The sequence below is a fragment of the Caballeronia glathei genome, from assembly GCF_000698595.1.
In the GTDB taxonomy this organism is placed as follows: Bacteria; Pseudomonadota; Gammaproteobacteria; order Burkholderiales; family Burkholderiaceae; genus Caballeronia; species Caballeronia glathei.
On sequence record NZ_JFHC01000047.1, the window covers coordinates 1 to 57,671 of the forward strand.

General features: G+C 64.0%; 47 protein-coding genes, 1 tRNA gene and 2 riboswitches. Of the genes, 38 read left to right on the forward strand and 10 right to left on the reverse strand.

What is annotated here, in order from left to right; all coding sequences use genetic code 11:
- Nucleotides 1–142 precede the first annotated feature (142 nt).
- From BG61_RS25290 to BG61_RS25420, 28 genes are all read left to right on the forward strand, one after another.
- Nucleotides 143–1,819 carry a GMC family oxidoreductase gene (locus BG61_RS25290; protein WP_035937287.1) on the forward strand — a complete coding sequence of 559 codons (1,677 nt, stop codon included), beginning with the start codon at nt 143–145 and terminating at the stop codon, nt 1,817–1,819.
- 414 nt (nt 1,820–2,233) lie between these two features.
- The gene (locus tag BG61_RS25295; protein ID WP_035937298.1) at nt 2,234–3,013 is read left to right on the forward strand and encodes an ABC transporter ATP-binding protein; all 780 of its coding nucleotides are present in this window, start codon (nt 2,234–2,236) and stop codon (nt 3,011–3,013) included.
- The gene (locus BG61_RS25300; protein ID WP_035937284.1) at nt 3,010–3,771 is read left to right on the forward strand and encodes an ABC transporter ATP-binding protein; all 762 of its coding nucleotides are present in this window, start codon (nt 3,010–3,012) and stop codon (nt 3,769–3,771) included. The genes BG61_RS25295 and BG61_RS25300 overlap by 4 nt, the downstream gene beginning before the upstream one ends.
- Nucleotides 3,772–3,859: 88 nt before the next feature.
- The gene (locus BG61_RS25305; RefSeq protein ID WP_035937281.1) at nt 3,860–5,077 is read left to right on the forward strand and encodes an ABC transporter substrate-binding protein; all 1,218 of its coding nucleotides are present in this window, start codon (nt 3,860–3,862) and stop codon (nt 5,075–5,077) included.
- A 96-nt stretch (nt 5,078–5,173) separates the two neighbouring features.
- Nucleotides 5,174–6,058, forward strand: coding sequence for a branched-chain amino acid ABC transporter permease (locus BG61_RS25310; protein WP_035937278.1), 885 nt, complete (start codon nt 5,174–5,176; stop codon nt 6,056–6,058).
- Complete coding sequence (locus BG61_RS25315) at nt 6,058–7,029, forward strand: branched-chain amino acid ABC transporter permease (protein ID WP_035937296.1); 972 nt, start codon at nt 6,058–6,060, stop codon at nt 7,027–7,029. The genes BG61_RS25310 and BG61_RS25315 overlap by 1 nt, the downstream gene beginning before the upstream one ends.
- 210 nt (nt 7,030–7,239) lie before the next feature.
- Nucleotides 7,240–7,437: a hypothetical protein gene (locus tag BG61_RS42140; protein WP_129572253.1), complete on the forward strand. Its 198-nt coding sequence runs from the start codon at nt 7,240–7,242 to the stop codon at nt 7,435–7,437.
- 100 nt (nt 7,438–7,537) lie between these two features.
- Nucleotides 7,538–8,704, forward strand: a complete 1,167-nt coding sequence (locus BG61_RS25320; protein WP_035937276.1) for an ABC transporter substrate-binding protein — start codon at nt 7,538–7,540, stop codon at nt 8,702–8,704.
- A gap of 276 nt (nt 8,705–8,980) precedes the next feature.
- Nucleotides 8,981–10,153, forward strand: a complete 1,173-nt coding sequence (locus tag BG61_RS25325) for an ABC transporter substrate-binding protein (RefSeq protein WP_035937273.1) — start codon at nt 8,981–8,983, stop codon at nt 10,151–10,153.
- Between the two features lie 160 nt (nt 10,154–10,313).
- Nucleotides 10,314–11,369, forward strand: a complete 1,056-nt coding sequence (locus BG61_RS25330; protein WP_035937271.1) for a branched-chain amino acid ABC transporter permease — start codon at nt 10,314–10,316, stop codon at nt 11,367–11,369.
- A 4-nt stretch (nt 11,370–11,373) separates the two neighbouring features.
- A complete protein-coding gene (locus BG61_RS25335) occupies nt 11,374–13,158 on the forward strand; it encodes a branched-chain amino acid ABC transporter ATP-binding protein/permease (RefSeq protein ID WP_051672782.1) in 1,785 nt (594 codons plus the stop codon).
- Nucleotide 13,159: 1 nt separating this feature from the next.
- Entirely contained in the window at nt 13,160–13,924 is a 765-nt protein-coding gene (locus BG61_RS25340) for an ABC transporter ATP-binding protein (protein WP_035937266.1), read from the forward strand.
- Between the two features lie 157 nt (nt 13,925–14,081).
- Nucleotides 14,082–16,055 (forward strand): tRNA uridine-5-carboxymethylaminomethyl(34) synthesis enzyme MnmG, encoded by a 1,974-nt coding sequence (gene mnmG / locus BG61_RS25345; RefSeq protein ID WP_035937264.1) that lies wholly within the window; start codon nt 14,082–14,084, stop codon nt 16,053–16,055.
- Nucleotides 16,056–16,072: 17 nt separating this feature from the next.
- Nucleotides 16,073–16,744 (forward strand): 16S rRNA (guanine(527)-N(7))-methyltransferase RsmG, encoded by a 672-nt coding sequence (rsmG, locus tag BG61_RS25350; RefSeq protein WP_035937293.1) that lies wholly within the window; start codon nt 16,073–16,075, stop codon nt 16,742–16,744.
- Between the two features lie 84 nt (nt 16,745–16,828).
- Nucleotides 16,829–17,599, forward strand: a complete 771-nt coding sequence (locus BG61_RS25355) for a ParA family protein (protein WP_035937260.1) — start codon at nt 16,829–16,831, stop codon at nt 17,597–17,599.
- Between the two features lie 46 nt (nt 17,600–17,645).
- Nucleotides 17,646–18,542 (forward strand): ParB/RepB/Spo0J family partition protein, encoded by an 897-nt coding sequence (locus tag BG61_RS25360; protein ID WP_035937259.1) that lies wholly within the window; start codon nt 17,646–17,648, stop codon nt 18,540–18,542.
- 6 nt (nt 18,543–18,548) lie between these two features.
- Complete coding sequence (locus tag BG61_RS25365; protein ID WP_035937257.1) at nt 18,549–19,685, forward strand: SLC13 family permease; 1,137 nt, start codon at nt 18,549–18,551, stop codon at nt 19,683–19,685.
- A gap of 239 nt (nt 19,686–19,924) precedes the next feature.
- On the forward strand, nt 19,925–20,479 hold the full coding sequence (locus BG61_RS25370) for an ATP synthase subunit I (RefSeq protein ID WP_035937254.1): 555 nt from the start codon (nt 19,925–19,927) through the stop codon (nt 20,477–20,479).
- Between the two features lie 195 nt (nt 20,480–20,674).
- Nucleotides 20,675–21,526 carry a F0F1 ATP synthase subunit A gene (gene atpB / locus BG61_RS25375; protein ID WP_035937251.1) on the forward strand — a complete coding sequence of 284 codons (852 nt, stop codon included), beginning with the start codon at nt 20,675–20,677 and terminating at the stop codon, nt 21,524–21,526.
- A gap of 90 nt (nt 21,527–21,616) precedes the next feature.
- Nucleotides 21,617–21,886, forward strand: a complete 270-nt coding sequence (gene atpE / locus BG61_RS25380) for a F0F1 ATP synthase subunit C (RefSeq protein WP_006050844.1) — start codon at nt 21,617–21,619, stop codon at nt 21,884–21,886.
- A gap of 136 nt (nt 21,887–22,022) precedes the next feature.
- A complete protein-coding gene (locus tag BG61_RS25385; RefSeq protein ID WP_035937245.1) occupies nt 22,023–22,493 on the forward strand; it encodes a F0F1 ATP synthase subunit B in 471 nt (156 codons plus the stop codon).
- 2 nt (nt 22,494–22,495) lie between these two features.
- Nucleotides 22,496–23,038, forward strand: coding sequence for a F0F1 ATP synthase subunit delta (locus BG61_RS25390; RefSeq protein ID WP_035937243.1), 543 nt, complete (start codon nt 22,496–22,498; stop codon nt 23,036–23,038).
- 46 nt (nt 23,039–23,084) lie between these two features.
- Nucleotides 23,085–24,626: a F0F1 ATP synthase subunit alpha gene (gene atpA / locus BG61_RS25395; protein WP_035937240.1), complete on the forward strand. Its 1,542-nt coding sequence runs from the start codon at nt 23,085–23,087 to the stop codon at nt 24,624–24,626.
- A 150-nt stretch (nt 24,627–24,776) separates the two neighbouring features.
- Nucleotides 24,777–25,670 carry a F0F1 ATP synthase subunit gamma gene (gene atpG / locus BG61_RS25400; RefSeq protein ID WP_035937237.1) on the forward strand — a complete coding sequence of 298 codons (894 nt, stop codon included), beginning with the start codon at nt 24,777–24,779 and terminating at the stop codon, nt 25,668–25,670.
- Nucleotides 25,671–25,712: 42 nt separating this feature from the next.
- Entirely contained in the window at nt 25,713–27,107 is a 1,395-nt protein-coding gene (gene atpD, locus BG61_RS25405; RefSeq protein ID WP_035937234.1) for a F0F1 ATP synthase subunit beta, read from the forward strand.
- Nucleotides 27,108–27,208: 101 nt separating this feature from the next.
- Nucleotides 27,209–27,634: a F0F1 ATP synthase subunit epsilon gene (locus tag BG61_RS25410; RefSeq protein ID WP_035937233.1), complete on the forward strand. Its 426-nt coding sequence runs from the start codon at nt 27,209–27,211 to the stop codon at nt 27,632–27,634.
- Nucleotides 27,635–27,909: 275 nt separating this feature from the next.
- The gene (locus BG61_RS25415; protein ID WP_035937231.1) at nt 27,910–29,640 is read left to right on the forward strand and encodes an AMP-binding protein; all 1,731 of its coding nucleotides are present in this window, start codon (nt 27,910–27,912) and stop codon (nt 29,638–29,640) included.
- Between the two features lie 606 nt (nt 29,641–30,246).
- Complete coding sequence (locus tag BG61_RS25420; RefSeq protein WP_035937229.1) at nt 30,247–31,194, forward strand: alpha/beta hydrolase; 948 nt, start codon at nt 30,247–30,249, stop codon at nt 31,192–31,194.
- 30 nt (nt 31,195–31,224) lie between these two features.
- Here BG61_RS25420 and BG61_RS25425 read toward each other — a convergent pair whose 3' ends face one another.
- Entirely contained in the window at nt 31,225–32,052 is an 828-nt protein-coding gene (locus tag BG61_RS25425) for a transporter substrate-binding domain-containing protein (RefSeq protein ID WP_035937227.1), read from the reverse strand.
- Between the two features lie 189 nt (nt 32,053–32,241).
- Between BG61_RS25425 and hemE the strand changes: the two genes are divergently transcribed.
- Together hemE and BG61_RS25435 are read left to right on the forward strand one after the other, a co-directional pair.
- Nucleotides 32,242–33,345: a uroporphyrinogen decarboxylase gene (gene hemE, locus BG61_RS25430; RefSeq protein ID WP_035937226.1), complete on the forward strand. Its 1,104-nt coding sequence runs from the start codon at nt 32,242–32,244 to the stop codon at nt 33,343–33,345.
- 445 nt (nt 33,346–33,790) lie between these two features.
- The gene (locus BG61_RS25435; RefSeq protein ID WP_035937290.1) at nt 33,791–36,034 is read left to right on the forward strand and encodes a primosomal protein N'; all 2,244 of its coding nucleotides are present in this window, start codon (nt 33,791–33,793) and stop codon (nt 36,032–36,034) included.
- Nucleotides 36,035–36,085: 51 nt separating this feature from the next.
- Here the strand turns inward: BG61_RS25435 and BG61_RS43350 are convergent, their stop codons facing one another.
- Nucleotides 36,086–36,277: a hypothetical protein gene (locus BG61_RS43350; protein ID WP_129572252.1), complete on the reverse strand. Its 192-nt coding sequence runs from the start codon at nt 36,275–36,277 to the stop codon at nt 36,086–36,088.
- A gap of 313 nt (nt 36,278–36,590) precedes the next feature.
- On the opposite strand from BG61_RS43350, the gene putA reads away from it, so the two are divergent.
- Together putA and BG61_RS25450 are read left to right on the forward strand one after the other, a co-directional pair.
- Entirely contained in the window at nt 36,591–40,529 is a 3,939-nt protein-coding gene (gene putA / locus BG61_RS25445) for a trifunctional transcriptional regulator/proline dehydrogenase/L-glutamate gamma-semialdehyde dehydrogenase (protein WP_035937221.1), read from the forward strand.
- Nucleotides 40,530–40,618: 89 nt separating this feature from the next.
- Nucleotides 40,619–41,767 (forward strand): branched-chain amino acid ABC transporter substrate-binding protein, encoded by a 1,149-nt coding sequence (locus BG61_RS25450; RefSeq protein WP_035937220.1) that lies wholly within the window; start codon nt 40,619–40,621, stop codon nt 41,765–41,767.
- Between the two features lie 82 nt (nt 41,768–41,849).
- Here BG61_RS25450 and BG61_RS25455 read toward each other — a convergent pair whose 3' ends face one another.
- The 4 genes from BG61_RS25455 to BG61_RS25470 all read right to left on the reverse strand — a co-directional run bounded on the left by BG61_RS25455 (nt 41,850) and on the right by BG61_RS25470 (nt 45,395).
- Nucleotides 41,850–42,641, reverse strand: coding sequence for a MipA/OmpV family protein (locus BG61_RS25455; protein WP_035937218.1), 792 nt, complete (start codon nt 42,639–42,641; stop codon nt 41,850–41,852).
- Nucleotides 42,642–42,757: 116 nt separating this feature from the next.
- Nucleotides 42,758–43,306 carry a cytochrome b/b6 domain-containing protein gene (locus BG61_RS25460; RefSeq protein ID WP_035937215.1) on the reverse strand — a complete coding sequence of 183 codons (549 nt, stop codon included), beginning with the start codon at nt 43,304–43,306 and terminating at the stop codon, nt 42,758–42,760.
- Nucleotides 43,307–43,325: 19 nt separating this feature from the next.
- On the reverse strand, nt 43,326–43,589 hold the full coding sequence (locus BG61_RS25465; protein ID WP_035937212.1) for a PepSY domain-containing protein: 264 nt from the start codon (nt 43,587–43,589) through the stop codon (nt 43,326–43,328).
- A gap of 102 nt (nt 43,590–43,691) precedes the next feature.
- A complete protein-coding gene (locus BG61_RS25470) occupies nt 43,692–45,395 on the reverse strand; it encodes a thiamine pyrophosphate-binding protein (protein WP_035937209.1) in 1,704 nt (567 codons plus the stop codon).
- 323 nt (nt 45,396–45,718) lie between these two features.
- On the opposite strand from BG61_RS25470, the gene flhF reads away from it, so the two are divergent.
- Genes flhF through BG61_RS25485 form a run of 3 tightly spaced genes read left to right on the forward strand, consistent with a single transcriptional unit; the run spans nt 45,719 to nt 49,155 of the window.
- A complete protein-coding gene (gene flhF, locus BG61_RS25475) occupies nt 45,719–47,500 on the forward strand; it encodes a flagellar biosynthesis GTPase FlhF (RefSeq protein WP_035937207.1) in 1,782 nt (593 codons plus the stop codon).
- Nucleotides 47,493–48,404, forward strand: a complete 912-nt coding sequence (locus BG61_RS25480; RefSeq protein ID WP_035937204.1) for a MinD/ParA family ATP-binding protein — start codon at nt 47,493–47,495, stop codon at nt 48,402–48,404. Before flhF ends, BG61_RS25480 begins: the two co-directional genes overlap by 8 nt.
- Before the next feature lie 16 nt (nt 48,405–48,420).
- Nucleotides 48,421–49,155: an RNA polymerase sigma factor FliA gene (locus BG61_RS25485; RefSeq protein WP_129572251.1), complete on the forward strand. Its 735-nt coding sequence runs from the start codon at nt 48,421–48,423 to the stop codon at nt 49,153–49,155.
- 7 nt (nt 49,156–49,162) lie between these two features.
- Here the strand turns inward: BG61_RS25485 and BG61_RS25490 are convergent, their stop codons facing one another.
- The gene (locus BG61_RS25490) at nt 49,163–50,257 is read right to left on the reverse strand and encodes a GGDEF domain-containing protein (RefSeq protein ID WP_035937202.1); all 1,095 of its coding nucleotides are present in this window, start codon (nt 50,255–50,257) and stop codon (nt 49,163–49,165) included.
- Nucleotides 50,258–50,529: 272 nt separating this feature from the next.
- On the opposite strand from BG61_RS25490, the gene BG61_RS25495 reads away from it, so the two are divergent.
- Complete coding sequence (locus tag BG61_RS25495; RefSeq protein WP_035937199.1) at nt 50,530–51,516, forward strand: aromatic ring-hydroxylating dioxygenase subunit alpha; 987 nt, start codon at nt 50,530–50,532, stop codon at nt 51,514–51,516.
- 70 nt (nt 51,517–51,586) lie between these two features.
- On the opposite strand, the gene BG61_RS42145 is transcribed toward BG61_RS25495, so the two are convergent.
- Nucleotides 51,587–52,225, reverse strand: coding sequence for a hypothetical protein (locus tag BG61_RS42145; RefSeq protein WP_129572250.1), 639 nt, complete (start codon nt 52,223–52,225; stop codon nt 51,587–51,589).
- A gap of 141 nt (nt 52,226–52,366) precedes the next feature.
- Nucleotides 52,367–52,442 (reverse strand) — tRNA-Arg (locus BG61_RS25500).
- 421 nt (nt 52,443–52,863) lie between these two features.
- Here BG61_RS25500 and BG61_RS25505 point away from each other — a divergent pair.
- Nucleotides 52,864–53,751 (forward strand): c-type cytochrome, encoded by an 888-nt coding sequence (locus BG61_RS25505; protein WP_035937197.1) that lies wholly within the window; start codon nt 52,864–52,866, stop codon nt 53,749–53,751.
- Nucleotides 53,752–53,828: 77 nt separating this feature from the next.
- On the opposite strand, the gene BG61_RS25510 is transcribed toward BG61_RS25505, so the two are convergent.
- Complete coding sequence (locus BG61_RS25510) at nt 53,829–55,913, reverse strand: UvrD-helicase domain-containing protein (protein ID WP_035937195.1); 2,085 nt, start codon at nt 55,911–55,913, stop codon at nt 53,829–53,831.
- A 233-nt stretch (nt 55,914–56,146) separates the two neighbouring features.
- Here BG61_RS25510 and BG61_RS25515 point away from each other — a divergent pair, with 233 nt between their 5' ends.
- Nucleotides 56,147–57,193: an oxidoreductase gene (locus BG61_RS25515; RefSeq protein ID WP_035937192.1), complete on the forward strand. Its 1,047-nt coding sequence runs from the start codon at nt 56,147–56,149 to the stop codon at nt 57,191–57,193.
- 200 nt (nt 57,194–57,393) lie between these two features.
- Nucleotides 57,394–57,495, forward strand: a riboswitch (glycine riboswitch).
- Nucleotides 57,496–57,519: 24 nt separating this feature from the next.
- Nucleotides 57,520–57,645: riboswitch (glycine riboswitch) on the forward strand.
- Nucleotides 57,646–57,671 lie beyond the last annotated feature (26 nt).

Below are 57,671 nucleotides of genomic sequence, written 5' to 3' on the forward strand. Positions count from 1 at the left end.
GAGTTCACGATGCCGGTGGCGAAGTAACAAGCCGGGGAAGTCAGCGCTGGCGAAGTAAAGGAACGAGCCCTTCGCTTGCGTAGCGGCGGAGGGCACAACCCTGAACGCATGCCGTGCATGGCGGCTCGTCAAGGAGACAAGGGTGAAACAGAACGCGCGCAGGCTCGAGGGCGAGTTCGACTACATCATCGTCGGCGCCGGCACGGCGGGTTGCGTGCTCGCGAATCGCCTGACCGAGGACCCGGACGTCACCGTCCTGCTGCTGGAAGCGGGCGGCAAGGACGACTATCACTGGATTCACGTGCCGGTCGGATATCTCTACTGCATCGGCAATCCACGCACCGACTGGCTCTACAAGACGCAGGCCGAGCCCGGCCTGAACGGGCGCGCGCTGTCGTATCCGCGCGGCCGTGTGCTGGGCGGCTGCTCGTCGATCAACGGCATGATCTACATGCGCGGCCAGCGTGAGGACTACGACGACTGGGCGCATGTCACCGGCGATCCGAACTGGTCGTGGGACTCGGTGCTGCCGGTGTTCCGGCGCAGCGAGGACTACCACGGCGGCTCGAATACATGGCATGGCGCGGGCGGCGAATGGCGTGTCGAGAAGCAGCGTCTGAAGTGGAAGATTCTCGAAACCTTCTCGCAAGCCGCACAGCAAACCGGCATCCCCGCAACCGACGATTTCAATCGCGGCGACAACACCGGCGTAGGCTATTTCGACGTCAACCAGAAGAGCGGCATCCGCTGGAACGCGTCGAAGGCTTTTCTTCGCGCGGCGATGAAGCGCCCCAATCTCACGACGATTACCGGCGCGCACACGCAGCGCCTCGTGTTCGAAGGCAAGCGCTGCGTGGGTGTCGAGTATCGCGGCGCGGAAGTCGACTACGTCGCGAAGGCGCGCTGCGAAGTCATTCTCAGCGCGGGTGCGGTCAATTCGCCGCAACTGCTCGAACTCTCCGGGGTCGGCAACGGCGCGCGCCTGCAAAGGCTCGGCATCGACGTGGTGCGGGACTTGCGCGGCGTCGGCGAAAACCTGCAGGACCATCTGCAATTGCGCATGGCCTACAAGGTCAATGGCGTTCGCACGCTCAACACGCTGTCCGCGCACTGGTGGGGCAAGCTTTTCATCGGGCTGCAGTACGCGCTGATGCGAAGTGGTCCGATGTCGATGGCGCCGTCTCAGCTGGGCGCGTTCGCGAAGTCGAATCCGCACGACAAGTCGATTACGCGGCCGGATGTCGAGTATCACGTGCAGCCGCTTTCTCTCGATCGCTTCGGCGAGCCGCTGCATACGTTCAATGCGTTCACTGCGTCGGTATGCAACCTGCGGCCGAGTTCGCGCGGCAGCGTGCATATTGCGTCGCCCGATGCGCACGCGGCGCCGCTCATCGCACCGAACTATCTTTCCGCGGACCGGGACCGCGAAGTCGCCGCGAACGCGCTGCGGCTGACGCGGCGGATCGTCGCGGCCCCCGCGCTCGCACGATATGCACCGGAAGAGATTCTGCCGGGCATCGCATTCCAGACCGACGAGCAGCTTGCCGAGGCCGCGGGCAACATCGGCACGACCATTTTCCATCCGGTCGGAACATGCCGCATGGGCACGGATAACGATCCGGCCGCGGTCGTGGACAGCCGCCTGCGCGTGATCGGCCTGCGCGGGCTGCGCGTGGTCGATGCTTCGGTCATGCCGCTCATTACGTCGGGCAACACCAATTCGCCGACGCTGATGATTGCGGAACGTGCGAGCGACATGATTCGCGAGGACCGGCGCAGCGTGGAAACACAGGAAGTGATCGCTACCGCGCTCGCATGACGTCCTGATGACCGATGCGGTGGGCCCTGCTGGCCAGGCGGCGCTTATGCGCCTCGCCCGGCTTTTGCATGGGCGTGCACGTGTGTCGCTGTGTGCTGCGATGGGATTGAGGCAGCAACCTTCATGCCCTGAACGCGTGCATCGCAGAAGGATTGACCGGCGCCGCCCCCGCTCGTGCTCACTAAGTGCAAATCCCGATGATTGCGCTGCATCATTGGCGCGACAATGGCGTCGGGTCGAGTGATGCTCGGATTATCACGCGTACGGTTTAGTGCAGCGCGCAAGAGCGTCGCGAATGACGGAAGAACAGACCAGCAAGTCCGGATATGACGCATGTTCGGGCACGCGCGAACAAATGAAAACAACGCGCGGGCGAGCATATTGCTTAGCGCCTCACTTCGCATGGAAGGGGACATGATTCTCGGCGACACGATTCTGGAAACGCGCGGCCTCACGAAGGAATTCAAGGGCTTCACTGCCGTGAACGGCGTGAACCTGCGCGTTCGCCGCGGCGCCATTCACGCACTGATCGGGCCGAACGGCGCGGGCAAGACCACGTGCTTCAACCTGCTTACCAAATTTCTCGAACCCACGGCGGGACAGATCGTCTTCAACGGCACCGACATCACGCGCGAACGTCCCGCGCACATCGCACGGCGCGGCGTGATCCGCTCGTTTCAGATTTCCGCTGTCTTTCCGCATCTGACGGTGTTGCAGAACGTGCGTATCGGCTTACAGCGCCAGCTCGGCACGTCGTTTCATTTCTGGCGCAGCGAACGTTCGCTCGACGCGCTCAACGACCGCGCGATGGACCTGCTGACGCAAGTGGGCCTCACCGATTTCGCCGATACGAAGACGGTCGAGTTGTCATACGGACGCAAGCGCGCGCTCGAAATCGCCACGACGCTTTCGATGGAACCCGAGCTCATGCTGCTCGACGAACCGACCCAGGGCATGGGCCACGAGGACGTGGACCGCGTGACCGCGCTGATCAAGAAAGTGTCGGCGGGACGCACGATCCTGATGGTCGAACACAACATGAACGTGATCGCGGGCATCTCCGACACCATCACCGTGCTTCAGCGCGGCGAGGTGCTGGCCGAAGGCAGCTATGCGGAAGTCTCGAAGAATCCGCTCGTGATGGAAGCCTACATGGGCAGCGCCGACGCGGCGCTCACCGGAGCGCACGCATGAGCACGATCGTCGAGGAACGCCGCCCGCTCGACGCGCGCGGCGCATCGAGCAACGAGCCCGCGCTCGAAATCAGCGGGCTGCAGGCATGGTACGGGGAATCGCACATCCTGCATGGCGTCGATCTCAAGGTGAACCGCGGCGAAGTCGTTACGCTGCTCGGACGCAACGGCGCGGGCCGCACGACCACGCTGCGCGCGATCATGGGGCTGACGGGGCGCCGCACCGGTTCGATCCGCGTGGGCGGGCGCGAGACCGTCGGCATGGCGACGCACAAGATCGCGCATTGCGGCATCGGTTACTGCCCGGAAGAGCGAGGCATCTTTTCGAGCCTCTCCTGCGAGGAGAACCTCATGCTGCCGCCGCTCGTCGGCAGCGCGAAGGACGGAATGTCGATCGACGAGATCTATTCGATGTTCCCGAACCTCGCGGAACGCCGCAACAGCCAGGGCACGCGGCTTTCGGGCGGCGAACAGCAGATGCTCGCGGTCGCGCGCATCCTGCGCACCGGCGCGAACCTGCTGCTGCTCGACGAGATTTCCGAAGGGCTTGCGCCGGTGATCGTCCAGACGCTCGCGCGCATGATCCTGATGCTGAAGTCACGCGGTTACACGATCGTCATGGTCGAACAGAATTTTCGCTTCGCGGCGCCGCTCGCCGATCGCTTCTATGTGATGGAGCACGGGATGATCGTCGAGCATTTCAACGCAGGGGAACTCGAAGCGAAAATGCCGGTGCTGCACGAACTGCTCGGGGTGTGATCTTTCAAGGTTCGTCGCGGCGCGGCATGCGCCAGGGACATGCACGCACAGTGCGCACAAGCAACAACCATAACCCATGGAGACTGGAATGAAGAAGAAGACTCTCGCGCGCCTTTCTTACCTTTGCTTTGCGGCTGCGGCGGCGAGCGTTGGTCTCACCTCCGGAAGCGCAAGCGCTGCCGAGAATGCGGTGAAGATCGGTTTCGTCACCGACCTGTCGGGTCTCTACGCCGACATCGACGGCCCCGGCGGCCTCGAAGCGATCCGCATGGCGATCGCGGACTTCGGCGGCAAGGTCAACGGCAAGCCAATCGAACTCGTCTACGCGGATCACCAGAACAAGGCGGACATCGCCGCGTCGCGTGCGCGTGAATGGATCGACCGTGACGGCGTGGACATGATCGTCGGCGGCACGAACTCGGCAACGGCGCTGTCCACCGCGCAGGTCGCGGCGGAGAAGAAGAAGGTCTACATCAACATCGGCGCGGGCGCGGACAACCTGACGAACGAGCAGTGCACGCCGTACACCGTCCACTACGCCTACGACACGATGGCGCTCGCGAAGGGCACGGGTTCCGCCGTGACGAAGCAGGGCGGCAAGACCTGGTACTTCCTCACCGCCGACTACGCGTTCGGCAAGGCGCTGGAAAAGAATACGGCAGACGTGGTGAAGGCGAACGGCGGCCAGGTGCTCGGCCAGGTACGGCATCCGCTCTCGGCGTCGGACTTCTCGTCGTTCCTCTTGCAGGCGCAGGGCTCGAAGGCGCAGGTGCTCGGTCTTGCCAACGCGGGCGGCGACACGATCAACTCGATCAAGGCGGCGAAGGAGTTCGGCGTCACGAAGTCGATGAAGATCGCGGCGCTCCTCATCTTCATCAACGACATCCACAGCCTGGGTCTGGAAACGACTCAGGGGCTCGTCGCCACCGACAGCTGGTACTGGAACAAGGACGACGCCACGCGCAAGTGGGCGCAGCGCTACTTCGGCAAGATGAAGAAGATGCCGTCGAGCCTGCAGGCCGCCGACTACTCGGCTGTCACGACGTACCTGAAGGCGGTGCAGGCCGTCGGCTCGACGGACACCGACAAGGTGATGGCGCAGCTGCGCAAGATGAAGATCGACGACTTCTATGCGAAGGGCTACATCCGTCAGGATGGCAGCATGATTCACGACATGTACCTGATGGAAGTGAAGAAGCCGTCCGAGTCGAAGGAGCCGTGGGACTACTACAAGATCGTCGCGACGATTCCGGGCGATCAGGCGTTCGGCACGAAGGCCGAGTCGCGCTGCGCGCTGTGGAAGTAAGCGTTAGGTAGTGCAAGAGCACGTGGGGGCGGCACGCGGCTGGCGACAGCGGCTTGCCGCCGTCGCTGCGCCAAAACCACACTGACGGCAGATTCAATGGAAATTTTCGGCATTCCGCTCGCCGCGATGATGAGCCAGTTGCTGCTCGGACTGGTCAACGGCTCGTTCTACGCGATCCTGAGCCTTGGGCTCGCGGTGATCTTCGGCTTGCTCAACGTGATCAACTTCGCGCACGGCGCGTTGTTCATGCTGGGCGCGATGCTCGCATGGATGGGCTTTTCGTATTTCAACGTACCGTACTGGGCGATGCTCGTGCTCGCGCCGCTGATCGTGGGCGTGTTCGGCGTCGTGATCGAACGCTCGATGCTGCGCTGGCTCTACAAGCTCGATCACCTCTACGGGCTGCTGCTCACGTTCGGCCTCACGCTCGTGATCGAGGGCGTGTTCCGCTCGGTCTACGGTTCTTCCGGCCAGCCCTACGACGTACCCGCGATGCTTTCCGGCGCGACCGATCTCGGCTTCATGTTCCTGCCGAACTATCGCGCGTGGGTGGTGGTGGCATCGCTCATCGTCTGCTTCGTGACGTGGTTCGTGATCGAGAAGACGCGGCTCGGTGCTTACCTGCGCGCGGGCACGGAGAACCCGAAGCTCGTCGAGGCGTTCGGCATCAACGTGCCGCTGATGGTCACGCTCACTTACGGCTTCGGCGTCGCGCTCGCGGCGTTCGCCGGCGTGCTGGCCGCGCCTGTGATCCAGGTGTCGCCGCTGATGGGACAGTCGATGATCATCACCGTGTTCGCGGTCGTCGTGATCGGCGGCATGGGTTCGATCATGGGCTCGATCCTCACCGGCCTGATGCTCGGGGTGATCGAAGGCCTGACCCGCGTGTTCTATCCGGAAGCCTCCGCGACGGTTGTCTTCGTCATCATGGCGCTCGTCTTGCTGGTGCGCCCGGCAGGACTCTTCGGCAAGGAAAAATGATGCAGAGAAAAGCGCTTTATGCGTTGTTGCTGATCGGCCTGATTCTGGCGCCGTTCGCGGGCGTGTATCCGGTGTTCATGATGAAGGTGCTGTGCTTCGCGCTCTTCGCGGCGGCGTTCAACCTGCTGATCGGATATACGGGCCTGCTCTCCTTCGGTCACGCGATGTTTCTTGCGAGCGCGGGCTACACGACGGGCTACGTGATCCAGACGCTCGGCTTCACGCCGGAAGTCGGCGTGCTGGCGGGCACGGCGGCGGCGACGGTGCTGGGCCTGGTCGTCGGGCTGTTCGCGATCCGGCGCCAGGGCATCTACTTCGCGATGATCACGCTCGCGCTCGCGCAGATGGTCTACTTCGTGTTCCTCCAGGCGCCCTTCACGCACGGCGAGGACGGCCTGCAAGGCGTGCCGCGCGGCAAGCTTTTCGGCCTGATCGACCTGGGGCCGGACCTCACGCTGTATTACGTCGTGCTCGTCGTGATGCTGCTCGCGTTCGCGTTGATCGTGCGGATCGTGCACTCGCCGTTCGGGCAGGTGCTGATCGCGATCAAGGAGAACGAACCGCGCGCGATCTCGCTCGGATACGATACGGCGCGCTTCAAGCTGCTCGCGTTCATTTTGTCGGCGGGGCTGGCGGGGCTGGCGGGATCGATGAAGGTGGTCGTGCTCGGTTTCGAGACGCTCGGCGACGCCTACTGGACCATGTCGGGCCTCGTCGTGCTGATGACGCTCGTCGGCGGCATGAGCACGATGTTCGGGCCGCTCCTCGGTGCCGCGATCATCATCGCGCTCGAGAACCGGCTCGGCGATATCGGTACCGCAATCGCGTCGATCACGGGCGTCGACTGGTTCAATTCGCTCGGCGAATCAGTGACGATCGTGACCGGCGTGATCTTCATTGCGTGCGTGCTCGCGTTCCGCCGCGGCATTGTGGGTGAGATCATCGCGCGGGTGCGCCCGTTGCAGGGATGAGTCGATTTGTTTGGCGATCCGAATGAACGGCATTGAACGGCGGGCGTTTTATTTAGTATCGCGCCGATAAAATCCCGCCCCTTTAAGGTGCTTTCATGCACCACTAGGGTAAATGCTAGGTTGTCGTGATGCGCTGCGCAATTTAAGATCCGTCCTAGTTCTGCTGCACCGAATTTTGAGGTGGAGAACGAGGAGACAACGAGGCACAAAGTGCCCGACCGAAAAGCGCTGTTGGATGATTCCAACAGCGCTTTTTTTATTTGCCCATCAGCTTTTGCCATTCAATACGTCGACGAATTTTCATGTCGATTCATTCGTGTTTTCCCTTATTATTTCCACGCGATTTTAGCGGTCATTCAGGCCCTTCATTTTCACGGCTGCAAACCCTTCAAAATGCTTGCTCCGTGAGGCTCACGCCGCTACACTCGCCATTCACCGACCGGTTGGTCGGTGATTAAAATCCCGAATCCCTTCAGTAATCAGACGAATAATCACGGGGCAAAAACGAATGAAGTTGGCATTGCGCTGGATCGCGGCGGCTCTCGTCGCTATGGGCACGTCGGCATGGTTTAGTACGCAGGCTTTGGCGGATGTGAAAGTGGGAGTGACTGTTTCGGCGACCGGTCCCGCCGCGTCGCTCGGCATTCCGGAGAAGAACACCATTGCGTTGTTGCCCAAGGAAATCGCGGGCCAGAAAGTGCAGTACATCGTGCTCGACGACGCGACCGATTCCACGCAGGCCGTGAAGAACACGCGCAAGCTCACGAGCGAGGATCACGTCGATGCGCTGATCGGTTCGACCGTCGTGCCGAATTCGCTGGCAATGATCGACATTGCGGCCGAGACGTCCACGCCGATGATCTCGATGGCCGCCGCGGCCTCGATCGTCGAACCGATGGATGCGAAGCGCGCGTGGGTGTTCAAGACGCCGCAGAACGACATCCTGATGGCGACCGCGATCGCGCAGCACATGTCGAACCACGGCGTGAAGTCGGTGGCGTTCATCGGCTTCAGCGATGCGTACGGCGAGAGCTGGTTCAAGGAATTCAGCAAGGCCGCCGATATCGCGAAGATCAAGATCGTGGCGAACGAGCGCTTCGCGCGCAACGACGCTTCGGTGACGGGCCAGGTGCTCAAGATGATGTCGCAGAACGCCGACGCGGTGTTGATCGCGGGCGCGGGCACACCTGCCGCGCTGCCGCAGAAGACACTGAAGGAGCGGGGCTACAAGGGCAAGATCTATCAGACGCACGGTGTCGCGAACAACGACTTCCTGCGCGTGTGCGGCAAGGATTGCGAAGGCACGTTCCTGCCGGCGGGGCCGCTCCTGGTCGCGGACCAGCTGCCGGACTCGAATCCGGTCAAGAAGGCCGCGCTCACGTACAAGAAGGCGTATGAAGGCACGTACGGCGCGGGTTCGGTGTCGACGTTCGGCGGCCATGCCTGGGACGCGGGCCTCATCCTGCAGCGCGCGATTCCGGTCGCGCTCAAGAAGGGCGAGCCCGGCACGCCGGCGTTTCGCGAGGCGCTGCGCGCGGCGATCGAAAGCACGAAGGATCTTCCCGCGTCGCACGGCATCTTCAACATGAGCGTGAACGATCACTCCGGTCTCGACCAGCGCGCCCGTGTGATGGTCGAGATTGTCGGGGGCAAGTGGAAGCTCGTCAGCAACTGAAGCCGGGAAGCATATGAACTGATTCCGGGAAAAGGCGCGTTGCTTCAGACGCGCTTTTTTTTGCGTGAAGAGCTCGCACGAAGCCGTTACGAGATGCGGGCAGCAGGTGAGGGAAGAGGCCGCCGGCCGGCGCGCGCCGGTCAGGGAAAACGAGGCTAGGCACGTGTTGGCGCGCTACATAGATTGTGGCGGCAGTAAGGGCAGGACACATCGATAACTACTCGCAGCAGCGCACCGTCGGGGTGCGCGATAGCAAGTCGCGTTTGGAGACAGTCAATGAAAAACACAAAGCAATGGATCAAAGCCGGCGTCGCGCTGGCCTTCGCGGGTACCGCGATGTGCGGCGCGGCCACCGCGTTCGCGCAGGTGAAGATCGGCGTCACGCTGTCGGCGACCGGGCCGGCCGCATCGCTTGGCATTCCCGAGAAAAACACGATCGCGCTGCTGCCGAAGGAAATCGGCGGAAAGTCGGTCGAGTACATCGTGCTCGACGACGGCTCCGATACGAGCCGTGCCGTGCAGAACACGCGCAAGCTGATCGACGAGGATCACGTCGACGCGATCATCGGCTCGACGGTCACGCCGAACTCGCTCGCGATGATCGACGCCGCGTCGTCGGGCAAGACGCCGATGATCTCGATGGCGGCATCGGCGGCGATCATCTCGCCGATGGACGCCAAGAAGGCGTGGGTTTTCAAGACGCCGCAGAACGACGCGCTGATGGCCGATGCGATCGCGAGCTACATGGAAAAGCATGGCGTGAAGACGGTCGGCTTCATCGGCTTCGCGGATGCCTACGGCGATGGCTGGTACAACGTGTTCAGCGCGGCCGCGGCTGCGCACAAGCTGAAGATCGTCACGAACGAACGCTATAACCGCACCGACACCTCGGTGACCGGCCAGGTGCTGAAGACGATGGGCGCAAACCCGGATGCCGTGCTGATCGCGGGCGCGGGCACGCCGTCGGCGCTGCCGGCGAAGGTGCTGAAGGAGCGCGGATACAAGGGCAAGGTCTATCAGACGCACGGCGTCGCGAATAACGACTTCCTGCGCGTGTGCGGCAAGGACTGCGAAGGCGAACTGCTGCCCGCGGGCCCCGTGCTCGTGACGGATCAGCTGCCGGACGGCAATCCGGTGAAGAAGTCGTCGGCGGCGTACAAGAACGCCTATGAGAAGGCGTACGGCGCAGGCTCGCTCTCGACGTTCGGCGGCCACGCCTGGGATGCCGGCCAGATGCTCCAGCGCGCGATTCCCGAGGCGCTCAAGAAGGGGCAGCCGGGTACGGAAGCATTCCGCGAGGCGCTGCGCTCCGCGCTGGAAAACCTGAAGGATCTGCCGGTCTCGCACGGCATCATGAACACCACGCCGGCGGATCACAATGGTTTCGACCAGCGCGCGCGCGTGATGGTGCAGATCGTCGATGGCAAGTGGAAGCTGTTGAACGACTAAGTCGTTTTTTCGCGCGCTGTTCATCTGGCGCGTCGGCGATTTCTGTTTTTCCGGGTTTTGAAGGGTAGGGCGGTGCGTCGGGGGATCGGCGCGCCGCTTTCACCATGTTCGCGGGCTGACCCGGCGGCCCTCCTGAATCAAGAAGCCCTAAAGAGGAAGTATGGACCTATCGATTGCGGCGATTCTCGCGCAGGACGGGATCACCACGGGCGCGATCTACGCGTTGCTCGCGCTCGCGCTGGTGCTCGTGTTCTCCGTGACACGCGTCATTTTCATTCCGCAGGGCGAGTTCGTCGCGTATGGCGCGCTCACGCTCGCTGCGCTCCAGACGCAGAAGTTTCCCGCCACCTGCTACCTGCTGCTGGCGATGGGTCTGGGCTGTTTCGTCGCCGAACTTGCCAGCATCGTCAGGCATCCGTCGCGATATCGCCAGATCGCGCGCACGCTTGTCGCGCACGCGGGCAAATATCTGCTGTTCCCGATCGCCGTCTATGCGCTGACGCAAGGCGTATTCATGCAGACGCTGCCGATGATCGTGCAGATCGCGCTGACGCTCCTGATCGTCGTGCCGATGGGGCCGTTCGTGTACCGGCTTGCGTATGAGCCGATCGCCGAGGCGAGCACGCTGCTGCTGCTGATCGTGGCGGTGGCAGTGCATTTTGCGATGGTCGGCCTCGGACTCGTGATGTTCGGCGCGGAAGGCTCGCGCACGAATGCCTTCTCCGACGCGACGTTCTCGTTCGGCAACGTATCGGTTTCGGGCCAGAGCCTCTGGGTGGTCGGAACCGCCGCCGTGCTGATCGTGGCGCTGTATTTCTACTTCGACCGCTCGATTTCCGGCAAGGCGCTGCGGGCCACTTCAGTCAACCGGCTGGGCGCGCGTCTGGTCGGCATCGGCACGACGCAGGCGGGACGCCTTGCGTTCACGCTGGCGGCGGGCCTGGGCGCCCTGTGCGGCGTGCTGATCGCACCCATCACGACGATCTACTACGACTCGGGCTTCCTGATTGGACTGAAGGGTTTCGTGGGCGCGATCGTCGGCGGCCTGGTGAGCTATCCGCTCGCGGCGGCGGGGTCGCTGCTGGTCGGGCTGCTCGAATCGTATTCGTCGTTCTGGGCGAGTGCGTACAAAGAGGTCATCGTCTTCACGCTGATCATTCCGGTGTTGTTGTGGCGGAGTCTCGCGAGCCCGCATTCGGATGAAGACGAGGAGTGATGCGATGAAAATCCTGATTCAAAACAAGTTCTTCTGGGTGTTCCTGCTCGTCGTGTTCGCGCTTCCCGTGCTTCCGCCGCCGATCCGCATTCCCGAGTACTGGGTCACGCTGCTCAACTACATCGGCTTGTATTCGATCGTGGCGATCGGGCTGGTGCTGCTGACGGGTATCGGCGGGATGACGAGCTTCGGGCAGGCGGCATTCGTCGGCGTGGGTGCCTACACCACGGCCTACCTCACCACGCGATTCGGCGTTTCGCCGTGGCTTGCGTTGATCGTCGGCGTCGCGCTCACCGCGCTGATCGCGCTGCTGCTCGGCATGATCACGATGCGCCTTTCCGGCCACTTTCTGCCGCTCGGAACGATCGCGTGGGGGCTGTCGCTGTTCTTCCTGTTCGGCAATCTCGAACTGCTGGGCAAGTACGACGGCATCAACGGCATCCCGGTGCTGAACGTGTTCGGTTGGCAGCTGGAGTCGGGTCGCAGCATCTACTACCTGATCTGGGTCGTGGTGCTGCTGGCGGTGGTTTCTGTTCAGAATCTGCTTAATAGCAGGCCCGGCCGGGCGATTCGCGCGCTGCGCGGTGGCGGCACGATGGCCGAGGCGATGGGCGTCAATACGGCCTGGATGCGCGTCGTGATTTTCGTCTATGCCGCGGTGCTGGCGGCGATTTCCGGATTTCTCTACGCGCATTTGCAGCGCGCGGTGAACCCGACTCCTTTTGGCCTGAACCACGGCATCGAATTCCTGTTCATGGCGGTAGTCGGCGGGATCTCGCACGTCTGGGGTGCGGTGCTGGGCGCGACGATTCTCACCGTGCTGCAGGACTACCTTCAGACTCTGCTGCCGAAGCTGCTCGGCGAGAACGGCAACTTCGAAATCATCGTGTTCGGCGTGTTGATGGTGCTCTTGCTGCAATACGCGAGGCAGGGGGTCTGGCCGTTCGTGTCGCGGATTTTCCCGCAAGGGCCGCGCGCCCGCGTGCCGGATCACGCGGAAGCGTTGCCGCAGCGCAGCAAACCGGCGCCGGGGGAGCGACTGCTGATCGTCGACAAGGCGCGCAAGCAGTTCGGCGGTCTTGTCGCGGTAAACGACGTCAGTTTCGAGGTGAAGGCGGGCGAGATCATCGGTTTGATCGGGCCGAACGGCGCCGGTAAATCGACGACGTTCAACCTCGTCACGGGCGTTCTCCAGGCGACGAGCGGGTCGATCACTTTCCACGGTGAACGCATCGATACGCTGACGTCGCGTGAGATCGTCAAACGCGGGATCGGCCGCACGTTCCAGCACGTCAAGCTGCTTCCCGGCATGACGGTGCTGGAAAACGTGGCAATCGGCGCGCACCTGCGCGGGCACACCGGCGTGTGGCGCAGTATCGCGAAGCTGAACGCCGCCGAAGAAGCACGGCTGATGGCAGAAGCTGCGCGCCAGATCGCTCGCGTCGGGCTGGAGAAGCATCTCTACGATGAAGCCGGCAGCCTGGCGCTCGGACAGCAACGGATTCTCGAAATCGCGCGGGCGCTTTGCTGCGATCCGACACTGCTGCTCCTTGACGAGCCGGCCGCAGGCCTTCGATATCAGGAGAAGCAGCAGCTCGCGGAGTTGCTGCGGAAGCTAAAGGCTGAAGGGATGAGCGTTCTGCTGGTCGAGCACGACATGGACTTCGTGATGAATTTGACTGATCGGCTCGTCGTCATGGAATTCGGCACCCGGATCGCAGAAGGGCTGCCCGAAGAGGTGCAGAAGGATCCGGCGGTTCTGGAGGCGTATCTAGGTGGGGTGGAATGATATGAGTCAATCACTTAATACTGTCGAGCCGATCCTTCAGGTAAGCGCCTTGTCGGTGCGCTACGGGAAGGTCGAGGCGCTGCACGATGGGAAGCTGACCGTCGGGGCTGGGCAGATCGTGTCGGTTATCGGTCCGAATGGCGCGGGCAAGTCGACGCTGCTGAACGCGATCATGGGCGCGCTTCCTTCTACGGGGCATGCGAAGGGCGTCGTGCAATACCTCGGCGACGATATCTCATCGCTCGCAATCGAGCGGCGTGTTTCACGTGGAATGTGCCTGGTGCCTGAAAAGCGGGAGCTTTTCGCCAGCATGACCGTGGAGGACAACCTCGTGCTTGGTGCGTATCGCCGCAAGCGCGCAGGCGAGCGAAATTTTCTCGATCAACTCGACCATGTGTTTGAACTCTTTCCACGATTGAAGGAGCGTCGCAAGCAGGCCGCGGGCACATTGTCCGGGGGTGAGCGGCAAATGCTGGCGGTCGGACGCGCGTTGATGGGCAAGCCGCAGTTGCTGATGCTGGATGAACCGAGCCTTGGACTGGCGCCACTGATCGTGAAGGAGATCTTCCACATCATTAGCGCGTTGCGCCAGACGGGCGTAGCGACACTGCTTATCGAGCAGAACGCGCGGGCTGCGCTCCAGATTTCGGACTATGGATACGTCCTCGAAACTGGCGAGTTTGCGCTGGAAGGTGCAGCCGACGAATTGGCGCACGATCCAAAAGTCATCGAGACGTATCTCGGCCTGGCGAAGAAAGTCGCCTAGTCGAGACGGGTTTCTGTAGTCGATAAATGGCGTGTTTCACGTGAAACACGCCATTTTTTTGTCCTCCGCCATTCGGACGAAGTTCGGCTCAAAAGCGAAGGCTATATAATTCTGCAATTCTCCTTCAAGGTTCGCGCTGTCCTGCGCGAAATCTCCAATGCTTTATCCGACTGAATTTGATGTGATCGTCGTTGGCGGCGGGCACGCTGGCACGGAAGCCGCGCTTGCTTCGGCTCGCATGGGCTGTAAGACCCTGCTGCTGACGCACAATATTGAGACGCTTGGCCAGATGAGCTGCAATCCGTCGATCGGAGGCATCGGCAAGGGCCATCTCGTCAAGGAAGTGGATGCCTTGGGCGGCGCCATGGCTGCGGCAACGGACGAAGGCGGGATTCAGTTCCGCATCCTGAATTCATCGAAGGGGCCCGCGGTACGAGCGACGCGCGCACAGGCCGATCGTCTGCTGTACAAGCAGGCAATCCGCCACCGGCTGGAAAATCAGCCGAATCTTTGGCTGTTCCAGCAGGCCGTGGACGATTTGATCGTCGAAGGTGATCGCGTGGCGGGCGCCGTGACGCAAGTCGGAGTCCAATTTCGGGCGCGGACCGTCGTACTGACGGCAGGCACGTTCCTCGATGGCAAGATTCACGTCGGGCTGAACAACTATACGGGCGGCCGCGCTGGCGATCCGGCTGCCGTTTCACTCTCCGCACGCCTCAAGGAGTTGAAGCTGCCGCAAGGGCGTCTGAAGACCGGCACGCCGCCGCGAATCGATGGTCGTACGATCGATTATTCCAGGCTCCAAGAACAACCAGGCGATCTTGACCCGATCCCGGTGTTTTCCTTTCTCGGGCGCGTGGAGCAGCATCCGCGCCAGGTGCCATGCTGGGTGACGCATACCAACGTCCGCACTCACGACATCATTCGCTCCGGGCTGGACCGGTCGCCGATGTACACCGGCGTTATCGAGGGGGTGGGGCCGAGGTATTGCCCGTCGATTGAAGACAAAATCCACCGATTTGCTTCGAAGGACGCGCATCAGATCTTTCTGGAACCCGAAGGCCTCACGACAAACGAGTTTTATCCGAACGGAATTTCGACCAGTTTGCCCTTCGATGTGCAATTGGAGCTCGTTCGTTCGATGGTCGGTCTTGAGCACGCGCACATTCTTCGGCCTGGGTACGCGATCGAGTACGATTATTTCGACCCCAGAGCGTTGAAGGCGTCGCTGGAGACGAAAGCGATCAATGGGCTGTTCTTCGCCGGCCAGATCAATGGAACGACCGGCTACGAGGAAGCCGCGGCACAAGGCCTGCTTGCGGGTATCAACGCCGGGTTGCAGGCGCAAGGGAAGGAGCCGTGGACGCCACGTCGTGATGAGGCCTATCTGGGCGTGCTGGTCGATGATCTGGTGACTCGGGGCGTATCGGAACCGTACCGAATGTTCACCAGTCGCGCCGAGTATCGGCTGTCGCTGCGCGAGGACAACGCGGATATGCGACTTACGGAAATCGGCCGAAAGCTTGGCGTGGTCGACGATATTCGCTGGGATTCCTTCAGTCGGAAGCGCGACGCTGTTTCACGTGAAACAGAGCGCCTTCGGACGACGTGGGTGAATCCAAAAACGTTGCCTGCCGCTGAAGCGATTGCTTTGCTTGGAAAGCCCATCGATCACGAATACAGTCTGGCGGAGTTGCTGCGCCGGCCGGGCATATCGTACGAAGAAATTTGCGCATTGCGCGAAGGCAGTTGCGGCCCCGAGACGGCGCTCGCTGACGACCCCGTCCTGCTTGCGCAAATCAAGGAGCAAATCGAGATCGGCGTGAAATACCAGGGCTACATCGATCGCCAAGCGGGAGAAATCGAACGGAACGGGTCGCAGGAAAACACGCGACTGCCGGAAGGCATCGACTACGCGGAAGTCAGGGGCCTTTCATTCGAGGCGAGGCAAAAGCTGACACAGCACCGCCCCGAAACCATCGGACAGGCATCGCGAATTTCGGGCATTACGCCGGCGGCAATTTCCTTGCTGATGGTCCATCTGAAGCGCGGCCTGGGCCGTCGCGGCAACGCAGTCTCGAATAACAACGGCAGCGAGTCCGGCGGCGCCAGCAAGCCGGCCGTTCAGTGACGGGCCGTTCGGCCGGCTTGGCCGGCACCAACGACCAGGAGTCGCTCGGCACGCTGCTGGAAAAGGGCGCGGCCGAGCTCGATGTTGCGCTATCGGACGCGCAGCGCGGCAAGCTGCTCGACTATCTTTCCTTGCTCGCGAAATGGAACGCCGTCTATAACCTGACGGCAATCCGCGATCCGCGCCAGATGCTGATCCAGCACATCCTCGATTCCCTCGCGATCGTTCCGGCACTCGCGAAGCGGGGGCCGTCGGCCGCATTGGATGTCGGCTCTGGCGGCGGGCTTCCCGGCATCGTCATGGCGATTGCGCTGCCCGAATGGCAAGTCACGCTGAACGACATCGTCCACAAGAAAACCGCTTTTCAGTCGCAAGCCAAGGTCCAATTGGGTCTGAGCAATCTCTCCGTGGTCACGGGGCGAGTCGAAAATCTGAGGCCGGGAATCGAGGTGCCAGGGAAATTCGAAGTAATCGTGTCGCGCGCGTTCGCAGAGCTCTCCGATTTCGTTACACTTGCGCGTCATCTGGTCGCCGATAACGGCCGCATCTGGGCGATGAAGGGCATCCGCCCCGACGCCGAAATCTCGCGTCTGCCTGCGGGCGCGTCGGTGCTCGGCGTAGAGCGGCTTCACGTGCCGATGCTGGACGCCGAACGACATCTGATCGAAATTGCAGTCACTACGGAATGACCGCCGCAAAAGTTATCAAAACACTTAACGCACGCCTGAAATACCGCTGAGCTTCTGACAGCGAAGAAACGAGGACACTAAACGATGGCAAAAATCTTCTGCGTCGCAAATCAGAAGGGCGGCGTTGGAAAGACTACGACAGCGGTCAACCTCGCGGCGAGCCTTGCGGCGCTCGGGCAGCGGGTTCTGCTGATCGACCTGGACCCTCAAGGCAATGCCACCATGGGCAGCGGCATCGACAAGGCCGCCTGCGAGAACACCGTCTATGAAGTGCTCGTCGACGGCGTCACGCTCCGCGACGCGCGCACGCGTCCCGAAGCCGTCGCCTATGACGTGCTGCCGGCCAATCGTGAACTGGCGGGCGCCGAGGTGGAACTCGTGTCTGTCGACAACCGCGAGCACGTGCTGCGCACGGCACTTGCAGAAGTAGTCGATGACTATGATTTCGTCCTGATCGATTGTCCCCCTGCATTGTCTCTTTTGACGCTGAACGGTCTTTGCGCGGCGCATGGCGTCGTGATTCCAATGCAGTGCGAGTATTTCGCACTGGAGGGGCTGTCCGATCTCGTCAACACCATCAAGCAGGTGCACGCGAACCTGAACCGCGACCTGAAGGTGATCGGCTTGCTGCGGGTCATGTTCGATCCCCGAATCACGCTGCAGCAGCAGGTTTCGGATCAATTGAAGGAACATTTCGGCGGCAAAGTGTTCGACGTGGTAATCCCGCGCAATGTGCGGCTCGCCGAAGCACCGAGTTACGGTTTGCCGGGCGTCGTGTTCGACAAGTCGTCGCGCGGCGCGCAAGCGTATATCCAGTTCGGTACGGAAATGATGGAGCGCGTGCGCGCGCTGTGATGCGAACCCCAATCGACGCGGCCCGCACGGCTGACGGAGGAAAAACATGAGCGCTGTAATGAAGAAGAAGGGCTTGGGCCGCGGACTCGAGGCATTGCTCGGCGGCAGCGCCGACATCACCGAGGCAGTGCGCAGCGAAGGCACGCCGACCGTGCTTCCTCTCGGCAAGATGCAGGCGGGCAAGTACCAGCCGCGCACGCGCATGGACGAGGGCGGCCTGCAGGAGCTCGCCGCGAGCATTCGCGCGCAGGGCCTGATGCAGCCGATCCTCGTGCGACCCGTCGGTCCCGACCAGTACGAAATCATTGCTGGCGAGCGGCGCTTCCGCGCGGCTCGCATCGCCGGGCTGGAAGAGGTGCCGGTTCTGGTGAAGGACGTGCCGGATCAGGCCGCCGCGGCGATGGCGCTCATCGAGAACATCCAGCGCGAAGACCTGAATCCGCTCGAAGAAGCGCAGGGCATCCAGCGTCTGCTCGACGAATTCAATTTCACCCACGAGCAGGCGGCCGAATCGGTTGGCCGGTCGCGTAGCGCTGTTTCGAATCTGCTGCGCTTGCTGAATCTGGCGACGCCCGTGCAGACCATGCTGCTCGCAGGCGATCTCGACATGGGGCATGCGCGCGCGCTGCTCGCCGTCGACGCCGCGACGCAAATCCAGCTGGCCAACCAGGTCGTGAACAAGCGGATGTCGGTCCGCGAGACGGAAAGGCTCGTCTCCTCGACGACCAAGGAAGCGCCCGCGATCAAGGCCCGCGCCGCAAACGACGGCGGACGCGATACCCGCCGGCTTGAAGAAGAGCTTTCCGATTTGCTGTCGGCGAACGTGAAGATCAAAGTCGGTGGACGAGGGCGCGGCAAGCTCACCATCGATTTCGGCGATCTCGACGCGCTCGAAGGCATCCTTGCCCGTTTGCGCGGCAACGTCGACGTGACGGCGGCCTGACACGTTTTGTCGACATCAAATGTCAAGCGCGCTCCGGCGAGCGCGCTCGCTCGAGTATGGGCGTTCGTCGGCAAGGAGCCGGTGCTCGCGGTTCTGGTCGTCGCGTTGATCGCGCTGCAGACTCTGCATCCGCGCCCGTGGGCATCGTTGCCTCGACTGATCGACTGGCAGACGGTCTTCACGCTCGCCGGTCTCCTGATGTTGACCAAGGCAATCGAGTTATCAGGATTCCTGATGTGGCTCGCGCATCGGGTCGTGCATCGCATCCACAGCGAGCGAGCACTGGCGCTTCTGCTCATCGGTCTTGCCGCGTGCCTGTCGACGGTGCTGACCAACGACGTCGCGCTGTTCGCGGTCGTGCCGCTTGTCCTGTCATTGCACAAGCTCGCGCCGCTGCCGATCAAGCGTCTCGTCATTTTTATCGCGCTGGCGGTCAACGCGGGGTCCATTCTGACGCCGCTCGGGAATCCTCAGAATCTGTTCCTGTGGCAAACCAGCGGTGTCGCGTTCGGCGCTTTCGTCTGGGCGTTGGCGCCTCTTTGCGCGGCTTTGATGGCGATGCTCTACGCGCTGACCGCGGTGATGTTTCGCGCGCAGCCGCTCGATCTTTCCGGCGACGTCGAAGAACATCGCGTGGACCGGACGCTGTGCCTGATCGCGACGCTGGCGTTCGCCGTATTCGTGGGACTCGCCGATGCGCATCATGCCGGACCGGGGCTTGCTGTAGTCGCGATCGGATTCCTGTTGTGGCGCCGCGAAGTCGTACTGAAAATCGACTGGCTGCTGCTGCTCATTTTCGTATTGATGTTCATCGTGCTGCGCAGCGTCGCCTCACTGTCGTGGGTGCACGATGCGATCGCTCAGATCGGTATCGACACGCCGCTGCGTGCGTTCGGCGCGGGCGCCGTGCTGTCGCAAGGCATCAGCAACGTTCCGGCGGCCATCATGCTCGCGGAGTTTTCGAAGGATTGGCGCGCGCTCGCATTCGGCGTGAGCGTGGGGGGCTTCGGCATCGCGATCGGGTCGCTGGCCAATCTGATTGCGGTGCGTTTGTCGGGCGAAAAGGGCATGTGGCTTTCATTCCACATCGTGTCACTTCCATTTTGGATAGCGGCGGCGCTGGTCGGCGCCTGGCTTCTGTAAGCGCGAAAAATTCACCTTACAGTTTTTCGCTGACTCGTTGCAAACACAATAGAAATCTCAATTCGGAGACCGATTTTTAAGGCTTCGCCGCTTGCTTTTTGACGCACCTAAACTATTGAATCCGCGACAACAATCGCTTACAATCCCCCGGATTTATCAGCTTGGCGACCCCGAAAGCGCAGCGTAAGCGCCCCGGGTGTGATGGACGGATACAACCGCGACTTCTGGCAGAAAGTGTGATGACGGTGCGAGAGCAGAATCGAGCGCCGAAAGGCGAGCAGGACGGGCGCCATTCGCATCCCGATGCCAAGGAAGCAATCCCGACCGGACATCGGCCACACGGCTCGTTTGACGATTCGTGGGACGCAGAAGCGCAAGATAACAATATCGTTCCGCTCACTCGGGCCCAGGCGGAAACACTGTTTGGCCCTGAAGTGAGTCGTCCATCGCGTGTCACGCCGTACAGGGTTGTGGCGGCGCAAATGGTTTTGTCCCTGGGTGCGACGCTGGTCTGGTGGCTGTTCTACAGTCCACCGCGTGATGCTGCGCTGTCGGCCTTTCTGGGGGGAGCGATCTGCTGGGTGCCGAGCGCATTGTTCGCGGCACGTCTGAAAGCGAAGAGTGGCGCTGAGACCATCATGAGCTGGATGATCGGCGAGGCGCTCAAGATGGGAGCGACGATTGGCATGTTCGTCGCGATCGCGTACTGGTACAAGGATGCACTGTGGGTGCCGCTGCTCGTCACCTACCTGATTGCGCTGAAGACGTACTGGATAGCGATGGTCTGGCGCTGATGCGACCCAGGCCGGCAAAAGGTAACGAGCAAGTAACAAACAGGTAATAAGCGCGGTAACAGAGCAGATATATACGTGCGGATTTTCATGTCCTGCACGCGGGCCTGCGCCCTGCAAGCTGCAACGCGAACGCGGCAGCTCAGGGAATCGGCAGGCAACGGAAAGATTTTTGACAATTTGGGTGGCTTTAACGATATGGCAGCTAGCGAAGGAACGCGCGCTCTGGATCCGTCCGAGTACATTGCGCACCACTTGCAGAATCTCTCCACTCAACATCAGACGTCGATTTTCGACATCCACGTCTGGAATCTGGACACGTTGTTCTGGTCGATCGTCTGCGGCCTGGCCACGATCCTGATTCTCGGTCTCGCCGCCCGTCGCGCGACGTCCGGCGTTCCGGGCCGTTTCCAGAGCGCGATCGAGATGCTGGTCGAGATGGTCGAAGACCAGTCGAAGTCGATGATCCACGGCAACCGCCGCTTCATCGCTCCGCTCGCGCTGACCGTGTTCGTGTGGGTCGCCCTGATGAACTCGCTCGACTTCATCCCCGTCGATCTGCCGCCGCGCATCATCGAATGGCTGGGCCTGTCGCAGGTGCTCCCCCATCACCGCATCGTGCCGACCGCCGACCTCAACGGCACGCTTGGCATCGCGCTCGGCGTCTTCGCGCTGATGATCTACTACAACTTCAAGATCAAGGGCGCAGGCGGCTTCGTGCACGAATTGCTGTCCGCTCCGTTCGGCTCGCATCCGCTCCTGTGGATCCCGAACCTCGCACTGAACATCATCGAGTTCGTCGCCAAGACGGTTTCGCTCGGCATGCGGCTGTTCGGCAACATGTATGCAGGCGAACTGTTGTTCCTGCTGATCGCGCTGCTCGGCAGCATGTGGCACTTCGGCGCGGACGCCTCTGTGCTCGGCTTTATCGGCCATGTGGTCGCAGGCACGGTCTGGGCGATCTTCCACATTCTGATCGTTCTGCTGCAAGCGTTCATTTTCATGATGCTGACGCTGGTGTACATCGGCCAGGCCCATGACAGCCACTAATGCGCTTTAAGTAGTCCCAGAATCGTTTCAGGTTTCACGTTTTCGTCTTTTATAAATCCAGTTCCAAAGTCTTTAATCAAAGGAGTGATCATGCAAGCTTTCATCGCCAACATCCAGGGTCTGACCGCCATCGGTATCGGCATCATCATCGGCCTGGGTGCAATCGGCGCCTGTATCGGTATCGGCCTGATGGGCGGCAAGTACATCGAGGCGTGCGCCCGCCAGCCGGAACTGATGAACCCGCTGCAAACCAAGATGTTCCTCTTGGCTGGTCTGATCGACGCGGCGTTCCTGATTGGCGTTGGTGTGGCAATGCTGTTTGCGTTCGCGAACCCCCTGCTCGCGAAGCTCGCAGGCTGAGGTTCCTCGGAAGTGTGCGTCTAGCCGCAGCGTGACGACGCAGGACGGAACGGGTGATGGCGCTTAATCGATGCAACCGGTCGATGAGCGCCTTACCGTTTCACTCTCCCGAAAAAGCAACGTTTAAGGAAACACCGTGAATCTCAACGCAACCCTGTTTGCGCAAATGGTCGTGTTTCTGATCCTCGCGTGGTTCACGATGAAGTTCGTGTGGCCGCCGTTGATCAACGCCCTCGACGAGCGCTCGAAGAAGATCGCTGACGGCCTCGCCGCCGCTGAAAAGGGTAAATCGGAACTCGAAGCCGCGCACAAGCGCGTCGACCAGGAACTCGCGCAGGCCCGCAACGATGGTCAGCAGCGTATCGCCGACGCTGAAAAGCGTGCAGCCACCGTCGCGGACGAAATCAAGGCCAATGCCCAAGCCGAAGCGGCGCGCATCATCGCTCAAGCCAAGGCAGATGCGGATCAGCAAGTCGTGAAGGCACGCGAAGCACTGCGCGCGGAAGTCGCGGCGCTGGCCGTGAAGGGCGCCGAGCAAATTCTGAAGCGCGAAGTCGACCAGAAGGCTCACGCCGACCTGCTGAATCAACTCAAAACCGAGCTCTGATCATGGCCGAACTTGCAACCATCGCCCGTCCTTACGCAGAAGCGCTGTTCCGCGTGGCCGAAGCTGGTGACATCGCCGCCTGGTCCACTTTCGTCGAGGAGCTGGCACAGGTTGCGCGTCTGCCCGAACTGCTGTCGGTCGCCACGAGCCCGAAGGTCGGCCGCGAGCAGATCAGCGATCTGCTGCTGTCCGTGGTGAAGTCGCCGCTCGCGAAGGACAACGCTCAAGCGAAGAACTTCGTGCACATGCTGGTCGACAACCATCGCCTGCCGCTGATGCCCGAAATCGCCACGCAGTTCGACGAGCTGAAGAACGCCCGCGAAGGCGCGGCCGACGCGCTGATCGTGAGCGCGTTTCCGCTCGAAGGCGAACAGTTGAACGACCTCGTCGCCAGTCTCGAACGCAAGTTCAAACGCAAGCTGAAACCTGCCGTCGAAATCGACCCGTCGCTGATCGGCGGCGTACGCGTGACGGTCGGTGACGAAGTGCTCGATACCTCGGTCCGCGCGCGCCTCGCCAGCATGCAGACGGCTCTGACCGCCTGACGCGCCAAAGCTGGCACGCAACAGAATTGACTATCAGGAGCGAATAATGCAACTCAATCCCTCTGAGATCAGCGAGCTGATCAAGAGCCGGATCCAGGGCCTTGAAGCGAGCGCAGACGTTCGCAACCAGGGCACCGTGATCTCCGTGACCGACGGTATCGTACGTATCCACGGCCTGTCGGACGTGATGCAGGGCGAAATGCTCGAATTCCCGGGCAACACCTTCGGCCTCGCACTGAACCTCGAGCGCGACTCGGTCGGCGCCGTGATTCTGGGTGAATACGAACACATTTCGGAAGGCGACATCGTCAAGACGACGGGCCGCATTCTCGAAGTGCCGGTGGGTCCCGAACTGCTCGGCCGCGTGGTCGACGCGCTCGGCAACCCGATCGACGGCAAGGGCCCGATCAACGCGAAGATGACCGACGCGGTCGAAAAGATCGCGCCGGGCGTGATCTGGCGCAAGTCGGTGTCGGAGCCGGTCCAGACCGGCCTGAAGTCCATCGACTCGATGGTGCCGATCGGCCGCGGCCAGCGCGAGCTGATCATCGGCGACCGCCAGTGCGGCAAGACGGCAGTCGCGATCGACGCAATCATCAACCAGAAGGGCAAGAACCTCTTCTGTATCTACGTCGCGATCGGCCAGAAGGCTTCGTCGATCATGAACGTGGTGCGCAAGCTCGAAGAAACCGGCGCGATGGAATACACCATCGTCGTCGCGGCTTCGGCTTCGGAATCGGCGGCGATGCAATACCTCGCGCCGTACGCCGGCTGCTCGATGGGCGAATACTTCCGCGACCGCGGACAGGACGCGCTGATCGTCTATGACGACTTGACCAAGCAAGCGTGGGCGTATCGCCAGATTTCGCTGCTGCTGCGCCGTCCGCCGGGCCGTGAAGCGTACCCGGGCGACGTGTTCTATCTGCACTCGCGTCTGCTGGAGCGCGCGGCTCGCGTGTCGGAAGACTACGTCGAGAAGTTCACCAACGGCGAAGTGAAGGGCAAGAGCGGTTCGCTCACCGCCCTGCCGGTCATCGAAACGCAAGCCGGCGACGTGACCGCGTTCGTTCCGACGAACGTGATCTCGATTACCGACGGCCAGATCTTCCTTGAAACCGACCTGTTCAACGCCGGTATCCGCCCCGCAATCAACGCGGGCGTGTCGGTGTCGCGAGTCGGCGGTGCAGCGCAGACCAAGGTTGTGAAGAAGCTCTCGGGCGGTATCCGTACCGACCTCGCGCAGTATCGTGAACTGGCTGCGTTCGCGCAGTTCGCCTCCGACCTCGACGAAGCCACCCGCAAGCAGCTCGAGCGCGGCCGCCGCGTGACGGAACTGCTCAAGCAGCCGCAGTATCAGCCGCTGCAGGTGTGGGAGCTGGCGGTGGCGCTGTTCGCGGCGAACAACGGCTATCTCGACGACCTCGACGTCAGCCAGGTGCTGCCGTTCGAAAAGGGTCTGCGCGAATACCTGAAGACGAAGCACGCCGACATGGTCAAGCGGATCGAAGACAACAAAGACTTGTCGAAGGACGACGACGGCGCATTGCATGCCGCGCTGAAGGACTTCAAGAAGTCGGGCGCTTACTGATCTCAGCATTGATCGGGACTTTGGAGCGGCGCGGGCCGCTTCGGGCCAAGCAACAACGCAGGCATGAAGCACCCCGCGCCACTTCGATAGCTTTGCATGGGCTCCGGGTAAGCGCTAAAGCGCTCACTCGGACCGACAAAGGAGTAAGCAATGGCTGGAATGAAGGAAATTCGCGGCAAGATCAAGAGCGTGCAGAACACGCGCAAGATCACGAAGGCGATGGAGATGGTGGCCGCATCGAAGATGCGCCGCGCGCAGGAACGCATGCGCGCTGCTCGTCCGTACGCCGACAAGGTTCGCGACATCGCAGCTCACATGAGCTCGGCGAACCCGGAGTATCGCCACCCGTTCATGGTCAAGAACGAAGGCGCGAAGGTGGCCGGCATCATCCTCGTCACGACCGACAAGGGTCTGTGCGGCGGCATGAACACGAACATCCTGCGTGCGTCGGTTCAGAAGTTCAAGGAACTCGAGCAGAGCGGCGTGTCCATCGAAGCTTCGGCGATCGGCAGCAAGGGCCTCGGCTTTCTCAACCGCCTGCGCGCCAAGGTCGTGTCGGAAGTCACGCATCTCGGCGACACGCCGCATCTGGAAAAGCTGATCGGCGCGGTGAAGGTGCAGCTCGACCTGTACTCCGAAGGCAAGATCAACGCGGTGTACCTGGGGTACACGCGCTTTGTCAACACGATGAAGCAGGAAGCGGTGATCGAGCAGCTGCTGCCGCTGTCGGCTGAGGATTTCGCGCGTCGCGAGGGCGAGGAAGGTGCTTCCGTCACGCCGAAGACGTCGTGGGATTACATCTACGAACCGGATGCGCAGACGGTCGTCGACGAACTGCTCGTGCGTTACGTCGAAGCGCTCGTCTATCAGGCGGTCGCGGAGAACATGGCATCGGAGCAATCGGCCCGGATGGTCGCGATGAAGGCCGCGTCGGACAATGCGAAGACCGTGATCGGCGAATTGCAGCTCGTCTACAACAAGAGCCGGCAGGCCGCGATCACGAAGGAACTTTCGGAAATCGTCGGCGGCGCCGCTGCGGTCTGATGATCGCGTGAGCTGAATCAAACAGTATCTAAAGGAAATGCGATGAGTACCACTGCTTTGGTAGAAGGCAAGATCGTACAGTGCATCGGCGCGGTGATCGACGTGGAATTCCCGCGCTCGGCAATGCCGGGCATCTACGACGCACTCGTTTTGGAAGGCTCGGAACTGACGCTCGAAGTCCAGCAGCAGCTGGGCGACGGCGTGGTCCGCACGATTTGTCTGGGCGCGTCGGACGGACTGCGCCGCGGCACGATCGTGAAGAACACGGGCAAGCCGATCAGCGTGCCGGTCGGCAAGCCGACGCTCGGCCGCATCATGGACGTGCTCGGCCGTCCGATCGACGAAGCCGGCCCGATCAATTCGGACGTGACCCGCGGCATTCACCAGAAGGCGCCGAAGTTCGACGAGCTGTCGCCGTCGACGGAACTGCTCGAAACGGGCATCAAGGTTATCGACCTGATCTGTCCGTTTGCGAAGGGCGGCAAGGTTGGCCTCTTCGGCGGCGCCGGTGTGGGCAAGACCGTGAACATGATGGAGCTGATCAACAACATCGCGAAGGAGCACGGCGGTTACTCCGTGTTCGCGGGTGTTGGCGAGCGTACCCGCGAAGGGAACGACTTCTATCATGAAATGAAGGACTCGAACGTTCTCGACAAGGTGGCGCTCGTGTACGGCCAGATGAACGAGCCGCCGGGCAACCGTCTGCGCGTGGCGCTGACCGGCCTGACGATGGCCGAGCACTTCCGCGACGAAGGTCTCGACGTGCTGTTCTTCGTCGACAACATCTACCGTTTCACGCTGGCAGGCACGGAAGTGTCGGCACTGCTCGGCCGTATGCCGTCGGCAGTGGGCTATCAGCCGACGCTGGCTGAAGAAATGGGCAAGCTGCAGGAACGCATCACGTCGACTAAGACTGGTTCGATCACGTCGGTTCAGGCCGTGTACGTCCCAGCAGACGACTTGACCGACCCGTCGCCGGCTACGACCTTCGGCCACCTGGACGCAACCGTCGTGCTGTCGCGTGACATCGCGTCGCTGGGTATCTACCCGGCCGTGGACCCGCTCGATTCGACCTCGCGTCAGATCGACCCGCACGTGATCGGCGAAGAGCACTACACGATCACGCGCGGCGTGCAGCAAACGCTGCAGCGCTACAAGGAACTGCGCGACATCATCGCGATTCTGGGCATGGACGAGCTTTCGCCGGAAGACAAGTTGTCGGTGGCGCGCGCTCGCAAGATCCAGCGTTTCCTGTCGCAGCCGTTCCACGTCGCTGAAGTGTTCACGGGTTCGCCGGGCAAGTACGTGCCGCTGAAGGAAACCATCCGCGGCTTCAAGATGATCGTCGAAGGCGAGTGCGATCATCTGCCGGAGCAGGCGTTCTACATGGTCGGCACGATCGACGAGGCCTTCGAAAAGGCCAAGAAGATCCAGTAAAGGTCGGGTGTATCGAAGCGGACGCTGGCTCGATGAGCCGGCGTCCAGGCACTACGCTCGACCGCGTGGTGTTCCAGCGATAACCAGACCCAGGAGTCGATATGGCAACCATCAAAGTAGACGTCGTCAGCGCGGAAGAGCAGATCTTCTCGGGCCAGGCGAAGTTCGTCGCGCTGCCGGGCGAGGCGGGTGAACTCGGCATTCTGCCGGGCCACACGCCGCTCATCACGCGCATTCGCCCGGGCGCGGTGCGCATCGAGGCGGAAGACGGCTCCGAAGAGTTCGTGTTCGTCGCGGGCGGAATTCTCGAAATCCAGCCGGGCGTCGTGACCGTGCTCGCCGACACCGCGATCCGCGGCGCGGACCTCGACGAAGCGAAAGCCGAGCAGGCGAAAAAGCGTGCCGAAGAAGCGCTGCAAAACACGGGTTCGAATCTCGAATACGCGACCGCGCAAGCGGAACTCGCGTACGCGACGGCTCAACTCGCGGCGATTCAGCGTCTGCGCAAGCTGCGCGCTCAGCACTGAGCACCGGCGTCGTTGCAGGACGAAAAAAGCAGCCTTCGGGCTGCTTTTTTCATTTCTGCGCGGAGCAGGTGCGCCGCGGGGCGCGCGCAATTCTGCATATCGGTTGTGCGGCATTCCGCGAAACGAGCGTAACGCGCTGATTTCACGCGCTTCGCGCCGCCCGTGCGTCGTGCCGTTGCGGGTAACACTGAATGCCCCCGGTTAATCTGACCGTGCAAAATGGCCTTCCAAATTGCCTTCATTCCGGGCAACGATTTACCTGGCGGAGACCATCGATGGCACTTCAACCGACGCATGCCGACGCGCAAATCGAACCGCGCGACGGCCTTTCCTACGTCCGCGGCTCGACCGACATTCCCCTGAGCGACGCGACCGTGTCACGTTTTCTCCTCGATACCGTCGCGAAGTACCCCGATCGCCCCGCAGTCACCTTCCGCGAGCAGAACGTGCGCTGGACCTGGCGCCAGTTCGCCGATGAAGTCGATGTGCTCGCAAGCGGCCTGCTTGCGCTCGGCGTCGAGACCGGCGACCGCGTCGGCATCTGGTCGCCGAATCGTGCGGAGTGGCTGCTGACGCAGTTCGCCACTGCCCGCATCGGCGCGATTCTCGTGAACATCAATCCGGCCTACCGGCTCGCCGAGCTCGAATACGCGCTGAACAAGGTCGGCTGCAAGGCGCTGATCGCGGCGGAGCAATTCAAGACGTCGAAGTATCTGGAGATGCTGCAGTCGCTCGCGCCCGAGCTGGCCGACGCCGCGCCCAACGCGCTGCGCGCCGCGAAGCTGCCCGACCTGCGCGCCGTGATTCGCATGGGCGACGCGAAGACGCCCGGCATGCTCAATTTCGGCGATGTCATGGCGCGAGGCCGCGAGACACTCGACACGGCCACGCTGGAGGCGCTGGAAGCGAAGCTCGGCGCCCGCGACCCCATCAACATCCAATTCACCAGCGGCACGACGGGCAACCCGAAGGGCGCAACGCTCACGCATCACAACGTCGTCAACAATGCGCGTTACATCGCCATGGCGATGCGGCTTTCGGAGAACGACTCCCTGTGCATTCCCGTGCCGCTCTATCACTGCTTCGGCATGGTGCTGGCGGTGCTCGCATGCGTATCGACAGGCTGCACGATGGTGTTCCCCGGCGAGGCGTTCGACCCCGCCGCGACACTCGCGGCCGTCGCCGAAGAGCGCTGCACCGCGCTGCACGGCGTGCCGACGATGTTCATCGCCGAACTCGATCATCCCGACTTCGCGAAGTACGACCTCAGCCGGCTGCGCACGGGCATCATGGCCGGCTCGCCGTGTCCGATCGAGACCATGAAGCGCGTCGTCTCGAAGATGAACCTGCGCGAAATCACGATCGCGTACGGCATGACGGAGACGAGCCCGGTCTCGTTCCAGAGTTCCACGACCGATCCGCTCGACAAGCGCACCACGACGGTCGGCCGCATCCAGCCGCATCTGGAGGTCAAGATCATCGATCCTGTCGGTAACGTGGTGCCGGTTGGGGAGACGGGCGAGCTGTGCACGCGCGGCTACTCGGTGATGAAAGGCTACTGGGACGACGACGAAAAGACGCGCGAGGCGATCGTCGACGAGTGGATGCACACCGGCGACCTCGCGACGATCGACGCTGAAGGGTATTGCAACATCGTCGGCCGTCTGAAGGACATGCTGATTCGCGGCGGCGAGAACGTCTATCCGCGTGAAATCGAGGAATTCCTGTTCCGGCATCCGAAAATCCAGTCGGTGCAGGTGTTCGGCGTGCCCGACCAGAAGTACGGCGAGGAGGTGTGCGCGTGGGTCGTCCTGCGTCCGGGCGAACAGGCGACGGCGGAAGAAATCCGCGAGTTCTGCCAGGGGCAGATCGCCCACTACAAGATTCCGCGCTATATCCGTTTCGTCGATGAACTGCCGATGACGGTCACCGGCAAGGCCCAGAAATTCGTGATGCGCGCGAGAATGATCGAGGAATTGAAGGTATCGGAGGCGAGAACGGCGTAAATAAAAGGAGAACGCACCGCGTTCTCCGCCGATTCATCTAAACGAAACAATTGCGCGTTTTGCTTCGCAAAATGCGCAAACGTTTGTTTGGGCGAAAAAAAAGCGGGCCTGGAGCCCGCTAAAAACCACACGCTACGGGGTTAGCGCGAGGAGACCAAAGGTGGGAACAATCTCGATCCGTTGCCGGATCGGAGAACGACCCCAACAAAGATGTCCCTGTGAAGGGCTTCGGCACAAGGCCGACCGTCAAGTGTGTAGTATCCGCTCACACGCCACACCCGAACACATCCGTGTTGAAACCGTTTGAACAGATTGTGGGCGAATTGACCGGCAGTCACCGTAACAAAGTGTTTCAGGTTGTAACCCGCGCCGGATAAGGCTGACGGTCAATTATTGAGCTGGTTTTGTGAGCTTTCCGAATAAAAATTGTCAGGGTGCGCCGCTTTTCAGGACCACTGGTCCGGATCGGCGCCAATTGCTGTTTTTAAGCTTAGTGCATCAAATCCGTTTTTTCGAGAAAATCGAACGAGCGGGCGCAATGAAATCGTCCCGCATTTCACGCTGAAAGGTGAACTCTCTCATCGAACGCGACCTTTGGAGTCACGCATGACCATCGACGCAGCCCTTCTCGGCTACTACCGCGCGGCGGCGGAGGCATTCCCGCCATTGCCCGCCAATGCCGACGCCCGAACCGTGCGGCAACGCTTTCAGGACGTGGCGCGCGCGTTTTCGCTGCCGCGCGGGGCGGACGTACTCGTGAGCGAACTGGCGCTGCCGCTCGCGGGCCGGGAACTGGCTGCGCGCGTCTACCGGCCGGCGGCGGCGACGGGCGCGCTGCCGCTGCTCGTGTATTTTCATGGCGGCGGCTGGGTCGTCGGCGATCTCGATACGCATGACACGCTCGTCGAGCGCCTCGCGGTCGACGCGAATTGCGCGGTAGTGAGCGTCGATTACCGGCTTGCGCCGGAGCACCCGTTTCCGGCGCCGTGCGACGACGCGCTGGATTCGCTCCTGTGGCTCGCGGAACACCGCTCGCGGCTGGGTTTCGCGACCGACCGGCTCGCCGTCGGCGGCGACAGCGCGGGCGCGCACCTCGCCACGGTGGCGGCGCGCGGCGCGAACGAGCGCGTCGCGGGGATCGTGAGCCTGCAATTGCTGCTGTATCCGGTCATGCGCCGCCAGTTCGAGAGCGCGAGTTGCGTGGCGAACGCCAACGGCCCGGGCCTGACCAACGACGAAATGAAGTGGTACTGGGAGCAGTTCCTGGGCGGCCGCGAGCCCGACCGGCACGACGTCCGCGTATTTCCGCTCGCGGAGCCGTACGAGCGCGCGCCCGCGCCGGCGCTGATCGTCGCGGCGGCCCACGATCCGCTCTACGACGATGCCTTCGAACTCGCGCGCTTCCTCTCGGCCAACGGCGGCCGTGCCGAGATGATCGACGCAGGCGACATGACGCACGGCTTCGGGCGCATCCAGGCGCACGCTCCCGCGGCGGCGGCGTGGATGAAGACCATCGGCGAGCGGACCGGCGAGATGTTGCGCGCGGCGCGCTAAGACGAGCGCCACGCTGCGTGCCCTAGTGCGTTATTTCAGCCACTTGTCGACGACCGCCTGAAATTCGCCCGTCGAGCGCGCGAGGTGCAGCCACTGATCGACGTATTGCTGGAACGGCACGTCGCCGCGCGGCAGGAGGTACGCCTTTTCGCCGAACTGGAACGGCTTGTCGGGGTGCACCGAGCACAGGCCCGGATGGAGCTTTTGCTGAAGCAGCGTCTCGGAGGCGTCGGTCACCATGACATCGGCGTGGCCGTCGAGGATCTGCTCGAAGATCGTCACGTTGTCCGGATACTCGATCAGTTGCGAATGACGGAAGTACTGTTTCGCGAAGCGCTCGTTCGTGCCGCCCGGATTCACGATCGTGCGCACGCCCGGCTGGTCGATTTCCGCAACGGTCTGGTATTTGCCGACGTCGTCGCAACGCACGATCGCCGTCTTGCCGTCGACCATGTACGGCTGCGTGAAGAATGCGCGCTTCTGGCGGTCGAGCGTGGTCGAGACGCCGCCGACCGCGATGTCGCATTTCGATACGAAATCGTTCATCAGGTTCGACCACGTCGTCTTCACGAACTCCGGCTTCGCGCCGAGCGACCGGGCGAGGGCGTCGGCAAGATCGACGTCGATGCCTTCGAACTGACCGTCCGGCCTGAGAAACGTGTACGGCTTGTAGTCGCCCGTCGTGCAGATGCGCAGCGTGTGGCGCGCGAGGATGTCGTCGAGCCGCGAGGACGCCGCAGCGGGAACCGTCGCCGCCGGAGCACTGCCGACGCTGCCTGCCTGCACCGTCTGCGCCTGAACCCCGCCGCTCGCAAGGAACACCGTCAGCGCCGCGAAAATTGCCATCATGGATTTCATCGCATCTCCTTTTGATTTTTGTCTGATGTTATGTGTGTCGATGATAGCGAGTGGCGTGCCCGCTGAACATCTCCCGGCGTTCGCGAATCCCGCCGCCCACGATCCGCGCGTGCACGGACCCGGCGCCGGCGCGTGAAAAAGCGGATGACGCTCCGGTAGAATGATCATTTGCCTTCGCATCCGAGCGCCGTGGCCCATACCCTCCTCAACGACACCTTCCTGCGCGCGCTTCTGCGCCAGCCGACCGACTACACGCCGATCTGGCTGATGCGCCAGGCGGGTCGTTACCTGCCCGAGTACAACGCCACGCGCACGCGGGCGGGCAGTTTTCTCGGCCTCGCGAAAAATCCCGATTACGCGACGGAAGTCACGCTTCAGCCGCTCGAACGCTTTCCGCTCGACGCCGCCATCCTGTTCTCGGACATCCTGACCGTCCCGGACGCGATGGGCCTTGGCCTCAACTTCGTCCAGGGCGAAGGGCCGCGTTTCGAGCGCACGGTGCGCACCGAAGCGGACGTGGCGCGCCTCGCCGTGCCGGACATCGACTCGGCGCTGCGCTATGTCACCGACGCCGTCAGCCAGATCCGGCGTGCCCTCACCGACGCCGAAGGGCGCCAGAAAGTGCCGCTCATCGGCTTTTCGGGCAGCCCCTGGACGCTCGCCTGCTACATGGTGGAGGGGGGCGGCTCGGACGACCATCGCACGGTCAAGTCGATGGCTTACGCGCGGCCCGACCTGATGCACCGCATTCTCGATATCAACGCGCGCTCGGTCATCGCGTACCTGAACGCGCAGATCGACGCCGGCGCGCAGGCCGTGATGATCTTCGACACATGGGGCGGCGCGCTCGCCGACGGCGCCTATCAACGCTTCTCGCTCGATTACATCGCGAAGGTGGTCGCGGGCCTGAAGCGCGAACACGACGGCGAGCGGGTGCCGGTCATCACGTTCACGAAAGGCGGGGGACTGTGGCTCGAGCAGATCGCGTCGACGGGCGTGGATGCCGTCGGCCTCGACTGGACCGTCAATCTGGGCGCGGCGCGCGAGAAGGTGGGCCAGCGCGTGGCATTGCAGGGCAATATCGATCCCAGTGTGCTGTTCGCGCCGCCCGCGGTGATCCGCACCGAAGCCCGCGCGGTCCTCGACAGCTACGGCAACTTTCCTGGCCACGTGTTCAATCTCGGTCACGGCATCTCGCAGTTCACGCTGCCGGAGCACGTCGCGGAACTGGTCGACGAAGTGCATCGCCATAGCCGGACGATTCGCGCGAAGGGCAGATCGCCGGCTGCCTGATCGCTGCGGTGCAACATGTGGACGTGCGGCCGGGTGCCGCGCCGGGCCTCGTGACTCTCGCGTGAAAGCCCGCCGTTCGGCTCTCCCGGAGATGTCAAGGCTTGACTTATACACAATTTTTACGTTGCGGCGCGCCATCAGACGTATGGCCCGAAGCGGCTCATAAAGGCCATCTATGCGTAAAGCAAATGATTGATTCCAAAGAGAAAAATCCGCCTTTGTCCGCTATGTGGGCAATCGCACACAACCGCCTGGAACGCGAGTTTCTGCAACTGTCAACTTAAGTTCTCAACAAAGTTATCCACAGGGCTGTGGAAAGCGTCGAAATCTCAAAAATAATCCTTAACTTAGCGCCGATTGTGATGTTTCACTTTAAGTGCGCCGCGCAAAGCCTTGCGCTGTCTTCGGGGTCCCGCCGCGCGGCCGTGCGGGGGCGGTGCAGCGGATGAGCGCCGTGTTCGTCCGCGTGGCGCTCGATAATCCTCTGCCGACGCTCTTCGACTACCGCTACGATCTGGCACCCGAACCGGTGCCCGGGCTGCTCGTGCGCGTGCCGTTCGGGCGCCGCGATGCAGTGGGCCTGATCTGCGAAGTGACGGCGCAAACCGATGTTCCCGCCGACAAGCTGCGCGCCGTCGAAGCGATCTGCGATGCGTGCCCGCCGCTTTCCGGTCAATGGCGCGCGCTGGCCGACTTCGCCGCCGAGTACTACCAGCGCGGGCTGGGCGAAGTCGCGCTGCCTGCGTTGCCGCAGGCGCTGCGCGACGCGTCGCGCTGGGCGCGGCTCTTCGCGCCCGAGGAGCGTTATCGGCTGCTGCCGGCGGGGCGCGCGGTCCTGCCCGACGCGTTGCCCGCCCGCGCGAGCGCGCTGCGGCGTCTCGCCGACGCGCTCGCGGCCCAGCCGACGCTCGCCGCCGCCGATGCCCGCGCGCTGCACGCGAAGGCGAGCGCGACGCTCGACGAATGGGCGGCGAAAGGCTGGGTCGCGCTGGAGACGGGGCCGATGGAAAGCGCGGCGCCACCGGCTTCCGCGCTGAAGATCGATGCGCTCCTCCCGACGTTGACGGGCGAGCAGCAGGAAGCCGTCGATGCGATCACCGCCGCGTGCGGCTTCGCGCCTTTCCTCCTGCATGGCGTGACGGGCAGCGGCAAGACCGAGGTCTATCTGCACGCGCTCGCCGACCTGCTCGCCGCCCGGCCCGACGCGCAGGCGCTCGTCCTCGTCCCGGAAATCAACCTGACGCCGCAATTCGAGGCGGCTTTCCGCACGCGTTTCGCGGCGCTGCCGGAGGGAGCGATCGTCACGATGCACAGCGGCCTTGCCGAAGGGGAGCGCGCGCGCAACTGGCTCGCGGCGCACACCGGCGCCGCGCGGCTCGTGCTCGGCACGCGGCTCGCGATACTGGCGTCGCTGCCGAAGCTCGCGCTGATCGTCGTCGACGAGGAACATGATCCTGCCTACAAGCAGCAGGAAGGGTTGCGCTATTCCGCGCGCGATCTCGCGATCTACCGCGCGAAGCAGCTCGACATTCCGGTCGTGCTCGGCTCGGCGACGCCGTCGCTCGAAAGCTGGTGGCAGGCCGAGCAGGGCCGCTACCGGCGTCTCACGCTTACGCGCCGTGCCGTCGCCGACGCCGCTCTGCCGGCCGTGCGGCTGATCGATCTGGAGGATGAGCGGCGGCGCGGGCGGGCGTCGATCGATGGATTGTCGGGACCGCTGGTCGCCGCGCTGAAGGGGCGGCTCGAACGCGCCGAGCAGAGTCTCGTGTTCCTGAACCGACGCGGCTACGCGCCGATCCTGTCCTGCGACGCCTGCGGCTGGGTCGCCGGCTGTCCGCGCTGCAGCGCCTACGTCGTGCTGCACAAGCCCGAGCGCGCGCTGCGCTGCCACCATTGCGGCTGGGAATCGCGGATTCCGAAGTCGTGCCCGGATTGCGGCAACGTCGATATCGCGCCGATGGGCCGCGGCACGCAGCGCGTCGAGGAAGCGCTCGCGGGCGCGGTGCCGGGCGCGCGGGTCTTGCGCATCGACGCCGACAGCACGCGGCGCAAGGGCAGCGCGGAGGCGCTGTTCTCCGACGTCCACGCGGGCGAGGTCGACATTCTGGTCGGCACGCAGATGATCGCGAAGGGCCATGACTTCCAGCGCGTGACGCTCGTCGGCGTGCTCAACGCCGATACGGCGCTCTTTTCACACGATTTTCGCGCCAGCGAACGGCTTTTCGCGCAACTGATGCAGGTGAGCGGCCGCGCAGGACGCGCCGGTCTGCCGGGCGAGGTGCTGATTCAGACGCGCTATCCGCGGCACGCGCTGTATCACGCGCTCGCGCGGCACGATTACGTCGGCTTTGCCAGTTCGACGCTCGCCGAGCGGCGCGACGCGCACCTGCCGCCGTTCGTCTATCAGGCGTTGCTGCGGGCGGAAGGCCGCACGCTGGAGGCGGCGCTCGCGTTTCTCGCCGAAGCGGCGGCCGCGTTCGCGCCGTTGCCCGGCGCCGGGCGCGTGACCGTCTACGACGCCGTGCCGCTCACCATCGTGAAGGTGTTCAACGTGCATCGCGCGCAACTGCTGCTGGAGTGCGCGTCGCGCGCGGCGCTGCAGAGCGCGCTGCGGGCATGGCAACCCGCGCTGCGAAACCTGAGAGGCGTGCTGCGCTGGAGCGTCGAAGTCGATCCGCTCGATATCTGAAGCGAAAATGAAGCGAACAGCGTGCGCCGCGGCGATCGGATTCGTAGCTGCCTACTCGTTGCGGCGATCGGCGCTCGCCACGCGAACCCCGTGAGGCGCGGAAACGCCGTCGGCCGAACCACGCGGACCGTCGTGTGTCTCGTCGCCGGGCCGCGCGACATGCGGATGCGCGCCACGGATGAACAGCACCGCGCAGATCGCGCACATCGCCCACACGCCGGTAATCACCATCCAAGTGCTCATGCTCTTTCCCCGAAACCGTGCGGCTGCAGTTGGCCGCAAAATGCGTCGCCGAACGGGCGCGCATGGACCTTATATCGGCTGAAGGATGGGTTTTGAATAGGGCATCCCCCAAGAAAAAATCGGTTAGGGAAAATACTAGGCTTTTTACGCCATCCGCCAGTTCCGGTCGAACCCACCGATCCCTTATCCGGTAAGGCTTTGAGCCGGGTGCAACCCATCCCAAAATTTGGTTGCACCTTTTTTAACAGCGGAGTACGATTCGCCAACTTTTTAGTCATCGGCCGGGTGTCACGACCGGCCAAACGAAGGAAATATGGCGAGCACTACCCTTGGCGTCAAAGTCGACGATCTGCTGCGCACCCGGCTGAAAGATGCCGCGACGCGTCTCGAGCGCACTCCCCACTGGCTGATCAAGCAGGCCATCTTCGCGTACCTGGAGCGGATCGAGCACGGTCAGCTTCCGCCTGAACTGTCCGGCGCGAACGGCGTGGCCGAACTGGGCGAAACCGCGCCTGTCGGGAGCGACGAGGACGGCGCGGCCCATCCTTTCCTCGATTTCGCACAGAACGTGCAGCCGCAGTCGGTGCTGCGCGCGGCGATCACGGCCGCTTACCGGCGTCCCGAGCCGGAGTGCGTGCCGTTTCTGGTCGGCCAGGCGCGGCTGCCCGCCGCCATCGCCACCGAAACGCAGGCGCTTGCGGCCAAGCTCGTCGAAGCGCTGCGCGCGAAGCACACGGGCGGCGGCGTCGAAGGGCTGATCCACGAGTTTTCGCTGTCGAGCCAGGAAGGCGTCGCGCTGATGTGCCTCGCCGAGGCGCTTTTGCGCATTCCCGACCGCGCGACCCGCGACGCGCTGATCCGCGACAAGATCAGCAAGGGCGACTGGCGCTCGCACATGGGCCAGGCGCCGTCGCTGTTCGTGAACGCGGCGACGTGGGGCCTGATGATCACCGGCAAGCTCGTGACGACGAACAGCGAGACGGGATTGTCCTCGGCGTTGACCCGCCTGATCGGGCGCGGCGGCGAGCCGCTGATCCGTAAGGGCGTCGACATGGCGATGCGCCTGATGGGCGAGCAGTTCGTCACGGGCGAGACGATCTCGGAAGCGCTCGCGAACAGCCGCAAGTTCGAGGCGCGCGGTTTCCGCTATTCCTACGACATGCTCGGCGAAGCCGCGACCACGGAAGAAGACGCGCTGCGCTACTACGCCTCCTACGAGCAGGCAATCCACGCGATCGGCAAGGCGGCGGGCGGGCGCGGCATCTACGAAGGCCCGGGCATCTCGATCAAGCTCTCCGCGCTGCACCCGCGCTACTCGCGCTCGCAGCAGGAGCGCACGATGAACGAACTGCTGCCGCGCGTGCGCTCGCTCGCGCAGCTTGCGCGCCGGTACGACATCGGCCTGAACATCGACGCGGAAGAGGCGGACCGGCTCGAACTCTCGCTGGATCTGCTCGAAGCGCTCTGCTTCGACCCGGAACTCGCGGGCTGGAACGGCATCGGCTTCGTGGTGCAGGCTTATCAGAAGCGCTGCCCGTTCGTGATCGATTACCTGATCGATCTCGCGCGCCGCAGCCGTCACCGCCTGATGATCCGGCTCGTCAAGGGTGCCTATTGGGATTCGGAGATCAAGCGCGCGCAAGTGGACGGCCTGGAAGGCTATCCGGTCTACACGCGCAAGATCTACACGGACATTTCCTACGTCGCCTGCGCGAAGAAGCTGCTGGGCGCGCCGGACGCCGTCTATCCGCAATTCGCGACGCACAACGCGTACACGCTTTCCGCGATCTACCACCTCGCCGGTCACAACTATTACCCGGGCCAGTACGAGTTCCAGTGCCTGCACGGCATGGGCGAGCCGCTGTACGAGGAAGTCACCGGCCGCGACAAGCTGAACCGCCCGTGCCGCGTGTATGCGCCGGTCGGCACGCATGAGACGCTGCTTGCGTATCTCGTGCGGCGTCTCCTCGAAAACGGCGCGAACACGTCGTTCGTGAACCGCATCGCCGACGAAACCGTTGCCGTCGCCGATCTGGTGCAGGACCCGATCGACGAAGCGTCGAAGCTCACGCCGCTCGGCGCGCCGCACGCGAAGATTCCGCTGCCGCGCCAGCTTTACGGCAACGAGCGCCTCAATTCGATGGGCCTCGACCTGTCGAACGAGCATCGGCTGGCGTCGCTGTCGTCGGCGCTGCTCGCGAGCGCGAACAACCAGTGGCGCGCCGTGCCGATGCTCGAAGGCGACGACGCGGGCAACGGCACCGCGCACGACGTGCGCAATCCGTCCGACTTGCGCGACGTGGTTGGCACGGTCGTCGAGGCCTCGCCGGAACAGGTGAGCGCCGCGATCGCGCACGCCGTGGCCGCCGCGCCGATCTGGCAGGCGACGCCCGTCGAAGACCGCGCCGACTGTCTCGCCCGCGCCGCCGACCTGCTCGAAGCGCAGATGCACACGCTGATGGGCCTCGTCGTGCGCGAGGCGGGCAAGTCGCTCGCGAACGCGGTGTCGGAGATTCGCGAGGCGATCGACTTCCTGCGCTACTACTCGGCGCAGATTCGCGGCGAGTTCTCGAACGACACGCATCGTCCGCTCGGGCCCGTGGTGTGTATCAGCCCGTGGAATTTCCCGCTGGCGATCTTCATGGGCCAGGTCGCCGCGGCGCTCGCCGCCGGCAACCCGGTGCTCGCGAAGCCGGCCGAACAGACGCCGCTGATCGCCGCGCAGGCGGTGCGCATCCTGCGCGAAGCGGGCGTGCCGTCGGGCGCGGTGCAACTGCTGCCGGGCACGGGCGAGACGGTGGGCGCGGCGCTCGTCGCCGATCCGCGCACGCGCGCCGTGATGTTCACCGGCTCGACCGAAGTCGCGCGCCTCATCAACAAGACGCTGTCCGAGCGCCTCGATCCGGACGGCCGGCCGATTCCGCTGATCGCGGAGACGGGTGGCCAGAACGCGATGATCGTCGACTCTTCGGCGCTCGCGGAGCAGGTGGTCGCGGACGTGCTGCAGTCGTCGTTCGACTCGGCCGGTCAACGGTGTTCGGCGCTGCGCGTTCTCTGTCTGCAGGACGACGTCGCGGACCGCACGCTCGAAATGCTGACGGGCGCGATGAAGCAGCTCGCGGTGGGCAACCCGGATCGCCTCTCGACGGACGTCGGCCCGGTGATCGACGCCGACGCGAAGCGCGGCATCGATGCGCACGTGGCGTCGATGCGCGAGAAGGGCCGCAAGGTCGTGCAACTGGCGCTGCCGGAAAGCTGCGCGCAGGGCACGTTCGTGCCGCCGACGCTGGTCGAACTGGAGAGCATCGACGAACTGAAGCGCGAGGTGTTCGGTCCGGTGCTGCATGTGGTGCGCTATCGCCGCGCGTCTCTTGATAAACTCCTCGACCAAATCAGAACGACGGGGTACGGGCTCACGCTCGGCATCCATACGCGTATCGACGAAACCATCGCGCACGTGATCGCGCGGGCGCACGTGGGCAACATCTACGTGAACCGGAACGTGATCGGCGCGGTGGTCGGCGTGCAGCCGTTCGGCGGCGAAGGCTTGTCCGGAACGGGGCCGAAGGCGGGCGGCGCGCTGTATCTGCAACGCCTCCTGGCCAAGCGCCCGACCGGCCTGCCGAAGTCGCTCGCGAGCGCACTGGTGGTCGATCAGGCCGAAGCGAGCGGCACGCCGTCGGCGGCATTGACGGCGCTGCGCGACTGGGCGATCGCCGAGCGTGATCCGCAGACGGCCGCGCGCTGCGACGGCTATCTGCAGCACGTGCTGGCGGGCGCGACGGCGGTGCTTCCGGGACCGACGGGCGAGCGCAACACGTACACGCTCGGCGCGCGCGGCACGGTGCTGTGCGTGGCGTCGACGGCGAGCGGCGCGCGTGCGCAATTCGCCGCGGTGCTCGCCACCGGCAACACGGCGCTGTTTTCCGGCGCGGCGGGCGAGCAACTGGCGGCATCGCTGCCGGCGTCGCTCAAGACGCATGCGTCGGTGCGCAAGACCGGCGACGCGGCGGCCACGTTCGACGCGGTGCTGTTCGAAGGCGACAGCGACGAACTGCTGTCGCTCGTGAAGGAAGTCGCGAAGCGCCCGGGGCCGATCGTCTCGGTGCAGGGCGTCGCGGCGGGGGCGTTTGCCGGCGGCGGCCACGACGGCGGCGAGGACTACGCGCTCGAAAGACTGCTGACGGAACGCTCGGTGAGCGTGAACACGGCGGCTGCGGGCGGCAATGCGAATTTGATGACGATCGGTTGAGCAACCCTCGAGCGCTCGATTCAAACAAACGGCAGCAGGCACGGCGACCCCGGCACAAGCTGCCATCCACACTGGTACTAGGAGAAGCTATGAAGCACACGATGAACAAGCTGGCGGTGGCAATGGCGGTCGCCGGCCTGTCGCTCGCGGGGACCGCAGTTGCACAGCAGGCAGAAGATGTGAAGGTGGGTTTCGCCGGTCCGATGACGGGGGCGCAGGCACACTACGGCAAGGATTTCCAGAATGGCATCACGCTCGCCGTTGAAGACTTCAACGCCACGAAGCCGGTGATCGGCGGCAAGCCGGTTCGCATCGTGCTGGAATCGGCCGACGACCAGGCTGACCCGCGCACGGGCACGACGGTCGCGCAGAAGCTCGTCGACGACGGTATCAAGGGCATGCTCGGCCACTTCAACTCGGGTACGACGATTCCGGCTTCGCGCATCTACGCGAACGCGGGCATCCCCGAGATCGCAATGGCGACGGCGCCGGAATACACGACGCAAGGCTTCAAGACCACGTTCCGCATGATGACGTCCGACACGCAGCAGGGTTCGGTCGCCGGCGAGTTCGCGGTGAAGAACCTGAAGGTGAAGAAGATCGCGATCGTCGACGACCGCACGGCCTACGGCCAGGGTCTCGCCGACCAGTTCGAGAAGGCTGCGAAGGCTGCGGGCGGCACGATCGTCGTGCGTGAATTCACGAACGACAAGGCTGTCGACTTCAAGGCGATTCTGACCAAGATCAAGTCGATGAATCCGGATCTGGTGTACTACGGCGGCGCCGATTCGCAGGCCGCGCCGATGGTCAAGCAGATGAAGACGCTCGGCTTCCGCGCGCCGCTGATGGCGGGCGAAATGGTCAAGACCGACACGTTCGTGAAGATCGCCGGCGACGCAGCCGACGGCACGGTGGCGTCGCTCGCCGGCCTGCCGATGGATCAGATGCCGGGCGGCGCGGACTACTCGGCCAAGTACAAGAAGCGCTTCAACGAAGACGTGCAGACGTACTCGCCGTACGCCTACGACGGCGCGATGGCCATGTTCGCCGCGATGAAGAAGGCGAACTCGACGGACCCGGCCAAGTACCTGCCGGTGCTCGCGAAGACCGACATGCCGGGCGTGACGACCTCGCGTCTCGAGTACGACTCGAAGGGCGACCTGAAGAACGGCGGCATCACGCTGTACAAGGTTGTCGGCGGCAAGTGGACGACGCTGCAGAGCGTGGGCGGCAAGTAAGCCGTCCGGGCGTTCAGCCCGAAATGAAAAAGGCCGTTCCGAAGCCCGGAACGGCCTTTTTTTATGTACGCGTCGGTTGATGCTAGAAGCGGTAGTTCACCGCCGCAAACGCGTTCAGTTCCGTGCGGCGTTCCGTGATCGGGCTGTGCGCCGCGAAGTTCTGCAGCCATCCAGTGGTCACGAGCAAGGACGCCGTCCAGTGCTTCGTGAAGTCATAGCTGGCGTAGGCGTTCAGATGAACGTCGCGAATGCCCGACGTGGCGTCGAACTGCGGCATCCCCGACGCTGCGCTTTGCTGCGGCGACACGCCGAACAGCGTGCGCGCATACACCGAATTGGCCCACGTGAAGCCGGGCCCGACGGAAACGAGCAGGCGCTCGGTCAGGGGCAGGTTCGCGGCCAGGTCGGTGCTGATCTGCATGCCCTGTCCGGTGCCGCCGATATCCTGGTAGAGCGCAACCGATCCCGTGAGCAGCGACACCGAGTAATCGGCGAACAATTTGAGCTTCGGTCCGGAGTGCACGTTGCCGAGGCCGCGCAGGCGCGCATCGTCGGATTCCTTGCGCGACACGAAATCGAACGTCACCGCCGCGCCGACGTGATACGCGTCGCCCTTGAGCGCATTGACGCCGAGCACGTCGAGGCCCTGCGAAAAGATCCGGTCGTCGTAGGAAATGTCGAGCGATGGCAGCGGGATCAGTTCGAGCCGCTGCGAGCCCGGATAGACCGGCGTCACCATCACGCCCGGTCCGATCGACACCTTCCACTTCGAGTTCGCGTTCGCTTCGGCACCGGGTTCCTGCGCGTGCGCGCTGGCAAGGCATGCGCTTGCAATGAAGGGCAACGCGCGGCGCACACGCTTCAAAGTTCTCACAGCGACTCCTCGACGGATTTTTGACGGCGGCAAGTATATCTACGGAGTCGCTTCGAACCGAAAGGCCCGCGTAACTTTGGATGATAGTCCGGTGACAAATTGTGTTCGGTGCGGCGCTAGTGCGAAGTATCGCGATCCGGGCGCTGGCGCTTGAAGCCGGTCAGCATCGCGCCGATCAGGTTTTCGCGCGTCAGGACGCTCATCACGAGTGCCGCGGCGATATGCACGCACACGCAGACCTCCAGCGCGATCGACAGCCAGGTATGGATGTCCTGCGGCCAGTCTTCGCCCCAGAAGGCGTCGAGGCGCATCAGCCAGCCGCTGAACCCGAGCGCAAGCACGAGCAGCCAGAGCGCGATCGCCATCAGCGCACCGAGCGGATTATGGGAAACGTGATGCAGCGGCTTGCCGGCGGCAAGCGAGCGAAGGTACTCGGCGAGATGCGAGGGCGTGGGCCACCATGCCGAGAACCGCGCGTACCGGGTGCCGACGAAACCCCACACGACGCGCAGTCCGACCAGCCCGGCCGCGACATAGCCAAGCACGCGATGCAACTGATCGGTCGGGCCGAACAGGTTCCAGACGACGATGCCCGCGATCGTCCAGTGCGTGAGCCGGACCCAGAGGTCCCAGGTCCTCACTCGCGCATCGGAGGCCGCGGGCATGTCCGGAGGCACTGCCTGTTTACTCGACTTCCGATTTCACGACGGCGAGCGTCTTGGTGTCGAAATAGATCTCCACCTTCTTGCCGTCCTTGTTCTGGCCGTAGATCTCGTAGCAGTTGCCGTCGACCTTGAACTTCTTGATCTTGTAGCCCTGTCCTTCGAGCTGGGCGCGCGCATCCGATTCCTTCATCCACTCGCTCTTCGGATGCGCCGTGCAATCCGCTTTCGCGAACGCCGCGCCGGAGAAGCCGACCGCCGCCATCAATGCCATGAGCTTGAACATCTCGTCCCTCGTATTCTGATTATCGAGCGGTCACTCTACTGCGGGTGAGAATGATTCGCAAGAAGATCGCAAGCATGGCGACGGAGGATTGCAAGGAGGCGCTTACCGCAATTTCCTGCCCTGCTCGCGGACCTGGTCGAGCGTCGCGCCCGGCGTGCTCTGATCCTGCGGAATGCGTATCTCGATTACGGCCGGCAGGCCCGACGCCGCGGCGCGCTCGAACGCGGGCATGAACTGCGCCGTCGACTCGACGAGTTCCCCGTGCGCGCCGAACGAACGGGCGTAAGCCACGAAGTCGGGATTGGTCAGTCCCGTGCCGTGCACGCGATCCGGATAGTGCCGCTCCTGATGCATGCGGATGGTTCCGTATTGCGCGTTGTTCACGACGATGAAGATCACCGCGAGCCCGTACTGCATGGCGGTCGCGAGTTCGTGGCTCGACATCATGAAGCACCCGTCGCCGGCGAACGCGACGACCGTGCGCCCCGGATACAGCGACTTCGCCGCGATTGCGGCCGGTACGCCGTAGCCCATGGCGCCGCTGGTCGGCGCGACCTGCGAGCGGAAATGCCGGTACGAATAGTGCCGGTGCAGCCACGTCGCGTAGTTGCCCGCGCCGTTCGTGACGATCGAGTCGGCGGGCAGGCGCTCGCTCAGCTCGCGCATGATCTCGCCGAGTTGCACGTCGCCGAGCATGGGCTTCGGCTTGCGCCATTCGAGATAGGCGTCGTGCGCGGCGGCGGCCGAGCCCGCCCACGCGATGCTCGCGGGCGGCGCGAGCGCGGCGAGGGCCGAGGCGATCTCCGGCATGCCCGAGACGATCGGCAGGTCCGCCGAGTACACCCGGCCGAGTTCCTCCGCACCCTGGTGGATGTGGACGAGCGTCTGCTTCGTTTTGGGAATGTCGAGCAGCGTATAGCCGCCCGTCGTCGATTCACCCAGGCGCGGGCCGATCACGAGGAGCAGGTCGGCATCGCGGATGCGCGCCGCAAGCGCGGGGTTGATGCCGAGGCCGACATCGCCGGCGTAGTTCGGATGTTCGTTGTCGAGGGTGTCCTGGAAGCGGAACGCGCAGCCGACGGGCAGTTGCCACTGCTCGGCGAAACGCGCGAAATCGCGCGTCGCGCTGTCGGTCCAGCCGCTGCCGCCCGCGATGACGAACGGCTTGCGGGCCGCCGCGAGCATCTCCCGCAGCCGCTCGGTCTGCGCGGGCGCGGGCGCCGCGGCGACGCGCTGGTAGCGCGGCGCGCCCGGCACCGCCGGGCAGGCTTCGCTCAGCATGTCCTCCGGCAGTGCGAGCACGACGGGGCCGGGCCGGCCGGACGTCGCGACATGGAACGCGTGGCTCAGGTACTCGGGAACGCGGCGCGGATCGTCGATCTGCGCGACCCATTTCGCCATCTGACCGAACATCCGGCGGTAGTCGATTTCCTGGAACGCCTCGCGGTCCATGTGCTCGCGGGCGCACTGGCCGATCAGGAGAATCATCGGCGTCGAGTCCTGGAAGGCGGTGTGCACGCCGATCGACGCGTGCGTCGCGCCGGGGCCGCGCGTGACGATCGCGACCCCCGGGCGGCCGGTCAGCTTGCCGACTGCCTCGGCCATGTTCGCGGCGCCCGCTTCGTGGCGGCAGACGATCGTCTGAATCCGGGCGGTTTCGTCGTGCAGCGAATCGAGCACGGCGAGAAAGCTCTCGCCTGGGACGCAAAACACGCGTTCGACGCCATGCGTGAGAAGCGCATCGACGACGAGCCGGGCGCCGGTGGTTTGCGTGGAATCGGAAGAAGGGGCAGCGGACGGCGCCATGCGGGGAAATCTCCGTGAATGGTTCGCGGCAAGCGCGAGGACGAGACCCGACAGCTTACGCCGTCCGGGGAAGACTTCACCAGCGGCAAAAATCCCGATGGCGAGGCGGGCGCTGGGCCCGCTTGCAGGTGGCCCCTGCGACGAGCCGCGCCACGGTCCCGAACCGCGCCCATCACCCGAATTACCCCTTTTTCATACCCTTTATCGATAGATGGTCCCCCGGCGACTTTCGCAATAATGGCCTCAATGAAAAACGGCCCGCCGCCCCTCGCGCGGCGGCCGTTCCGCAAGATCAAAGTCGTCAAACCTCATCGGGGGCAAGCTTGAACATTCGTAAATTTGTAGGCGCCACAAGCCGCGACGCACTGCGTCTCGTCCGTGAAGCCTTGGGCCCCGATGCGGTCGTCCTGTCGAACCGGACGCTCGACGACGGTACCGTCGAAATAGTCGGCGTGGCGGACAGCGACCTCGCGAAGATCTCGCCGGCGCCCGAAGAAGGCGCGCCCGCGCGCCTCGCTGTCGCGTCGGCCCCGGCGCCGGCTCAGACCCCGGCCGCACTGGCGGCGAAGGCGGCTGCCAGTGCGGCCAGTCCGTATTCGAGTGGCGATGTGTTTTCCTCGGTTTTCGGCGCGAACCCGGAAGTCGGCGAAGCCAGGCCCGAAGCCGCCGTCGAACCGCAGGCCGCCTTGCCGAAGCGCTCCGCCGGCGTGGAGCAGTCGCCGCGCACGATGGCCGAATCGAACCCGTGGCTGATCGAGCATGCGCGCCGCGTGGCGCAGCAGTCGATGGCGCCCGGCAACCGTCCGCTGACCCCCGCTGCCGCGATCGCGAAGGGCCTCGGCATGCCGGTGACGGTCGCGCCGCAGGAGCCGCGCGAAGGCGCCGACAGCGCGCAGGCGCCGCAAGCCGCGCAGCCGCAGCCGAAGATCGACACGCCCGACTGGGCGCGCGAAGCCGCGCAGATCGCCGCGCGCCGCGCCGCGCAGAAGATCGTGCCCGCCGCCGTCGCCGCAGCCGCGCCGCAGCCCGCGCCATCCCCGTCGCTGCCCGAAGGCGGGTTCGCCGGCTTGCCCGCGAGCGCGGCCGCCGCCGTCACCGAAGCGATCCGCGCGCGCATGGAGCAGGTCGTCAACGACACCGTGATGAACGAGCTGTCGTCGATGCGCGGCATGATGGAAGAGCACTTCGCCGGTCTTCTCTGGGGCGACCGCCAGCGCCGCAGCCCGACCAACGCGGCGCTGACCAAGCGCCTGTTCGCCACCGGCTTCTCGGCGCAGCTCGTGCGCATGGTGGTCGACAACATGCCGGAGATGGAGCATGTCGAAGCCGCGCTCGAATGGGTGCAGCAGGTGCTCGAAACCAACCTGCCGGTGATGGACAGCGAAGAGGCGATGATGGAGCGCGGCGGCGTGTTCGCGCTGATGGGCCCGACGGGCGTCGGCAAGACGACGACCACCGCGAAGCTCGCCGCGCGCTGCGTGATGCGCTTCGGCGCGAGCAAGGTCGCGCTTTTGACCACCGACAGCTACCGGATCGGCGCGCACGAGCAGCTGCGCATCTTCGGCAAGATTCTCGGCGTGTCGGTGCACGCGGTGAAGGACGCCGCGGACCTGCAGCTCGCGCTCTCCGAGCTGCGCAACAAGCACATCGTGCTGATCGACACGATCGGCATGAGCCAGCGCGACCGCATGGTCGCCGACCAGATCGCGATGCTCTGCGGCGCCGGCCACCCGGTGCAGCGCCTGCTGCTCCTGAACGCCACGAGCCACGGCGACACGCTGAACGAAGTCGTGCAGGCCTACCAGAGCACCCCCGACCAGCCGCCGCTCGCGGGCTGCATTCTGACGAAGCTCGACGAGGCCACCAATCTCGGCGGGGTGCTCGACACCGTGATCCGCTACAAGCTGCCGGTGCATTACGTCTCGACCGGCCAGAAGGTGCCGGAGAACCTGTACGTCGCCACGAAGCGCTTCCTGATCAAGAGTGCGTTCTGCATTCCGCGCGACGGATCGCCTTTCGTGCCGCACGACGACGAGGTGCCGGCACTCCTGTCCGCGCTGTCGGCGCGCGCCGCAACGGAACTGCATGGGGTGCATTTTGGATAAGTTCGTGCTCGATCAGGCAGAAGGCCTGAGGCGGCTTCTGACGCGCGCGGGCTCGCGCGTGGTGGCGGTCGCGGGCGGCCCGGCCGGCATCGGCTGCACGTCGGCGGTGGTGAACCTCGCCGCGGCGCTTTCGGCGCAGGGCAAGGACGTCCTCGTGATCGACGAGCGGCACAACGCAGGCTCCGTGAGCAGGCTCGCCGGCGTGAACGACACCGGGGCGCTCGCGTCGGTGATCTCGGGCAAGCGCTTCCTGCAGGACGCCGTCACGCGCACGCCGCTCGGCTTCTCGCTGATCGCCGCGCCCCGCGACGAACGCATCAGCCAGGATGCCGCGCAGTGCCGCGTGCTGCTCGACGGCCCGGCGGACATCGTGCTGATCGACGCCCAGCTGGACCGCCACGGCGCGCTGTCCTCGCTCGCGGAGCAGGCGCACGACTTCCTGATCGTCACGCGGGTCGCCGCGCCGGCGATCACCGAGGCCTACGCCTGCATGAAGCGGCTGCACTACGCGCACGCGATCGGCCAGTTCCGCGTGCTGCTGAACCACGTGCAGAACGACGCGGACGCTTCGGTGGCGTTCGAAAATCTCTCCGGTGTCGCGAGCCGCTACCTCGCGGTCGCGCTCGGGCACGCGGGCCATGTCGCGGAGGACGCGCGGGTCGCGCGGGCACAGGAACTCGCGCGCTCTGCGGTGGAAGCGTTTCCCGCAACGCCCGCCGCGCGCGACTACCGCAGGATCGCCGCCGAGCTGCTGCACTGGCCGATGCGGCCCGCGCACGCTTCGCGCCGCCCGGACGGGCAGGCGAGCAAGCACGCAATGACGAGCGCGACGGGCGGACTGACCGCATCACGCCGCGCCGAGGCACCTGCCGCTCATGCAATGAGCAGCACGGCGTCGATGTGACACAGGAAAGGGGACCATGATGTACAACGCCCAGGGAAAGCTCTCGCAAGCCGACGTGCTCGCGCGCTACGCGCCGCTCGTACGCCGGCTCGGCCTTCAGCTCGTCGCCAAGATGCCGGCGAGCGTCGATCTCGACGACCTGATCCAGGCGGGCATGATCGGCCTGATGGATGCCGCAAACCGCTACAAGGAAGACCAGGGCGCGCAGTTCGAGACCTATGCGAGCCAGCGGATCCGCGGCGCGATGCTCGACGAGCTGCGCGCGAACGACTGGCTGCCGCGCAGCATGCGCAAGACGTCGCGCGAGGTGGAATCGGCGGTGCACAAGGTCGAGCAGAGCCTCGGGCGTTCGGCGAGCGAAACCGAGATCGCCGCGCACATGCAGATGCCGCTCGACGAATACCAGACCATGCTGCAGGACCTGCATGGCAGCCAGCTCATCTATTACGAAGACTTCGACCGCTCCGCCGACGACGAGCCGTTCCTCGACCGCTATTGCGTCGACCGTTCGGACCCGCTGTCGGCGCTGCTCGACGAGAGCCTGCGCTCCGCGCTGATCGAGGCCATCGACAAGCTGCCCGAGCGCGAAAAGCTGCTGATGAGCCTTTACTACGAACGCGGCCTGAACCTGCGCGAAATCGGCGCGGTGATGGAAGTGAGCGAATCGCGGGTGTGCCAGCTGCACAGCCAGGCCGTCGCCCGTCTGCGCGCGAAGCTGCGCGAGCAGGCGTGGTCGGGGGTGGAAGCGTAGGCGCGCTTCAGACCGTCTCGAAGTCCGGGGCGTCGGCGAAGACCGTCTGGCCCTGGCCGAGTGTCTTCGCGCGGTACATCGCGCGGTCGGCGGCGCGCATGAGCGCGGCGATGTCGCTGAAATGCGTCTTCCCGCCGCCCGAAATCAGGCAGGCGCCGATGCTTGCCGATACGCTCACCGGCCGCTCCTGAACCGACGTGATGGCGGACAGCACCGCGTGAATGTTTTCCGCAATGGTGAGCACCGCCGCCCGGTCGGGCACGTGGCGCGCGAGCACGACGAATTCGTCGCCGCCCAGGCGCGCGACCGTGTCGGTCTTGCGCATGCGCTTCGTCAGCGCGGCCGCGAAGGTTTGCAAGAGCACGTCGCCGACCGCGTGGCCGTAGGTGTCGTTCACTTCCTTGAAGCCGTCCAGATCGATCAGCAGGAGCGCGGTCGTGCCGTCGTCGCCTTCCGAGATCGCCGTCAGCGTGCGGCCGACGGTCTGTTCCAGCGCGTAGCGGTTCGAGAGGCCGGTCAGCGGATCGGTGGACGCTTGCCGCGCGAGGTCGCGGTTCGCGTTGCCGAGCCGGTCAACGAGCACGCTCAGGTACACCGACGCGCTCAGCACGCTCAGCCCGATCCCCAGCGCCGCCGGCTGGTTGGCTTCCCACCACGGCTGCCAGTGCGCGAGCGCCGCGATCGCGGCAAGCGCGGTGACGCACGAAATGGCGAGCGTCGCCTTGCCGTACCGGCAGCCCGATCCGATCAGGAACCAGAAGACGACCCACAGGAGCGGCAACGCCGTCGGCCCGCCGATGCCGAGCGCGAGCGCAACCAGCGCCTGGTCCGCGATGGTGGTGACAACGAGCCGCGCGCGTGAAGGCCCAGCCATCGTGATCACGGCGATCAGGCTGACGACGCCGTACGCCACGTAAAGCGCGACGAAAAGGAAGGTTGCTTCGGCATCGTGCGTCGGGTTCAGCCAGGCGAAGACGCCGTAGGCGAAGAGGACGACGGCACCCAGCCAGACGCGCAGGGTCGCCTGCTCCTTCTCGGGATTCCCGCGCGCCGACCACGCGAATGCATACGGTCGACGCACCGGTTCTTGCACCTGCTCCATTCTGGATCCCCTGACTGACGGTCTTTTCTGTCGTGCTCGACGCGTGCGTTCCGGACGAGGCAATATTTTGCATTTTTTTGCGGGCTTACTGTATCGGGGGCGTCGAGAGAGTTTGGGCTTTTTTGCAGGCGGGCGCTCGCGCGGATTGCACCGGGCTTGCGTCACGCTTTCATCGATCCGTTGCCGTGCCGTAAGCTTCGAAGCTGTCCGGTTGAATCCGGGCGGTTCGACCCCGGACGGTGCACACTTGGCCGCCCCCCCGCGAGCGCGCGATGCGAAACGACACTCTGCTTTTCAGTGAATGGATTCCGGTGTGCAACAGCAGCGACGCGCCGCCGGAGCGCGCACATGCCTGCGTGGTCGCGGGCGAGCGGCTCGTCGTGTGGCGCGATGGCGCGGGCGATGCGCACGTCTGGCGGGACCAGTGCCCGCACCGCGGCGCGCAGCTGTCGCTCGGCTCGGTGACGGGTGCAATCATCGTGTGCCCGTACCACGGCTGGGCCTACGACATCGAAGGACAATGCATCCACGTGCCGTCGAATCCGGCGCTGCGGCCGTCGAAGCGCGTGTGCGCGAAGACCTATGTCGCGGAGGAAAAATACGGCGTGGTGTGGGTGTGTCTTGGCGAGCCTGCCCATGTGCTCGATTTCTTCCCGCAGGACGCGATTGCCGGCGCCCGGCGGATCAATCTCGCGCCGCAGACCGTTCGGGCGTCGGCGCCGCGCGTGGTCGAGAACTTTCTCGACATGGCCCATTTCCCGTTCGTGCACGGCGGCATTCTCGGCGAGCGCGAGTTCGCGGACGTGCCCGACTACGAGGTGCGCGAGACCGAAGACGGGCTCGAGGCGCGGCAGTGCCGGTTCTGGCAGCCGGCAGGCATTCCGGGCCAGAAAGGCGCGCAGATCGATTACGTGTACCGCGTGAGGCGGCCGCTGGTCGCGAGTCTCAGCAAGATGGCGTCGGGCGGGCAGGGCGCGCTGCACATCATGCTGGCGGCGTCGCCGGTGAGCGCGACCGAGACGCGTGCGTGGCTCGTGTCGGTTCACGAAGACGAGACGGCTCACACGGACCAGGAACTCTACGACTTCAACATGGAGATCCTGATGCAGGACACGCCGATCGTCGAATCGCAGCATCCGAAGTACCTGCCGCTCGATCCGACGGCGGAACTGCATCAGCGATGCGACCGGATGTCGGTGGCGTATCGCCGATGGCTCGCGGCGATGGGGTTCGGGTATGGGACGTCGCTGGGGGGATAGTGAATTTCGAAGCCGTCTTTTTACGTTAGTGGCCTATCGGTGCATTGCGCGTCCATGGCATGGCTTTCCATTAGATTTCACTAATCCAGTTTATATCCCCCTTCACCGTTGCTTGCAAAGCTCCTACTACATTCGGAGGCACGAGAAATGTGATTTTACAAATTATACAATTTTGAAAAGTTACATTCTCGAATTCAATGCCATTGAATACCTTCAGTTTGGGTGCTTTACGCAACCTGATGAAATCGCAATCGACAAAAGAGCTATTATTGAGATAGGTGTGCCCGGACAGAACTATTAGAGCCGGACCGATGAGTTCGCATTCGATGAATGTTTTTTCCTTCTGAAGTCCGCGGATAGGGCTTTCAAAATCTTTAAACGAAATCCGTGATTTGCGAAAGACAGGTTCAAGCGGATTTACGACTGATGGTGCTGTTTCGAATCTACGGCGTAGACGAATTTCTTGAAGTTGTGAAACTGACGATACCCAGAGCCGAAAACATATAGCGAAAATCAATCCACCAAGAAGCGCACTGAAAATCCAAGCCGCTTTTCCATATCTCGATAACCTCTCAGTCGATTTAGCAGCCCAACCAGCGATCGACGCCGAACCCGAAGCGCCAATCAGCATTGGTGTCCAGTTGACAACTTTTTCGGCGAGCGATAGCCACGTATCACTTTCTTTAATTCTTAATAGCAGCTTGTTCATGAGCGCGCGCTAATGAGCCGGTCATCAGCGGAGCGCGGTGCTCGCGAATTGTGACCGGGACGAAACATTTCACATGAACTCCGCGCACAAAAAAGCCCGCTCATCGTGGCGGGCAAATCTGCGGTGAAGCCTTGTGCTACTTGGTGCGCCCGGCTGGGATCGAACCAGCAACCCCTGCCTTCGGAGGGCAGTACTCTATCCATTGAGCTACGGGCGCTTCGGAGAAGCCATTGCTTGCGAGCTTGTGCGAGCTTGCAAAATCGCGCAACAAGCGTGGAAAAGCATGCATGCAGGGCCAATCGAGTCCGAGAGGATACCCGTTTTCGGGCGATTCGTCCATCGGACGGCCTTGTGCGCGGGCGGCACGCGTCGCTCGCGCGCAAGGCTCCGGCTTCATGCAACCCACACGCAACCCGCACACAACCCACACACAACCCACACACAACCCACACACAACCCACACGCAAAGCACCGTCCGCGATGCCGCGCGATGCGGGTAAACGCGCGCCGCCGCACGCCCGGAGCCGCGCTCCGCCCGTTAAGCGTTCCGTCTATAATCGTCCGTGCCTAAGGAAGTCGTCGTTGCTGTCACGCTGTCGCTGAACCGACTCACATATAAAACGGGAGACGAGACAAGCATGAGTGAAGCACCCCACGGAGCCCCGATCAAGACACCCGGCCAGCTCATCGCAGCGGTCATCGCCGGGTTTGGCATTCCCGTCGTTGTCATACTGCTGCTTGCCATCTACGTGAACAATTCCACGCGCACCGGCGCCGGCACGGACCTGTTCTCGGATTCATCCGTCGCGGCCCGCATCGCGCCGGTGGCGCAAGTCAATATCCGCGACGCCAGCGCGCCGCGCGTCTACAAGTCCGGCGAGGAAGTCTACAAGGCAGTGTGCTCGACCTGTCACGCGGCGGGAACCGCGGGCGCGCCGAAGTTCGGCGACGCGGGCAGCTGGGCGCCGCGCATCAGCGAGGGCTACGACACGCTGCTGCACAACGCGCTCAACGGCAAGGGCGCGATGCCCGCGCGCGGCGGCACGAGCCCCGACGACTACAGCGACTTCGAAATCGCGCGCGCGGTCGTCTATATGGCGAACAACAGCGGCGGCAAGCTGCAGGAACCGGCGCAGCCGGCGCCGGGCGCGGCAGCGGGCGCATCCGCCGCGGCACCCGCGGCCGGTGCCGCCGACAACTCGCAGGCAGCCGCCGCCGTCGCCGCGCTCGCCGCCGTTCCGCAGACGCCCGCCGCGCCGGCGGGCGGCGCGCAGAGCGCGGATGCTTCGCAGGCCGGCAAGGCGCTTTATACGCAGGTGTGCCAGGCGTGCCACGCGGCGGGCGTGCTGAACGCGCCCAAGTTCGGCGACAAGGCCGCCTGGGCCGAGCGCCTCAAGGAGCCGATGGACACGGTGTACGGCTACGCGCTGAAAGGCAAGGGCGCGATGCCGCCGAAGGGCGGCTCGACGGCCCCGGACGCCGACGTGAAGGCGGCCGTCGACTATATGGTGAACGCGTCGAAGTAAGCGGTCTTGCCGCCGTCGACGTAAAAAACCCTGCGGGCGAAGTTCACCCGCAGGGTTTTTTTTCGCCGCGCGAAGGCTCAGGACTTCTGCAGCATCGCCTTGAGCATCGCCATGCGGTCTTTCGGCGTGAGCGGCGCTTCTTCGACGGTCGGCGGCGGCGCGTCGTCGAGCAGCATTTCCGGGATGAACCGGGACGGCTCGCAGACCACCGTCTCCCGCGCGCGCTTCCTCTTCTTGCACCAGTTCAGATGCAGGCTGCGCTGCGCCCGCGTGATCGCGACATACATGAGGCGCCGCTCTTCCTCGATGCGCCCCTCGTCGACCGGACCGTCGTCCGAGCCGCCGCGGTGCGGCATGATCCCTTCCTCGACGCCCACCAGAAACACGTGCGGATACTCCAGCCCCTTCGACGCGTGCACCGTCGAGAGCCGCACGGCGTCGGGGTCTTCGTCCTTGCCTTCGAGCATCGACATCAGCGCGACCGTCTGGATGAGACCGAGCAGGTTCTTGCCTTCGTCGCCGAAACCGTCGGCGTTGTCGTAGCCGGTCTGTTCCGCATCGCCCGACGGCTCGGGCTTCGTGCCCTTGCGCTTGAGCCACTCGCAGAACTCCAGCACGTTCTGCCATTTCGACTGCGCCTGGCGCTCGTCGAAGGCGTCGTAGAGATACGCCTCGTAGTGGATGGCTTCCATCATGTCGTCGAGCACGGTGGTCGCCGGGTCGCGCGCCGCGCGCTCGGCGAGGCGCTGCATCCACTCGCAGAACGTGCGCAGCGGCTCGACCTGCCGCGCCGAGAGCCGCGCCTCGATGCCGCCCATGAACACCGCCTCGAACAGCGACACCTTCGCCGCGCCCGCGAACGAGCCGAGCGCTTCGAGCGTTGTGTTGCCGACCCCGCGCCGCGGCGTGGTGATCGCGCGGATGAACGCGGGGTCGTCGTCGGGGTTCGCGATCAGCCGCAGGTAGGCGACGATGTCCTTGATCTCGGCCCGGTCGAAGAACGACTGGCCGCCCGAGAGCACGTACGGAATGCGCTCGCGGCGCAGCACCTGCTCGAAGATGCGCGCCTGGAAATTGCCGCGATACAGGATGGCGTAATCGCGAAACGCCGCGCGCCGCTCGAACTTGTGCGCGGAGAGGCGGAACACGACCGATTCGGCCTCGTGCTCCTCGTCGTTGCAGCCGGTGACGGTGATCGTGTCGCCCATGCCGTGCTCGGACCAGAGCTTCTTCTCGAAGAGCTTCGGATTGTTCGCGATCACGTTGTTCGCGGCGGTCAGGATGCGCACCGTCGAGCGGTAGTTCTGCTCGAGCTTCACGACGTGCAGCTTCGGGAAATCACGGCTGAGCTGCGCGAGATTTTCGAGCGTCGCGCCGCGCCAGCCGTAGATGGCCTGATCGTCGTCGCCGACCGCCGTGAACGCCGCGCGCGGACCGGCGAGCCGTTTCAGCAGTTCGTACTGGCAGGCGTTGGTGTCCTGATATTCGTCGATCAGCAGATAGCGCAGGCGGTTCTGCCACTTTTCGCGGACCTGCTCGTTTTCGGCGAACAATTGCGCGGGGCGCAGGATCAGGTCGTCGAAATCGAGCGCCTGATAGGCGTGCAGCGTCGCCGCGTAGCTGCGGTAGACGATCGCCGCCTGATGCTCGTCCTCGTTCGCCGCGAGCACCGACGCCTGATCCGGCGACACCATCGCGTTCTTCCAGAGCGAGATGATCGACTGGATCTTGCGGATCAGGCCCTTGTCGGTCGTGCCGAGCTGCTCCTGCACCATGCCGAAGCAGTCGTCGGAGTCCATGATCGAGAACTGCGGCTTCAGGCCGACGTGCGCCGCCTCCTGCCGCATGATCTGCACGCCGAGCGAGTGAAAGGTGCAGATCGTCAGCTGATTGACCGGCACCTTGCGGCCTTCCTTGCCGGGCGTGGTGAGCGTCCTGCCTTCGAGCAGCTTGGCCGTGCGCTCGCGCATTTCCAGTGCGGCCTTGTTCGTGAAGGTGAGCGCGGCGATGTGCTTCGGCTCGAAGCCGCGGCCTTCGATCAGATGCGCGATCTTCTGCGTGATCACGCGCGTCTTGCCGCTGCCGGCGCCGGCGAGCACGAGACAGGGACCATCGAGATAGCGCACCGCTTCGTTTTGCGCGGCGTTGAGACCAGCGGACATCGTGTGTGGACGGTGAGAGACGTGGGGGCGCAAGGCAACGGCGAGCGCCGATGGGCAGCGAAACCGGCTTTTCAGCAGCTTGCACAATTTCGAGAGCGCGATGTTAACACGGATGAATCGGCCGATCGTCCTTGCCCGATATGGCCCTTTGCATGCCGCGGCGAGATTGGCCGCGGCCTCTGCGCGCCGCGCCGTGCCACAATATCGGGATCGATACACGACAGGGTGCCCGCATGAGTTCAGTACTGAAAGTCGGCCTGATGGGTTACGGACTCGCCGGCGCGACGTTTCACGCGCCCGTCATCGAACATTGCGGCCGCGCGACGGTCGCGGCCATCGCGACGAGCCAGGCCGAGCGCGCCACGGCCGACTATCCGGACGCCGCCGTCGTGCCTGATTTCGATGCGCTGATCGCGCGCGACGGCCTCGATTGCATCGTGATCGCGACGCCCAACGACACGCACTTCGAGCTCGCGCACAAGGCGCTGTCGGCGGGCAGGCACGTGGTGGTCGACAAGCCGGTGACGCTTTCCGCCCGCGACGCCCGCACGCTCGCGGATCTCGCCGCCGGGCGCGGCCTCTTGTTCGCGCCCTTTCACAACCGGCGCTGGGACGGCGATTTCATGACCCTGCGCACGCTGATCGAAAGCGGGCGGCTCGGGCGCATCACGCAGTTCGAGTCGCATTTCGACCGTTTCCGTCCGAAGGTGCCGCAGCGCTGGCGCGAGGAAGCGTCGCGCGGGGGCGGCCTGCTGTTCGACCTCGGGCCGCATCTGATCGACCAGGCGCTCGCGCTTTTCGGCGCGCCGCGCACGGTGGCCGCGACCGTGAAGCAGCATCGCGACCACGCGCACGCGCCCGATTACGTGCATCTGCAACTCGGCTACGCGGACAAGGAAGTGATCCTCCACGCCACCGCGCTCGCCGCGCTCGAGCCGCCGCGCTTTTCCGTGCACGGCACGCGCGGCAGCTATACGAAGAACGGGCTCGACGTGCAGGAAGATCAGCTGAAAGCGGGCCTGCGTCCCGGCGATGCGGAATTCGGCAAGAATCCGCCCGGTTTGCTGCGCGAAGTGGACGGCGATCACGATCTGCGGCACGAGTTCGCCACCCGGGACGGCGCCTACGCCGACTACTACCGCTCGCTCGCGGCGTCGATTCTGGACGGCAAGCCCTTTCCGGTCTCGCCGCAGGACGCCGTCGATGTGATGACCGTGATCGAACTCGCTATCCAGAGCGATGCCGAGGGGCGGCGCGTGGAATTCAGGCCGCTCGCCTGATCCCGGCGCGCGCCGGTTTGCCGTCCGTCTGCGCGGCGAACCGGCGCTGTCCGCCCGCTCGCGCTTTCTGGCGACGCTTTCGGTGCCCGGCAAACGTTGTTCGCCACCCCGCGCGCAGGCGCTATCACAGCGCGCTTCCGGCCGCCCTCGGCCGATTCCCAAATAGGTTTGACAAGGCCAATTCGGTCGCGTAAATTCGGCCGCACGCGTCGGGAGAGCGCGTGGCCGCTGTTTATTCGCGTGCCGCGCCGCCGAAGGGGCACACCCGCAAACTCTCAGGCAAAAGGACCGGCCGCGTCGAGGAAAGGGCTTGTATTGGAGCACTTTCTTCGCACTCTGGAGAGCGGCAGCGGCTTGCGTTTCACGCCAGCCAGTTGCCCACCGAAGGGGCGCGCGGGGACCGCATTCCGGGTCCGCGCAATCTCTCAGGTACCGAGGACAGAGGGGTCATGCATCGATCCGCCACGCGGTTTGAGCT

What these genes read in the sequence shown, in the direction of transcription:
- BG61_RS25295 (WP_035937298.1), top strand. Translation starts at nt 2,234, where the DNA reads ATGATTCTCGGCGACACGATTCTGGAAACGCGCGGCCTCACGAAGGAA.
- BG61_RS25300 (WP_035937284.1), top strand. Translation starts at nt 3,010, where the DNA reads ATGAGCACGATCGTCGAGGAACGCCGCCCGCTCGACGCGCGCGGCGCA.
- BG61_RS25305 (WP_035937281.1), top strand. Translation starts at nt 3,860, where the DNA reads ATGAAGAAGAAGACTCTCGCGCGCCTTTCTTACCTTTGCTTTGCGGCT.
- BG61_RS25310 (WP_035937278.1), top strand. Translation starts at nt 5,174, where the DNA reads ATGGAAATTTTCGGCATTCCGCTCGCCGCGATGATGAGCCAGTTGCTG.
- BG61_RS25315 (WP_035937296.1), top strand. Translation starts at nt 6,058, where the DNA reads ATGCAGAGAAAAGCGCTTTATGCGTTGTTGCTGATCGGCCTGATTCTG.
- BG61_RS25320 (WP_035937276.1), top strand. Translation starts at nt 7,538, where the DNA reads ATGAAGTTGGCATTGCGCTGGATCGCGGCGGCTCTCGTCGCTATGGGC.
- BG61_RS25325 (WP_035937273.1), top strand. Translation starts at nt 8,981, where the DNA reads ATGAAAAACACAAAGCAATGGATCAAAGCCGGCGTCGCGCTGGCCTTC.
- BG61_RS25330 (WP_035937271.1), top strand. Translation starts at nt 10,314, where the DNA reads ATGGACCTATCGATTGCGGCGATTCTCGCGCAGGACGGGATCACCACG.
- BG61_RS25335 (WP_051672782.1), top strand. Translation starts at nt 11,374, where the DNA reads ATGAAAATCCTGATTCAAAACAAGTTCTTCTGGGTGTTCCTGCTCGTC.
- BG61_RS25340 (WP_035937266.1), top strand. Translation starts at nt 13,160, where the DNA reads ATGAGTCAATCACTTAATACTGTCGAGCCGATCCTTCAGGTAAGCGCC.
- mnmG (WP_035937264.1), top strand. Translation starts at nt 14,082, where the DNA reads ATGCTTTATCCGACTGAATTTGATGTGATCGTCGTTGGCGGCGGGCAC.
- BG61_RS25355 (WP_035937260.1), top strand. Translation starts at nt 16,829, where the DNA reads ATGGCAAAAATCTTCTGCGTCGCAAATCAGAAGGGCGGCGTTGGAAAG.
- BG61_RS25360 (WP_035937259.1), top strand. Translation starts at nt 17,646, where the DNA reads ATGAGCGCTGTAATGAAGAAGAAGGGCTTGGGCCGCGGACTCGAGGCA.
- BG61_RS25370 (WP_035937254.1), top strand. Translation starts at nt 19,925, where the DNA reads ATGACGGTGCGAGAGCAGAATCGAGCGCCGAAAGGCGAGCAGGACGGG.
- atpB (WP_035937251.1), top strand. Translation starts at nt 20,675, where the DNA reads ATGGCAGCTAGCGAAGGAACGCGCGCTCTGGATCCGTCCGAGTACATT.
- atpE (WP_006050844.1), top strand. Translation starts at nt 21,617, where the DNA reads ATGCAAGCTTTCATCGCCAACATCCAGGGTCTGACCGCCATCGGTATC.
- BG61_RS25390 (WP_035937243.1), top strand. Translation starts at nt 22,496, where the DNA reads ATGGCCGAACTTGCAACCATCGCCCGTCCTTACGCAGAAGCGCTGTTC.
- atpA (WP_035937240.1), top strand. Translation starts at nt 23,085, where the DNA reads ATGCAACTCAATCCCTCTGAGATCAGCGAGCTGATCAAGAGCCGGATC.
- atpG (WP_035937237.1), top strand. Translation starts at nt 24,777, where the DNA reads ATGGCTGGAATGAAGGAAATTCGCGGCAAGATCAAGAGCGTGCAGAAC.
- atpD (WP_035937234.1), top strand. Translation starts at nt 25,713, where the DNA reads ATGAGTACCACTGCTTTGGTAGAAGGCAAGATCGTACAGTGCATCGGC.
- BG61_RS25410 (WP_035937233.1), top strand. Translation starts at nt 27,209, where the DNA reads ATGGCAACCATCAAAGTAGACGTCGTCAGCGCGGAAGAGCAGATCTTC.
- BG61_RS25415 (WP_035937231.1), top strand. Translation starts at nt 27,910, where the DNA reads ATGGCACTTCAACCGACGCATGCCGACGCGCAAATCGAACCGCGCGAC.
- BG61_RS25420 (WP_035937229.1), top strand. Translation starts at nt 30,247, where the DNA reads ATGACCATCGACGCAGCCCTTCTCGGCTACTACCGCGCGGCGGCGGAG.
- BG61_RS25425 (WP_035937227.1), bottom strand. Translation starts at nt 32,052, where the DNA reads ATGAAATCCATGATGGCAATTTTCGCGGCGCTGACGGTGTTCCTTGCG.
- BG61_RS25435 (WP_035937290.1), top strand. Translation starts at nt 33,791, where the DNA reads ATGAGCGCCGTGTTCGTCCGCGTGGCGCTCGATAATCCTCTGCCGACG.
- BG61_RS43350 (WP_129572252.1), bottom strand. Translation starts at nt 36,277, where the DNA reads ATGAGCACTTGGATGGTGATTACCGGCGTGTGGGCGATGTGCGCGATC.
- putA (WP_035937221.1), top strand. Translation starts at nt 36,591, where the DNA reads ATGGCGAGCACTACCCTTGGCGTCAAAGTCGACGATCTGCTGCGCACC.
- BG61_RS25450 (WP_035937220.1), top strand. Translation starts at nt 40,619, where the DNA reads ATGAAGCACACGATGAACAAGCTGGCGGTGGCAATGGCGGTCGCCGGC.
- BG61_RS25460 (WP_035937215.1), bottom strand. Translation starts at nt 43,306, where the DNA reads ATGCCCGCGGCCTCCGATGCGCGAGTGAGGACCTGGGACCTCTGGGTC.
- BG61_RS25465 (WP_035937212.1), bottom strand. Translation starts at nt 43,589, where the DNA reads ATGTTCAAGCTCATGGCATTGATGGCGGCGGTCGGCTTCTCCGGCGCG.
- BG61_RS25470 (WP_035937209.1), bottom strand. Translation starts at nt 45,395, where the DNA reads ATGGCGCCGTCCGCTGCCCCTTCTTCCGATTCCACGCAAACCACCGGC.
- BG61_RS25485 (WP_129572251.1), top strand. Translation starts at nt 48,421, where the DNA reads ATGATGTACAACGCCCAGGGAAAGCTCTCGCAAGCCGACGTGCTCGCG.
- BG61_RS25490 (WP_035937202.1), bottom strand. Translation starts at nt 50,257, where the DNA reads ATGGAGCAGGTGCAAGAACCGGTGCGTCGACCGTATGCATTCGCGTGG.
- BG61_RS25495 (WP_035937199.1), top strand. Translation starts at nt 50,530, where the DNA reads ATGCGAAACGACACTCTGCTTTTCAGTGAATGGATTCCGGTGTGCAAC.
- BG61_RS42145 (WP_129572250.1), bottom strand. Translation starts at nt 52,225, where the DNA reads ATGAACAAGCTGCTATTAAGAATTAAAGAAAGTGATACGTGGCTATCG.
- BG61_RS25505 (WP_035937197.1), top strand. Translation starts at nt 52,864, where the DNA reads ATGAGTGAAGCACCCCACGGAGCCCCGATCAAGACACCCGGCCAGCTC.
- BG61_RS25510 (WP_035937195.1), bottom strand. Translation starts at nt 55,913, where the DNA reads ATGTCCGCTGGTCTCAACGCCGCGCAAAACGAAGCGGTGCGCTATCTC.
- BG61_RS25515 (WP_035937192.1), top strand. Translation starts at nt 56,147, where the DNA reads ATGAGTTCAGTACTGAAAGTCGGCCTGATGGGTTACGGACTCGCCGGC.